The following is a 56,778-nucleotide window of genomic DNA, read 5'->3' as shown; positions in this document are numbered from 1 at the left end:
GTCTCGACATCACTGACCACCATATACCCCTCCCGCTCGACGCCGACATCGCGGAGCTGATCGAGTATTCCCTCTACCTCGTCCGAATCTGTTGGGATGTAGAGGACGTCGCTGTATCCCTGTTCGGACGTCTCTCTGGTCATCGCGTAGTCGATTTCGGCATCGTTTAGAACGCCGATAACGACATCGCGCTTTCCATCCGGAACGAGCGTCTGGATTAGACGCATTTTCTGTCACCTCGAGTTCGACTCACGTAATAGACACCGTTTCCGGAAACGATTCGCCCGGACGCCGATTAACTGTTCGGTTCGTTCACGGGAACGCTCCATCGGAGCAGTACGCCGCCGTCCATCCGCTCGATACTGTCGAGCTGCAGCGCGGGGAACTCGTCGACGAACCCCTCGCCATCGGCCAGTGTCGGTGCATCTCGGCCGCCGATCACAGTCGGTCCCACGAAGACTATCAGTTCGTCGACGAGATCGGCCGCGAACAGCGAGTAGATTAGTTCGCCCCCACCCTCGACCATCAGTTGTTCGATGCCTGCCGCTTCGAGCGCATCCAGTGCGGCGTCGAGATCGGTCCGTCTCTCGCCTGCGGTGACGATTTCTGCATCCGTGGCCGACAGCGCTTCGACCCGCTCGGCAGGTGCGGCGTCGCTCACAAGCAGGTACGTCGTCGCAGCGTCGTCGACGATTCTGGCGTCCAGTGGCGTGCGTGCGCGTGAATCCGCGACGACTCGTGCTGGGTGGCGAGGGGTGCCATCACCGCTTTGGGGCAACAGATCCGTCTCATCGACGGTGAGGCTCGGATCGTCCGCCAGTACCGTGCCGACGCCGACCATGACGGCGTCACTATCGGCACGCAGTTGGTCGACCCGCTCGAAGTCCTCGGAACCACTGATTTTGATCTGTTCTCGTCGTCGCGAGGAGAGTTTTCCATCCGCGCTCATGGCAGCGTTGACGACGACGTGCATACATACCGGGTTACCGCCGGTCGTGAAAACCGTTTTCGATGAGGGTGCACAGTCAAAATGGGTTGTAGTTACTGAAACCAATCGTTTCGGTCGCAGATCACTCTCTTCATGGGCTGTAAAATTGGTGACATATCCAACATGAACATTTTCACTTGCGGATTCTGTTCACACAGGCGATAGGAGCACGGAGCCGATCTCCAGTGAAATTAGCGTGCGTACAGCGAGTACGCGATGATCGCAAAGCCGACCAGCACCAGCAGGCTTTCGATGAGAATGCCGGTTGCCAGCGGGACGCCGAGGATATCGGTCGCCACACCGGCAAGGAACGACCCCAATGTAATCGCACCGAATCCAAGCGCAAGGGCACCTAGTGCCGTGCTCTGGGTCCGCCGATACGCTTTGAACGCGTAGTACGTGATGATCGTTCCGAGAATCAGTATGAGTGTCTTTACGATCGCGAGTGCCGTCGTTACCTCAGCTCCAGCTGTTTCGTGTGGGCTCATAGTTCTTTGCTGACCTCCGACCACATATCCGCCAGTCGTTCGTCCGGTGTTCGCGCGGGGCGAGAGACCTCGTACTCGAACTCCCGGTCGTCTGTGAGAGCTATCCGTACGTCCTCGAACGCGACCTCGTACCGCGTCGTATGGTGTCCGTCGCTCCGAACCTCCGTTAGCTCTTCGAGCAACGTCGCACTGGACAGACTGTCGAGCTTTCGATAGATCGTCGACTGTGGGATCTCACAGCGTTCGGAGAGTTCGCCAGCCGTCATGGGCTCGTCGAGTTTCCGGATGATTGTCCGACAGTCGGAATCCTCCAGAGCTTCGAGAAGGGCCTGCACATCGGGTTTCTCTTCCTCCGCGAACGGATCCCGTACCATTCTACCGTACATGAGCGATACATTCATATAAATCGACTGTTGTCCGTTTTCGCTCCGACGGGTTCATTCACCAAAATATCGTGCAGATCGTGCCGTATTCCGGCGATTCCCAGTGGTTGAAAATGACGCACCCAATATATGACGGTTACACCCCAATGGTTGAGTATGACCAGTGGTGTTCGAGCACAGGTCGAAGTCGCATCCCCCGATGACTGCCCCGTTGCTGGTGCGTCCTCGACGACAGGCACACGGATCGATCGTGTTGACAGAGCGAGCGCGGATGTGGACGGAACCGTCGGCGAGGAGTTCGTCGTCTCTGCGACGGCCAACGGCGAAATCGACGCCAACGAGATAACGTCCGACGGTAGCCGGTCTGTGTACCGGTTCGACCGTGAACGCGAGGACGCATGTGCCTGCGACATCGTCGAGACTGCAGGCCCGCCCGTTGCGGACGTTCGCGCAAATGACGGCTCGCTGTTTATTACCTTCCGTGCCGAGGATGTCGCTAACGTCCGAACCGTCATCGAGCGGCTCCGTGATCGCTACGACGGCGTCCGGCTCCAGACGCTCTCGAAGTTCGATCCGACAGAAGGTGAGGATATCGTACCGGTCGACCGCGGACAGCTCACCGACAAACAGCGGGAAGTTCTGGAACGCGCACACGATCTTGGCTACTTCGACTATCCCAAGGGAGCGAACGCAGGAGAGGTTGCCGATGACCTCGACATCGCCCGCTCGACGTTTTCCGAGCATCTTTCTGCTGCCCAGTCGAAACTGCTCAATGCGGTTCTGGAAACGCCGACACGTTAGGACGCTCTTACCCGGCAAATAGCGGCTTCCACCGATTCATCGGTCGGCGGCGAACGCACAATCCTCCTGACGAGCCGTGGGCGTCTCCCCGTCGAGCCGAATCCGCCAGCCGTGCAGCGCCCCGGGATCATTGAGTGCGTTCGTCAGAGTCGTCCTGACATCCAGCACGTCGACGCCGTAGTAGTCGTTCGGGACACCGTGAAGATACTGTAACGCCGTCTCGAACAGCGATCGCATTCCGTCGTCGTCCTCGAAGTCGAAGTGCTTGTACGCTCCTGCCGCGACCTGTACCATTCCGTGTGCGAAGGCGCTTTCGGTGGTTCCGTTGCCGTAATTATACCACTCGTCCTCGAAGCAGTCGTGCGATTCGTGAAACTCCCCGCTGTTGTACAATCGGACTCCGTGGACGGTTGCCCGGCGGAGCGTTGCGTGTTCCCAGTGTCCACCCGTGTGCGCTGTTTCAGCGACCCACCCCGTCGGGTCGCCATCCGGTGGCGCGACTGAGGGGTCCCGCGTGTGCTCGTCCATACCCGGACTTCGGTTGCCAGCCACCTCCGTCTGTCGCCCGGACACAACGTTTATCGGCTCCGACAGAATGCTTACAGTATGCTCCCCTCTGCAGTTCTTCTCCGATCTGCCAGAACCGATCCCGGACTCTCGACGGCATCGCGGGCAGTCGACCTGACGATCGAGAATGTCCCAACACAGGTCTGGGAGGTGCTCGGTGCGATCCTCGTGTTGATTTTCGGCTGGTACGTCTCCAAGCTCGTGGTCCGCTCTGTCGGTCGCGCGATCGCCCGACAGTTCCAGCGGCCAAGTATCACACAGACTGTGCTGGGCGGTATCCGTGCTGGCGTTATCGTCGTCTTCGTCTTTATTGCGGCACGGATTCTGCAGCTTGATACTGGGGATGTCCTGCTTTCCGGGGCGGTGTTCGGTGCGGTGCTCGGTGTGATCCTCGCACCGATCGTCGCTTCGGTTATCAGCGGGCTGTTCGTGCTCGCGGACCAGCCCTTCGAGATCGGCGACATGATCGAGCTCGTCGACGAGGGGCAGAAAGGATTTGTCGACGACATCACACTTCGATATACCAAGATGTTCACGCTTGACAACACCTTTATCGTAATCCCGAACTCGACGATCCGGGACCGGGACGTGATTAACTACTCCGCGGAGGACGAGCGAACCAGACGAACCCTGGAACTGCTGGTCACGTACGAAAGCGATATCGAAGCCGCACGGACGCTGGCCGAGCGGAACGCCCGACGTGTCGACGATGTCATCAGCGGCGGTCCGGACATCCGGATCGGCAAGACCCGGTTCCCGGCAGCCCCGACGTGTTTCATCGAGGAATACGCGGACAACGGTGTCCTGTTGTTGCTCAGATACTGGGTCGAAGAACCGTACAAGCTCCAGGCGATCGAGTCCGAGGTGAAAACGAATATCTGGAACGACCTCGACGACGCCGACGTCGAGATCGCATACCCGCATACACATCTCGTCTTCGACGAGACGAGTGGGCAGGCACAGGTCGCTGTCTCACAGGGGGATCACTCGCCAGCAGTGACAGCGGACAGTGAGGCCGTCCCTGGCGACCCTTCGGTTGAAAGCGATGGCGCTCAGTAGTGAGCAGGACCGGTCTGCTACTCGTCCGTCGCGTGGACGACGACGAGTTCACATTCCAGTCGCTGGCGGAGATAGCTCTCGATATCAGGATCGGAAACGAGCTTTCGGATCATGCGACGCCACCGACCTTCCTGTTTGTGGCCGATGACCACGACATCGGCGTCCTCGTTCGCAATCTCCTCCAGGATGGTCTCTTCAACGAGAAAGCCCTTGCGAACGATATATCGAGCGTTCTGTAACCTTCCAAACTCCGATTCGACCGATCGCTTGAGTTCTGCCCGAGAGATATCCCGGCTGTCCTGATAGAGGTCCACGTGGAGGACCGACAGATCACCGTCACGGTCCTCAGCGAGCTCTATGGCCTGTGCTAGCGTCTTCTTGGAGTGGCTGCTGAGCGGGTACCGGACCGGAACGACCACGTGACTCATCATCTGTACTGATTGGGGCGACAACGGTAAACGTTCTCACTTGTCCGCTGCAGGGATGGATGCATCCAACGGCCTGCTACGGTCGTCGGACCAGCGTATCCGCCCGTCGATCGACGGATCGATCCCCATATTCCGGGCATACTCGACGAGCACGTCGTACTGGACCGGTCCCTCGCTCACGACGTGGGTCTCCGAAAGCGTCGGAAACTCATACTCGGTCACCGGAAGGTACGCGGAGGTAGCAAGCGTGTACTCCACAGTAGGATCTACAGGTTCCCCTCCGATACGTACGTTCACGAGCGAGTCTTCCGTGCGGTCCCAGACCACTTCAGCTCCCGAAAGATGTGCGTGCCACCAGTCCGGTTCGCCGATGTCGATCACCTGTCCACTGGCTTCCCGCAGTAGTTCGACCATTTCCGCACCCGTCAACCGTGCCGTCACGACCGGTTCCTCGAACGGAACGATACCGATCAGATCTGCAACGGTGATGTCTCCAGCCAGAGGCTTTCCCCCGCGGATTCCTCCAGCGTTCTGGAGGCCGACATCCGCACCAGTGTACCAGCGATACGCATCGGCGACGAAGTTCCCGATTCGACTCTCACCACGGTGGGTCGTTGCGTCCGTTCGCTCGATCGGACGGTCGACCGTGGCGACAACCGTCTGGAGTCCAGCACGGCGCTTTCGCACCTGTAACGCGTGTACCACAGCTTCTGACACGGGTGCGTCGTCGACTGTGTGTCGGTTTACCGATGCTGTACCGTCGTCTTCGAGGATGATTTCGTACAGCGTGTTCCCGCCCGCTCTGGGGCGCGTCAGGAGGGTGTCGTCGAGCCGCCGGACTCGATCCGCGTGGACGTGCCCGCCGAGGATGACGTCAACGTCACACTGGAGTGCGATCTGGTCGTCGTCTGCCAGATGTGCGAGCACGACGATCACGTCGACGCCGCGCTCACGAAGCGTCTCGGTCGCGTTCGCCACCGCAGAGACCGGATCGGTAACTGTGAGATCCCCGGCAGGTGGCGTAATGGCAGGTGTGGTTGGCGTCGTTACTCCGACTATACCGATACGATATCCAGCCCGTTCGACGATGGTCCAGGGACGCATCCCGATCTCGGAGCCGAACGGTTCGCCATCGAGTTCGATGTTTGCACCCAGCCAGATCTGTGGCGAGGATTCTACAAGCCCTCTGAGCGCGTCGTATCCGTGATCGAAGTCGTGATTTCCGGGCGTGTCTACGGCCGGTTCGACTTCCTCGAAGAAATCGAGCGATTGCTCCCCGTCCTCGGTCAGCGCCAGAACGCCAGGACCGGTGTTGTCGCCAGTTCCGGCGACGATCGTCGTGTCGTCACGAAGCGAGTCTATCAGTCCTGCAAGCCGACCGATCCGGTCAGGATCGTCGTACGCGTTTTCGAGATCAGAGTAATGAAGCAGCCGCACGGACATATCGGTAGCCCAGTCCCCGAGTGCGTATATACCCCGCGGACGGCCTCGGTCAGAACTCGTGTCGAATCACATTTCAGGCCCTCCACCGAGAGAGTACGTATGAGAACGCATACGACGGAAGAGGGTAAGACAGTCTTCATTGCCGAGGACGAGGGTGACCGGGGATCTAGCGGACCGTTCTTCGTCGCGTACGGAACAGCCGCCCGCGAAGAAAAATACGGCTGGTTCTGTAGTAACTGTGAATCCGTCGACAACGCCATGGACGCGATGGGTCGCATCCAGTGCAATCGCTGTGGAAACTTTCGGAAACCGACCGAGTGGGACGCCGCTCACGAGTAACATCCCTCGTACCGCTCGTTCTCAGTTCCGTGGTGTCGCCAGTAGCTTTATGATGGTAGGTGTGGTAGCCGAACTCGAATGGGGACTGTTACCAATCCACTTGCCAAAGAGGCGAGGTCGATCTTCGCAGAACTCGGGTACACGATCTCTGACCACGGCGACGAATTGACGGCTGAGCGAGGCTGGAAAGTCGTTGAGGTTACACCCATGCCCGAACCGAAATCACCTCCGGCGTCGGGCTCACTTCGATGCTTCGTCACGTATCAACACAGCGCCCGCGACCTCCGTCAGCGAATCCGACAGGCAAATCCCGAGTACGACTGGGCGATCATTACAGTCGAAGACGACGACTACGAGGTCGTACGGGCGCCGCCGTGCGCTGAAGCGGCCTGAATCCATTGTTTTGCTGACCGAATCTCGAAAGCGGCGAATACATCGTTCCAATGAGAAAACGGTAAGTCGTTGACTGTTCTACCCGTTACTAATGGTCTCCGGATCTGTCAGCTCCCGTCGTACCGTACTGGCTAGCCTGGGAGCGACAGCACTGGGAGCGAGTGCAGGGTGTCTCGACTTTTTCCGTGAGATGGGAAGCACAGGTCCTGCCCAGCTCTCAGTCAATGTGACGACGCTGCCAGCTGACGATGATACGTCGAGTTCACGCATTGCGCGTCAACTCGTCGATAACCTCTCCGAGTCCGGTGTTAATGCGACGATTGATCCGCGCGAAGACGAGCAAGCCCTTCGAGCATTACTTCTGGATCACGACTACGATATTTTCGTCGGCCGTCACCCCGCAATCACCGATCCCGACGAGCTCCGGACACTCCTCCATACACGATATAGCGAGGAGGATGGCTGGCAAAACCCCTACGGAGTGACGATTCCGTCACTTGATGACCTACTGGATAATCAACGGCGCGAGTCCGGCGAACAGCGCATACAGACAGTGACAGAGATCCAGAATGAGTTACTCGACACCCAGCCATTCTCGGTAATTGCGTACCCCTCCAAATTAACAGCTGCCCGTACAGACCTGACCACTGATACTCTCCCGGGAGGACTCACTACGCGGAACGACTATCTACGACTCGAGGCTGCGAATCCTGAACGCGATCGTCTATTGGTGAGCCTCTTTCGTCCGACTGTAACGGAAAACCTGAATCCTCTCGTTCCTGAGACCGGACCCGACAAAGCAATTCTGGATTGTATTTACGATCCGCTGTTCGAGTGGGTCGATGACGAGCTGGTACCGTGGCTAGCCGAGGATGTCTCGTGGAGTGAGAACGGAAACACTGTCAGGGCGACCGTTCGACTACGGCCTGCGCTTGAATGGCACGACGAAACTGCGTTGACCACTGCTGATATCGGGTTCACCTACGACATGCTACGGGATACTACGATGGGAGACTCCGATAATCCGATCCCTGCCCCGCAGTTCCGTGGACGTAGTTCGCTGGTCGATAGCGTCGAGCCACTCTCGAACAGCGAGATTACCCTGGAATTTCCCGATACGAGTGTCGAAACCGCCCGTCGGGCACTTACCGTTCCGATACTTCCACAACACGAGTGGGAAGACCGGACGGAGCGGTCGGCAGACCACCTTTCGACTGCGATCGAGACGTCCAACGAAGAGCCGATCGGTAGTGGCCCGTTCGTCTACGAGGACTCGACAGAGGATCAGGAGCTTATCCTCTCGCGTAATGAGGAACACTTTCTACTGGATCTTGAGGATCCACACGAACGACTTGAATCGCTACGTGGCGACACCACGTTCGACGAGATAGAATTCGAGGTAGGGGTGAACGTCGGTGTTGTACTCGGCGATATCGACAGTGGTGACCGGGATATCACCGCGACATCGATCCCCTCGGGCGAGGTAGAGAACGTCCAGAACAACTATGATAATACGGAAGTGCTGATTGGCGAGGGACAGGAGTTCTTTGTTCTCGGCTTCAACACCCGACGTCATCCCATGGGGAACCACCAGTTTCGACGAACGGTTGCCCGCCTTGTCGACCGGAACTATATTGCCGAAACTGTTCTCGATGGCTATGCACAGCCGTCGGACACCCCACTGAAGCGTACGGAGTTCGTCACAGACGAGTTCTCGTGGAACGGACAGAGTCGTCTCGGACGGTTTCCGGGTGAAGACGGAGCCGTGGATCCGGAGGATGCCCGGGAAACATTCAGAGACGCCGGATTCCGGTTCGACGAGGACGGCAACTTGATCGTTCAGGACTGAAACACTCGCTATCGAGCAGTGTCACAAACAGCTACCTGACTGTCGATTGCAGGCGAACTTTAAGTAACGTCGCGTGAAAGCAAACGACGGGGTTTGATACGATGGTATTCAAAAAGATCACGATGATTGGCACCAGTCCGGACAGTTTCGAGGATGCAACCGACGACGCTCTCAGCAGGGCGGAGGCGACCCTGGAGAACATCCACTGGGCGGAAGTCGAGAACCTCGGCGTCGAAGTAGCGTCCGCAGACGGTCGTGAGTACCAGGCCGAAGTCGAGATCGCGTTCGAACTCGAGGACTGATCAGGTACGGAACGACTCGCCACAGCCACACTCGCTGACGACGTTGGGGTTCTCGACGTGGAACCCTTCCGCCTGCAATCCGCTTTCGTAGTCGACGACGCTGCCTTCAATATAGTTTTGACTTGCCGGATCGACGAACACCCGTAGCCCGTTGTGTTCGGTTATCGTATCATCCTCTTCTGGGGCGTCGTCGAAGCGCATTCCGTACGAGAGTCCTGCACAGCCGCCCTGCTGGACGAACAGTCGCAGTCCGGCGACCCCCTCGTCGAGGCCCTCGCTTTTGAGGAGCGACAGTGCCTCATCTGCAGCCGCTTCCGTTACCTCGACGGTCCCCGATTCGTCGTTGCCCTGTGCGGTCTCGGTACTCATAGCAGACCATATGATGGGTACGCAGATAATACTGACGCCGGTACTTTCGCTCGTTCCGGTCAGGACTTTTTTGTGAGAGAATCAGCCCGTAGACACCAACTACCGAACGTTATTATCGTGTATATAGATTGTAACTATAGTTACTTGCCGTGGGATACTACCCATGGAACTCTCCCGTAGAGCACTGCTCGCTACGACAACCTGTACCGGACTTATCGGTTGCTTACAACAGGATCAGCAACGGGACGACGACCGTATAGCTGCTGAGTCCTCGCTGGCGAGTTCCCAGACGGGAGCTTCGACTGACGACACCGATAGCGGGCCGGGGATCGGTACTCCAGTCGAGACGTTTGATGAGCCGTACCTCACGTCAGAATCGGAGTGGTCGTACAGGGGTGACGGTTCGATCGGTTACACCACTGATGATGTCTATCTGGGAGATCGGAGTCTCGAAGTAACGAACACCGGTGGGCGGATCACCTGGTCGCCGGAGAATCCAGTCGACCTGTCGGGGCATCATTTCTCGTTGGCAGTCAAAATCCCGTCTTACACAACCCCAGGTGGACAGCTACGTCTTCGGTTCGACGACGTTCATGGAAATACCATCTCATATACGAACACACACTCCCCCACGTCACCGGTCGACGAGCGTTGGTCACGGATCGACTTCGGACTCCCGGGTATCGATGTCGACACGACCGATCTCTCGGCTGTCGATCGGGTACAGATACAGCTGTATGATACTCCAGAGACCATCTATATCGATGACCTGCGTGCGGTCGAACGACCAGAAACTGCGTATCTCGTACTCGAAATTGATAACCCAGAAGGCGACGACGAAGACTGGTTTTTCGACGTATTCGACAGACATGGGATTCCATTCACCGCTGGAATTAGGGAATTACAGCCACCGCAAACTTCGGGCTGAACCTGCTTTTGATCCCTGTGTACGGCGCTGTCGGTGCTGCGGCCGCGACAGCAGTGACGTTTACGGCGTACGTACTGGCGAATCTGTACGTTGTCAACCAGGAACTGCCTCTGGCGTATGGCCGACTTGCACGGTCTGCGGGGTCGGCAACGGGGATCACAGCGTGTATGGCTCTGGTCGTGATCGGCCTGTTGCCATACGCCTCAACTCTCGAGTCACTGGTTGCGGTAGTGCTGTTTGGAGTCAGCGTCTGGACGGTCCTTACCATTACCACCGGTGCGATCGAACTACAGCGAGTCAGACGGCTTCTGAATTGACTGCTCCTACTCGTCGAGGCGCGTCCGGACGCTCTCGGCGTGTGCTTCCAGTCCTTCGGCATCCGCGAGTGTCGTGATCGTCCCCCCCAGGTCCGCCAACGCTTCCCGATCGAGCCGCTGAACGGTCGTCGATCGAACGAACGTATCGACGGAGAGCCCCCCGGTCAGTTTCGCGCCGCCGCCAGTCGGTAGAACGTGGTTCGTCCCGCTGGCGTAATCGCCAGCAGCGACTGGCGTGTACGGACCGAGGAAGACGCTCCCGGCGCTGTCGATCCGATCGAGCACCGCTTCGTCGTCCTCGGCGACGATCGAGAGGTGCTCGGCGGCGTACTCCTCGGCGAAGAGGATCGCCTCGCTCATCGATCGGGCGTGAAGGATCGCGCTTTCGTCCCCGGCCAGCGCGTCGCGGATCACGTCCGATCGGGTGCGCTCGTCGATTCCTGCCTCGACTGCCTCGGTGATCGCTTCGGCGAGGGGCTCGTCATCCGTCACTGCGACAACCGACGCGTTGGGGTCGTGTTCGGCCTGCGCGAGCAGATCTGCGGCGATAAACTCGGGATCGGCTGTCTCGTCCGCGACGACGAGGATCTCGCTCGGTCCTGCAAGGAAGTCGATGTCGACGTCACCACGTACCTCGGCTTTCGCCGCGGTGACCCAGCGATTACCCGGTCCGACGACCTTCCCGACACGCTCGATCGACTCGGTACCGTACGCCAGTGCGGCGATAGCCTGTGCACCGCCGACGCTGTAGACCCGATCCGCGCCTGCTGCGTGGATTGCCGCGAGTGTCGCCGGATTGATCTCGTCGGCTGGTGGCGTGGCGACGGCGACGTCTTCCACACCTGCGACTTTCGCGGGGACTACCCCCATGATCGCACTGGACGGATACGCTGCAGTGCCACCGGGGGCGTACACGCCGACGCTCTCGATAGGGCGGAACCGGCGACCCAGCTCCCGGCCATCGAAATCGTCTCGCCAGTCTTCTGGGACCTGTGCCTCGTGAAACTCGCTGACGTTCGCGACGGCCGTATCGATCGCCTCTCTGAGATCGTCGTCGATCTCCTCGTACGCCTGTTCGACCCGATCGGTAATCTCAAGACTACCGACCTGAACGCCATCAAATTCCCGACAGAACTCCCGTACGGCGACGTCTCCCTCCTCCTCGACGCGCCCGACGATCTCGGCGACGTCGGAGCGAATCTCGTCGACCCCGGAATCCCGGTCGAACAGACTCGTCCGCTCACCAGGTGAGAGATCTGCGACAGCTTTGTAGTCCATACGCTGACTTACGAGGCAGGGGCAAAACCGCTTTCCGTATCGATTACTCTCGACGTGAAGAATGTCGCCCGGAACACTAACGGCCGGCGTCATCGCAGGCGGCGTGCCGTCTCCGCCGGGAAACCCTCGTGCCGGGCTGGCACTGCGGCAGGTGCCACTGTTTTGTGCCGCGTGTCGCATGCCTGGGTTCGCCGCGCGTCATCGCGTCCGTGTGGACGTACTCGGGCGGGGACAAAGGCACGCACTCGGTACTATGCCCGCCGGTTCAAAAAGGATGTCGTCCCGGTCGCTACCCGTTTTCGAGTTCAATCGCACCGATTTGCGCCAGTACGGAGAGGACGAAAACGGCCCCGGCGAGCACGAACCCAGCGGCAAACAGCGGCGCTGCAACGGTCTGAGCAGTCTCGAAGCCGAGGACCAGTCGCGTGGTTCCGAGTACCAGAAAGCTTCCCACTGCGAATACGCCAGCGAGTGCCGCCAGTTTGAGTATCGTCTGCTCGTTCACTGTCGATTCGAGGGTACGCTGGCTATTAGTAGTGTGGCTCGAAAGAAATCGTGGTTCGGGGGACGTTCAGTTCGGGAACTGGTCGAGTTCGGAGAGCACAAGCTCCTGACCGATCTCGAACTCCTCTTCTTCGATGTCCGCCTCGATCTCGACGAATTTCGTGTCGCCGATGACGTCCACCAGAAGCGTCTCGTCGCCGGGGTTCCAGCCGGCGAAGTGCGACCCAGCGCCGGTATCGAGCTCTTCGACGATCTCGTAGTCGTCAACCCGGACGATCTGGGTCTTCGCGCCGCCGGTACTGGCGATCGCGGCGTAGCGATATTCGCTGTCGTACTCGACCATGTGAGGCACTTCCTCAGTTCCTTCACCCAGGTTGACTTCCTCAGTTACCTCGATCGAATCCCCACTGGGTTCGAGCACGTACATGTTCGCTCGACCCTGATCGATCGCCCAGACCTCATACTCATCCTCGCTTTCGCCGGGAACGACATTGATCGCATGGAAGTCGGGGGTTGGGGAATCCGAGTCCTCGATCTCCTCTTCAGTGTAGTCCTGATCAGGTTCTACGACCTCGACCAGCTCACGGCTTTCGACGTCGATGACCGCAACGCCGGGTTCAGTGCCAGCGATCGCGTGTGGTCCGGAGTACTCTTCTGGACCACGCGTTGAAGCGAACATGAATTCGCCGTCGGGCGAGGCAGCGAGAATATCCGGGGACTCGCCGACTTCGTCGATCTCCTCGATGACCTCGTCGGTCTCAGGGTCGATGATGACGCCGTCGTCGGTGTCACGGTTGACCATCCACAGCTCCTCGTTGTCGGGTGTGAACATGACGCCGTGTGCGTCGTAGCCCTCGGTACTCCGGGTGTCGCCGATCATCTCATGGCTCTCGGTATCGAAGACCCACCAGTCACCTGCGCCGTCGGCCTCCTCCGTGTCCGCGCTTCCAGCGTTAACGTAAAACTTCTCCTCGGTCGGGTGTGCGAGCGTCCCGCAGTTCGCGGGGATGTCCGGGAACTCCTCGGTGATCTCGAACGATTCGGGATCGAACACGATCAGCCCGCCGTCAGCGTAGCTGGGGCCAAGTGTGACGTACGCCTCGCCGTCGTGCGTGTAGTCGTGACAGACCGGACTGGCACTGGCGAAGGCGGCCGCCTCTTCGCCGTTCTCCTCACCATTCTCGTCGCCGTTTTCGTCGCCGTTCTCCGCTCCGTTTTCGTCATCGTCGCCGCCGAGACAGCCAGCGAGTGCAATACCGCCTGCGACCGCACTCGTCTGCAGGAATCGACGTCGAGTTTCTCGGGTCGTCATACTGGCTCTTACAGTAATTCTACAATAAAAGACCTCCGTTCTGAGGGCGTCAGAGTGGCAAAAATCGGCATCTGACCTAGATAGCGGCAACAACATATTTGTATCCCTAACAGAGGGTTTTATTGCTGGTATCTGTGACGCCACGAGGCGTTCGGTACAAGTATCATCGGGAACTAGATCGGGCAACAAATGTCGCTTCCCGACCCAGAGGGGCTGTCCCGCCGCGAGTACGTGAAGTCCCTCGTTGCAGTCGGTGGTGCAGGGGCTCTGTCAGCCTGCCTCGGCGAGGACGACGATATCGAAATACCATCCGGTACGGACGAATTCGATGACCTCCCCGCGGGCCAGCACGAGTGGGACTCGTTTTTCGAGGCGGACGAGCACGGAAACGTTCGACTTCCGCGGCATCACGTACTGGCGTATCTCGAACTGAACGGCGAACCCACCGATACCGGTCGTGAAACGGTTGAGTCAGCATTGAAAACCCTTGAGCGTGCCTACGAGTGGAGCAACGACGGGCTCGTGTTCACGATAGGATACTCCCCGTCGTACTTCGACCGGTACGAGGAATCCCTCCCCGAGAGTGTAGATCTCCCTGCCCCGACCACCCTGACACCGCTGGAAGACCTCAACGACGACGACCTGGATACGTACGATGCGCTCGTCCACTTCGCGAGCGACGAGCCCGTTGCGTTGCTCGAAGCCGAACTGGCGATGTTTGGCGAGGCGGACGCACTCAGTGGGTCGGACGCCGAGCCCCAGAATACGGACTCTGACACGGTGAACGGGGTCACCGTGGAGGATCGTCTTTCGGACGTATTCGATCTCGCAGACCGCCGGACGGGCTTTTTCGGAGCCGGACTACCCACCGCGAACACCGACGCGACCGGGATCCCGGATGACTACCCGATTCCCGAGGAAGCGCCGATGTTTATGGGGTTTCGCGGTCGCTTCAAGAAGAGCCAGCCCAGCGAGGAGCGGGTGACGATTCAGGACGGCCCCTTCGCCGGTGGCACCACCCAGCACGTCTCGAAGATCCGCCAACAACTCGACCAGTGGTGGGAGCAGGATAGCCAGGCGGTTCGCGTCGCAAAGATGTTTAGTCCCACCCACGAACGCGAGGACCGCGTCGGCGAGTACGGCGAGAAGCTCACCGACTCCCCGGAAGTCGAGGACGTTGTCGAACAGACTGAATCAGACGCCTCCGGAGGGATGGTTGGCCACGCACAGAAGACGGCCAGGGCTCGCGAGGACGGCTCGCCGATCATCCTTCGACGCGACTTTGATACGACCGACGACGATATCGCCGGACTCCACTTCGTCTCCGTCCAGCGCGAAATCGAGGACTTCGTCAAAACACGAGAAGCGATGACCGGCACCGATCTTCCGATCGGCTCGATACTGAACAACGGGATCCTGCAGTACATCTCCGTTCGTCGACGCGGGAACTTCCTTATCCCACCGCGAGAGCATCGTGCGCTTCCATCCCCACGTCCCGAATGAGTGTCTGCTCCGGGCTCGGTTCCCCTCAGTTGGACTGCGTCATTGACAGCGGGTGTATCCCCCGATATCACGGGGTATAAATATCTCAGATGCCCACTTACCACAAGATGAAACGCCGTCGATTCATATACACGGGAGCGACTGCCGCAGGGCTGGGAGGACTGGCTGGCTGTCTCGGTGGTGACGACGACACCGAAGACACTGACGACACCGAGGGCGAACCAAACGACGATGAAGACGCCTTCGATGCCATGCCCCAGGTCGAGAACCCGCCGGATGCAGTCTATCTCCCCTCTCACCGCGACGGCATGGTGATGCTCGATACCGAAACCGTCGGTGACGTTGCCGTTTCGCCGATGCTCTCTATCCCGCATTTCTTCTGGATCGTTGAGACCGGGATCGGCGACGACTACACTGTCGACCGGGTCGACCCGCCGGAGGGGGATTCAGTCCACTTTATGGCGACTGTCTGGGACACCGAGACTGAGGTCGTCCTGCCTGTCGACAGCGGCCTCTCAATCGAGATCGAGAAGGACGGCCAGCTCGTCGATTCACGAACTCCATGGCCGATGATCTCGCAGGGTATGGGCTTTCATTTCGGCGATAACTACGAACTCGACGGCGATGGAGAGTACACGGCCACCATCTCGACAGGGTCGATGGAGGATGTTCGTCTGACCGGCGAGATGGAGGGCCGGTTCCAGACGTCGGAAACCGTCACCGTCGACTTCGAGATGGACGCCGAACGACGCCAGCACCTCGTCGACTCCGTCGAACTGTTCGACGAGGATCGATGGGGGGATCGTGAGGCGGTCCCGCCGATGGATCACAACCACGACGACGATCACCACGACGACGATCACCACGACGACGATCACCACGACGACGACCATCACGACGACGATCACCACGACGACGATCACCACGACGACGACCATCACGACGACGATCACCACGACGACGACCACCACGACGACGACCACCATATGCCGTACTCGTCCCTGCCCGAACCGGAGCACCTCCTCGGGGACCTGCTCGGGACGCCGACGTTCGACGATGCCGTCTATGCGACGACCCTCGTAGAAGCTGGCTCGCGATTCGTCGAGGAAGACGATCAGTATCTCGTCGTCTCACCCCGGACGCCGTACAACCGATGTGTACTTCCACAGATGTCGGTCTCGGCGACGATCGAACGTGACGGCGAGACGATCGATCTCGGTAGCCTACAGCCAACACTGGATCACGACCTCGAATTCCATTACGGGACGCCGGTAGAGGAGTTACAGAACGGAGACGAACTCGTTCTTTCTATTGATTCGGTCACACAGGCTTCCCGTCATCAGGGATACGAGACGGCGTTCACCGAAACCGGGGAGTTACGGGTCGAGATTGACGATCTGTAATCATGAGCCGAACGCACACGATCGTCGTTGTAGCAGGACTGCTGATCGCTACGGCGGGACTCGGAGCCGTGATCGGGACAACCGGCGGGAGTGACAACGCGACGATCCTGCAGGTCGATCCGGACACGAACGAAGCGCCACCAGGAGAGACGGTTCACATCGGGATATTGATGACCAGCGACGGCGGCTACGGTGACGTGGGTGTAGACAACACATCAGTCGGAATGGAGTATGATCCCGACGTGTTGACGCTCGAGTCCGTCGAGCGCGGCCCGTGGATGGAGCAAGGTAACGAGACCGACATCGTGACGGAGACTGAAGTCGACGACGAGGCAGGCTACGTGTGGATCGGTCAGGATCGAGAACCGCACGAGGGCGGGGCAACTGGGCAGGACAGGTTCGTGACATTCACGTTCACCGTCGACGAGGACGCCGAGGAGGGAGAGTACGACCTCGAACTCACCGACGCTCACTCCTCGCTGACCAACGAGTGGCCACAGCAGGTGTTCCTCCATGACGGAACGCTCGTGGTGGACGAGGATGCGTCAGTAGTCGACGCTGGACCGCCGGAGGGGTACGAGTCTGGGGACAACTCGATGTCCGGCTTCGGAATCGGTCTCGCGATGCTTGCAGTGGTGCTCGTCGCGGTAGTCAGGAGTCGGTTCGACAGGCGCTAGATCTCGTATTTCGACTCGTGGAACTGTACGTACTTTCCGTTCCGATAGCTGAATTTTGTCCGCTTGTACGTGCTCAGTAGTTTCATCGCACTGAAGCCAGAGCGTAGCTCCCAGTCGATCAATTTCCCCTCCTCGGGTGCGGTCAGATCGCTGGCGACGGAGAACGTCCGGTCCCAGTCGGCTGGCCCGTAGTCCTCGACGATATCCGCGAAGGTGACGTTTCGCGTGATCTCAGCGCCGATCGCCGCCTTCCACCGGTCGTTGTAGGCGCGGAGATCCCCGTCAGCTGCCAGCTCACCCGCGATCTTCCCAGTCCGTATGGCGACGTGGTCGCCCCCCTCGTGGAACGCCGACGTCGTCCCCATCGCTCCACCGGCGACCAGGATACCCGCCTCAGTAGGCGAGTCGATCGGTCGGGTCGAGGAGATAGGATACGTCTCCGTCCCGTTCTGTTTGCCTCTGTCCTCGACGATCGGGAAGTCCTCGTCGACGTCGTACTCGTCACCGTACTCGTGTTCGAGCAGTCGTCGAAGATACTCCCCTGGGGAGGGTAGTTGCTCGTCGTCCTCGTCGACGAGGACGTAGTCCGTCGGGTTCTCGACGTCGTCGATACCGAGTCCGATCGGCATCGTCAACCCGACGCGGGCGACGGTGCCGTCGTTGGGAAACACCCACGGATAGGCCGTCTCACCGGGGATGTATCCCCACCAGAATTTGAGCCGCGATTCGTCGAACAGTTCCTGGGGAATCTCCCGGTACTCCTGATAGGCGATGTGGTTGGCGTGGGTCGTGCCGAGGTAGTCGGTGATCGACTCCTCGGCGGGCAAATAACGGTCGAGGACCCGGTTGGTCATCTGTCGCTGTGGCCCATCCGCGAGGATCAGGACATCGGCTCCGATCTCGTCGCCGTTACGCAGTTCGACGACGTGTCTGGGATCGTCCCCGCGATCCGTCTCGACGTCGACAACGCTCACGCCGACCCGATACTCCGCGCCCGAGCTCTCGGCTTCGTCGCGGAGCCAGTCGTCGAATCGGGCACGGTGAAACGTGAACCCGAAGTTCGGGTACGACGAGTCGATCCCAGTTGTGTCCATCGCGAACTCCTCGGACGGGCCGATGAAATCAGTTCCATCGAGCTGGCGGTGAATCACGTCGTCAGAGATCCGATCGTAGTCGATATCCATGATATCGACCCAGTAATCGAGTATACCCGCTGCGTCCGTCGAGTCAGGGCCGAGCCGATCGCGATCCTCGCGGGGGACACCTTTTTCGAGGGCAACTGCCTCGGCACCGCGCTTTGCGGCTTCCCAGGCAGCACTCGTCCCGGCGGGACCACCACCGACGACGGCTACATCGTACCGCTCCATACACCGAGTGGCCCCGCCCAGTGACATTAATCCCTCGGAAATTACTGGTCTCCCCCAACAGCCGCGTGAAGCTTTTTCTCCCCGGAGAGTGCACGTACCAGTATGGCAACTGACGAGTTTACCTCCGAGTACGAGCACGTGAGCGTCAAGCGGGATGGTGGAGTCGGCTATCTCCGGATGGATCGGGCCGACGCATATAACGCGATGAATGAGATGATGGCCGGGGAGATCAGGGACGCCTCGATCGAGCTGATGGAGACTGACGACGACGTACGCTGTACCGTACTGACCGGAGCTGGCGAGTGGTTCAACACCGGAGCAGATCTTTCGCAACTGGAGGGCGACGAGTCCGACGGCCGTCGCCTGCGGGATCTCGCATCCCGAATTCATACCGCTGTTCAGCATATCGCGACCGCGCCCAAACCAGCCGTTGCGGGAGTCAACGGCGTCGCAGCGGGCGCTGGTTTCGGCCTCGCGATGGCGGCCGACATCGTCGTAGTCAGCGAGGACGCTCGGTTCGAGTTTGCGTACCCCCGCCTCGGGCTCTCGGGTGACGGCGGCATCACACACTTCCTGCCGGATCTCGTCGGCCATCGTCGGGCCCGCGAAATTGTACTACTCGACGAACCGATCGACGCCGAGAAGGCCGTCGAACTTGGCCTGGCGACCGAAGTCGTCCCTGCAAGCTCGTTTGATGACCGCGTCGAGGAGTTGGCCTCGGAACTCGCCAACGGTCCGACACGCGCGTTCGGCGCGACCAAACGGCTACTGACGAACAGCCACACCCGATCGCTCGACGACCACCTCGATGCCGAGACCAACACGATTGCACGCCTTGCCGGTACCGATGACTACGCGCGGGGTCACGAGGCGTTTTTCGAGGAGTCCGAGCCGGAGTTTGAGGGGAACTGAGCGGATTCTTGGCTGTCTTCGTGCTCGCGCGCGAACCGCGATCGGTTAGCCAAGCATAAACCACCGTAGTTCGTTCCTCCGAACATGACGGATACACTGACTGACGTGCTCGTCCTCCGGAAGGACACACACGGCGTCCCGACAACCGAGTACGCGGACGCACTCCGGGCCCGGCTCCCCGAGAATGACGTAACGCTCGCCCGAACGCCCGGTGAGGAACGGGAGTTGATCGAAGACGCAGAGGTAGTCGCCGGGATGGTGCTGGACGACTCACTGGTCGATTACGCCGCCGAGATGAAGGTGTTCGCCTGCGCATATGCGGGGGTCGGCCACCTTCCACTCAACAAACTGCGCGAAAAAGGCGTCACCGTGACCAACGCGTCGGGCGTCCACGGGCCGAACATGGGTGAACACGTTCTCGGGAACATCCTGACGTTCGCCAGGCGGTTCAACCGCGGCTTCCGTCAGCAACAGCGTCGGGAGTGGCGTCACTACCAGACCCACGAACTACAGGGTTCGACGGTGACGATCGTTGGTCTCGGGCCGATCGGACAGGCCGCAGCGGAGCGACTGGACGCCTTCGGCGTCGAGACGGTTGGCGTCCGGTACACCCCCGAGAAGGGCGGTCCGACCGACGAGGTGATCGGCTTCGACGGCGACGCGTTCGACGACGCGCTTGCCCGATCGGACTACGTGGTCCTCGCATGCCCGCTCACCGACGAGACCGAGGGGCTGATCGGTCGTGACGAACTAATGACGCTGCCACCTCACGCCGTCCTCGTCAACGTCGCACGCGGAAAAGTTGTCGACACCGACGCGCTGGTCTCGGCGCTGCGCAGTAATACGATCCGGGGGGCCGCACTCGACGTCACCGATCCCGAACCGCTCCCGGAAGACCACCCGCTCTGGAATCTCGGTAACGTCCAGATCACGCCGCACAACGCCGGACACACGCCCGAGTATTACGAGCGTCTCGCCGATATCGTCGCCGAGAACGTTCGGCGGATCGACGAGACTGGCGAGTACGAGGGGCTCCGAAATCAGGTCCAGCCCTGATCAGTGCGAGTGGATCGATTCGCCTCCCGCGTCCTCCGCTGCCTCGGCGAGGGACTCCGGGAAGGTCGGATGTGCGTGGATCGTGTTCGTGATGTCTTCGAGATGTGCACCCATCTCCAGAGCTAACGTCGCCTCGGCGATGGAGTCGGACGCCCGCGGGCCGACGATCCGCACACCCAGTAGTTTCTCGTTGCTGTCAGCGATTACCTTCACGTACCCTGAGCTCTTGTTCGTCGTGAGCGCCCGCCCGGAGGTGGTAAAGGGGACGTTCCCGACCAGTATCTCCTCGTACTCGTCGGCAGCTTCGGACTCGCTGAGGCCGACGATGGCAACCTCCGGATCGGTGTACATCACAGCCGGAACGTAGCGTTCGTCGTAGGAGTCGTCCTCGCCCGCCGCAACTGCCGCAGCTACCTTCGCCTGTCTGTACGCGACGTGTGCCAGATGCGGATCCCCTGCGGCATCACCGACACAGAAGACGTTCTCCGCCGTCGTTTGCATCCGCTCATCAGTTTTGATGTATCCCCGATCGTCCAGCTCTATCGACGTATTCTCCAGATCCAACGATCGGTACGCCGTCTTTGGCTCCCGCCCGGCCGCGACGACGATGTAGTCGCCACTCAGTCTCAGTTCCTCTCCTTCGCGCTCGGCGACGAGAACGGGACGCCCATTCTCGTACTCGACGTGTTTGGCCAGTGTCGACGTGTAGATGTGGTCGCTGTACATCTCGCTGGTCTCCTGAATGGAGTCGACAATCTCGGTCTCGAACATCGGCAGTACGCGATCGCGTGCCTCAACGACTTTGATCAACGCACCGAACTTCGAGAACTTCGTCACCGCCTCCATCCCGATGTAGCCCCCGCCCACAACGACGAGTTCCTCCGGGACCTCGTCGACCTGTAACACCTCTCTGGACGAGATAACACCCTTCTGATCGAACTCCAGTCCGGGGATCTCGATCGGCTGTGAGCCGGTCGCAAGTATGGCCGATTCGAAACCCACGTCGGTCGTCCCATCGTCATGCACGACTCGCATCGTATTCGAGTCGAGAAAGCTCGCCGTCCCGTTCAGGTATTCGACACCGTGGTGATCTAACTGCTGAAGAACCCCCTCGTCGAGTTGCTCAATTACGTCGTTTTTCCACTCCTGTACCGCCTGAAAATCGACATCCACTACGCCCGTGTTGATCCCAATGTCGTTCCAGTGAGCGATATCTCGCTGAAAGCCAGCAGCGTGGATCAGCGCCTTCGCCGGAATGCAGCCGTGGTTCAGACAGACGCCGCCGACCGTTTCCTTTTCGACCAGTGTCACGTCGAGTCCCTTCTGTGCGCCGCGTATCGCCGCAGTGTAGCCGCCGGGGCCAGCTCCGACAACGAGCAGTCCCGTCTGTGTGATACTCTCCCCCATATGCAAGTGGGAGTACGACGGGATTATTAATCTGTGGCCCGGGTTGTACTCACCGTTCGTTTCCGGCCAGGGTCAAGCGTCAGCGAGGTGTTCGGAGTGCGCTCCGCAACTCGGAGCGCTGTACCAGTCACCGAAACAGAACGTCGTCTCATCACAGTACAACGCCCCAGATGATGCCGAGTGACATCCTCGACAGTATTTCGGTCCGGTACTGTTCGAGCGGCGGCCCCGCGAACGCGACGCCGAAGGGGAGCGCGATGATCACCGAGTGTGGGGTCCATCCCGCAACCGTCGATTCGAGCGTGTACAGTCCGGCGACAGTCTGCATGATCCCCATCACGGCGTACATGATGACGCCCATCAATCCGCCCGCGACCAGTACACTCAGCGTAAGCACTACCCAGAAATCCGCGGTGAATTCAAACAGTCCCTCGCCGTGTGTCTGAACGCTTATTCTGCCCGCTACTTGATCAGACCGTGCAGTAGCCTTTGCCCGGGCATGTATCTGGCAGACACAACTATTGACATCCTCCACACGACTGAAGTCGTGGGATTCCCACGGCACCGCACCGCTGGGTTGGGGTGTTTAAGATTTGTAGTCGCCGTGAAAGGCGGCTACTGGCTGTGCCAACCAGCCGTTACTCCTATCCCGGCATGGGATTCAGAGATACTTGTTGACTGCACCCCTTGTCCCGACACAGAAAGGGGGTCTTTCTGCTTGGAATCAGGGAATCCCGATATTGTCCGATTGAGTGGGCGGGCAGGCCGCCTCGATTGGATATAGTATGGCGGCTAGTTAGTTAAAACACCCGTCCAACACATCGAACAGTGATTTGTGAACGGTATTGTCGGATTCATCCCACGACTGAACTCGTGGGCTTTCTCCTCGATGTCCTGTAACGTGGGAACAAACAGCCGCAAACCGTCCCTACAGGTAGCCGGATTCGAGGAGCAGTTCGCCGTTCAGCACGCTGGCCCCCGCAGCTCCGCGGATAGTATTGTGAGCGAGGCAGTTATACTGGAGTCCAAACGTGGACTCGCGGAGACCTCCCGCGGCGATGGCCATCCCATCGCCCAGCGTTCGGTCCATCCGGGGCTGTGGTCGATCCGGCTCGTCGAAGACGTGGATAAGCTGCTCGGGCGACGAGCGAAGATCGAGGGCGGGGTATTCCCGCATCGCCTCGGCCGCCGCGTCGGGCGTCAGATCGTCTTCGGTCTCGACCCAGACGTTCTCCAGGTGGCCGTCGATCGTCGGGATACGGTTACACGAGGCGGCGACGTCGACGCCATCGAGTGAGAGCGACGCACCGTCGAACTCGCCGAGCAGTTTTCGGGATTCGTTTTCGAGTTTGTCCTCCTCGCTGCCGATGTAGGGGATCGCGTTGTCGATGATCTCCATCGAACTGACGCCGTCGTAACCCGCACCCGAGACGGCCTGCAGAGTCGCCACATGAACGCGTTCGATGCCGTACTCGGCGAGCGCGGCGAGCGTGGGAACGAACGTGATCGTCGAGCAGTTCGGGTTCTTGACCATCGCGCCATCCCAGCCCCGCTCGTCGCGCTGTACTTCGAGCAGATCGAGGTGGTCGGCGTTCACTTCCGGAATGACGAGCGGGATATCGTCGTCCATCCGACCGTTCGAGGAGTTCGAGGACATGACGTAGCCCGCCTCACAGAACGCCGGCTCGACTTCTGCACCGACGCCTGACGGAAGCGAGGAGAACAGTAGGTCGACGTCGTCCGGAACGGCGTCAGGATCGGTTGCAGTGACTGTCTTTTCTGCTACACTGTCCGGAATCGGCGAGTCGACGCGCCACTTCGCTGCGTCGCGATACTCCTCGCCCTCGCTCGATTCGCTCGCGGTCAGGGCCGCGATCTCGAACTCGGGGTGAGGGTCGAGTAGCTGAATGAGTCGCTGTCCGACGGCTCCGGTTGCGCCGAGAATTCCAACGCGTACAGACATGTGAGTTGGTCGTATTCGGGCGCTCAAAACGGTTTGGATCCGCGTCTCTCAGCCCGCTCGGACACGATTCAGCGAGAGCGTTGTGACTACTCGAATTCGCTCCAAGACCGTGGAAAACCAGTTACGCTGCCTGACCGGCCTTCTTCCGGGAGATGAACCCGGCGACGCGGTTGCGGACGTCCTTGGATTCGATGTTCGTGAGCGTGTCGACGCCTTTCTTGTTGTGTTCGAAGTCCTCCGAGAACGCGTCGGGGTACCGCTCCAGTAGTATGTGGCCCGTCTTCTTGACGTATCCAGGTTTGATTGGCATATCTGATCTCTTGTCCACTCGGTGCCTAAAAGGGTTCGATTCCGCTCCCACAGGCGTCGATTTCAAACGGCGTCGTGCCAGTCCACCAGCGCCGAGAGGCGATCGAATGCCGCCTGTTCTGCCGGGCCGCCACAGGTCTGGACGACCTCCTCGAAGTACGACAGTCGGTCGACCAGCGTCGCAGTATCGTAGGCATCAATCTCCAGTCGGGACGCCGCAACCGTCGCCTCGATAACTGCGTAGTAGCCGCGGTTCGTGAGATGGGGTCGAGCATCGACGACCGCACCCTCAACTGGTCGAATCGCCCACGTCTCTTTCCGGGCCCCACCGTCGTCCTCGACGTCAAGGGATTCGACCGCGACCTCCGCCCATGCGTCGGCCTCGTCGAGAACTGGTTCCGTGCGCTCTTCGACGGACAGGGCTGCCTCTACGAACAGTTGGGGATCCGGCGTAAACTGTACGTAGCCTCGACCCCTTTGCCGGAAGTTCCGCCACGTCCGGGTGCGGCCGAACGTCGTCGCAGTGACTGGATCTCCCCCGTGAAGCCCGAGCGCCGCGACGTTCCACAGATCGTTCGGCCCGAGCGTCGTGACGAGCGACTCGGTCACGCCGACGATATCGACTGGCCACTCGCCGTGGTCGGTGCTCTCGGACTGACCGTCCTCGCTCACAGTTCGACCCCGTCCCGTTCCAGTGCGATGTATAGCCCTCCAGCCGTCAGGTCCGCAGTCGTTCCGGGGTTGATCCCGGATCGCAACAGCGATTCCGAGAACGCTTCAACCAGCTCTGGGCCACCCTCACGTGCCTCCTGAGCCCGAACCATCACGCTTCGAGCGGTGCCCGTCCCGTGTTTCTTGGCGACGTGCTGGTCCGGCTCGCGCGAGAGCAGGTACAGAAACGTTGCCGCGGCACGGTTGGGGACCGATCCGGTACGCCTGACTATTTCGTCGGCCGCCTCGAACGTCCTATCGAAGCCGTTTGCCCACTCGCGGGCCACACCGTCGTGGTCGGCGCTCTCGGCCATCAGTTCGCCAAGCGTCAGCCCGCGCTCTCTGACCGCCGACACCGCATCGCTCCCCCGTCGGACGTCGAGGTCATCCATCTCGTCTGGTGGCTCGCCCGCCCTGACATCCACGTGATCGAACGCGCGGTAGAACGCTGCGGCGTCCTCGACCGTCGTGTCGTCGACTACCGCCCGGACCCCTGCTCGCGTCAGGTCGTGTTCGACCGTCGCTCGTACCAGCGGAACCAGCACCAGGAGCGCGCCGAACTGGGTGTTACCACCCGACTGGTCGGCCATCCCCTCGATCGAACGCTCGAACGCCTCGCCGATACCGACGTCCGGCTCAAGGGCCATCCGTAACCCGTTCTGTGCACCCACGGCACCGGCGAGGAAGTGTTCGAATCGCAGCCCCGGCAGATCGTGCTGGCGGTCCACGTTGCCCGGCTTCGGCGTCCCGGCGACCTCCAGCAAGAGCGCTAGTTCGGCGTTCTGGGCGGGCGTTCGCATACCCCTATGTGGTCGCTTCGGCTACTTATATGATGGCGGAGTTGCGCTCCAAGACTCGGTCAGCGCTCGTGTTCGCGTTCGGGCTCGTTCAGAGGGGACGGGTCGGCATCGAACTCCGTCTCCTCCGACCTATCGAACTCGAGTTCCGCGCCGTCGTCGAGAAACGACTCCAGCCGGCGCTCGAACGTCGCTTCGTTGATCTCGCCGTCGAGATACTGCGACCTGAGTTCGTCGACCGTGTCGCCCTCGTCGTCGACTGGATGATCGACATCGTCGCCCATAACCCACCATGCGACCACGAGCAACGGGACGGCGAAGACGGCAAGTCCGAGCGTTCCGGCGAGGAGACCGGCGATCACGCTCCCCGTCTCGACGCCGATGGCGATCGCGGCGAACACGATCCCAAGCGCCATCGATGCGGCCGTCATGACGGCCAGCAGTCCGAGCAGGACGACCACGACGGTCGCCCACGCCGGGAGGTCCTCGAACCAGTCGGGTGGTGCCATACGCTAGCATTCCCGTGATACTGCTTGAACCTTGGCCCGGAACCTCACCTGTCGAACCACTCGTCGGTCGCCGAGCGTACGCGCCGGAGCACTGCGGGGTCGTCACTGGGCCGACCGACGCTGACAGCGTCGGCACCGTACTCGAGATACTCGTGGGCAGAACTCCGATCACGGACCTCGTTGTTCGCGATCACGAACAGATCAGTCGCCGCGGCAACCCGTCCGACCATTGGCTCGGAATCCATCGCGTCGACGTGTACGAACGACCCGCCAGCAGTCTCGATAGCCCTGGCCGTCTCGACGAGGGTGACGCCCTCGACTTCTGTGCGGACTTTGACGCCGACAGTCGCGCCCACGTCGGCCGCCGCGGTCACGTACTCGGAGAGACGGTCGGTATCAGCCAGCAACGTCTCGCCGCAGCCGATCGCACACAGTTCTTCCTGTCGGCAGTGGGCGTTGATCTCCAGCAGCGCGTCGTGACGCGCACAGATCGCTGCTACCTCTCGTAGCGGTTCGATGCTCGTCGTGCGGACGTTCCAGCCGGGCTGAATCGGCACGTCGGACAGCGCCCGTAGCTCTCGCTCCACGAAGGTGTGTGGGTCGTCGGGGAGGAACTCCTCGCGGTCGCGCTCAGTAAGTGTCCGTGCCGCCTCCCGGCTGGCCTCGTCGAGCGCGATCCCACCGAGAAACGCCGCCCCGGCGAACTCGGCACCGCGGGCGGCCCAGTCGGCGTCCGCTCGCCCGCTCAGACTGGCCAGTGCAAGCCTCGGTGTGAACACCTGCTATCGGACCTCCGCAAGGGCGCGCTCGACGGCTTCCGTTACGCGGGCCGCATCCGAGCGCTCGTCGATCCGGATATCCGTCTCGACAGTGGGCTTCTCGAACTCCGTGTCGTCGGCCTCGTCGACGACGAATGCGTCGGCGAACGGGAAGGCGGTTTCGAGCCCTCCCGAACCGGGCTCCGCCCCGACCGCCTGCATGAGCTTTGCGGCGGGTCCGGAGAACGCTTCGCTCCCGATAAACGGCGAGACGACCACGACGTTCGTCGCCCAGAGTGCGTCTCTGATCCCCGGCACCGAAAGCATCGGTCCGATACTCGTGACGGGGTTCGACGGGCCGATCACTACGTCGTCTTCGAGCGCCTCCAGTACGCCGGGTGCGGGTTCGGCGTCCGACGAACCCCGGAACTCGACGCTATCGACCGCAGGCTCGCCATCCCTGCCGACCCAGAACTCCTGAAAGTGCATCAGGCCATCTGGCGTGTGTAGCAGACTGGCCACGGGATCGTCGCTCATCGGCAGGATGTCGATCTCGATCCCGAAGCCAGCCGCCAGCTGCGCGGTCACCTCCGAGAGCGTCTTGCCCTGATCGAGTAGACTCGTCCGAGTGATGTGGACCGCCCGATCCCGGTCGCCGATCTCCATGAACTCCGCAGCACCCGAAAATCGACGCCAGTTCGCCAGTTCACGTCCCGCTGTCTGTCGTTCTTCCGAAAGATACACTGGCTCGTCGTCGATCCCCATCGCGTCGCCGAGGTCGTGCAACGCGGTGTGGGTTCCAGTGGTGTCGTTTTTGATCCCCCACCACCGCTCGCGGTCGAGGATGCCACCACCCTGAAAGAGTAACGTGTCGATGTCCGGACAGACGAACAGTCCGCCGAGCTCGACGTCGTCACCGGTGTTCGCAATCACTGTCGTTTCGTCGGGAGAGAACGAGGCGGCGGCACCGTCCAGTAGCTTCGGCGTCCCGGTGCCACCCGAGAGGAACGTGACCATACCACCCATACAGACTGGGGGGATAATAGTAGTGACGAGAGCGGAGAACCGGTACAGACAGGCACGGACTCCTGTACTGGTGACTACCGATCGTCGACCCAGTCGGTGAAACTGCCATCGATCAGCGAGTCGCGCTGGCGCTCGATGTATCTGCGTTGCATTCCGTGGATGGCGGCCTCAAAGTCGTCACCGTCGTAAAGGCGATCCGCGACCTGTTGTCGCTTCCAGTCTGCTGGCGTGATTCCGTGTCTGGCGCGCTGTCTGAGCGGCCAGAGATACGTCTCGACCTGTTCCTCGGTGAGTCCCCGACCCCGAAGCCCTTCTGCCGCGTGTTCCAGCAGGTCAGCGTACAGGGCCTTCGTGTCGGTCGTGTGCTCCCCGCCATTGGTGATCCACTGCAGGTCGGCGTCCAGGCCGTCCCGCATCGCGGCGTAGAAGTTGTCACAGGCGACCTCCCAGTCCAGTTCGGCGACCGGATGTTCGACCTGTGGGAGACTCTCCAGTAACCCTGCAAAGGCGGCCAGAAACGCCACAGAGTCCCTGACCGTCGGCTGTGCCGCAATGGGTCGGAACTCGATTCGGGCGTTTGCTTCCGAGCGCGTCGGCCCGCCGAAGACCGGCCGGACCCATCGCCAGTAGGTGCCGTGTTTGCGTCGGAAGTGGGCGAACTCGTCGTCGAAGCGGTTCCCCGTCTCGACCGGCATCGGAACGATCGTCTCGTCGGTCGCGATCCGCTCGACGGCCTGCGAGACGGAGTCGATATCTCGCGGGAACCGAACTTTCCCCTCTCGACGGGGCGGTTCGGGCGGGTTGAGTACGGACTCGAAGACGGCGATCCGGTTCTCCATCCAGCCGTCGTCGAGAATCTCTTGGGCGCTCGCGTCCTCGTCGTAGAGGTCGGGCGGGAAAAACGGCGAATTGACGCCCAGCGCGAGCAACGGCCCGGCGATCCGGATCGCGTACCGGAAGTATTCGGGGAGATCGATCGCCTGTGGCACCTGATAGTGTGGCTGGATCGACGTGATCAGGCTCTCGGGCATCACCGTGTCGGCCGACAGCGAGACGTGTGGGGCCTCGATCCGCATTCCGGCGTCCGTGGTTCCCTCGGCGTTCGCCATCGCGTGGTACCGGCCCGCATCGCTCATGTTCGTCGCGATCCGGATCCCGTTGTCGTCGACGCTGTCGGTGAGGTAGTTTCTGGCCGATTCACCTTCCGGCGGGATCGTCCAGATACCGTCGCTGACGAGGTCGATTCCCTCCGGACGAGTACAGTCAAGTGCGGCGGAGAGTCGTCCCCGAATCTCGGATTCCTGTGCGTTGAGGCCGTGGGCGTTGAGCGGCTGTGGGCTCGTCGTCATCTCCGCGTTGTGGAGACCGAGTTCCTTCTCGAAGCCGACCAGCGAGAGGAGTCGGCGCGGGACTCGACGAAGCGTCCCGACCGCATCGTCAACGCCAGCCCACGGGTCGCTGTCCGGGCGCGCGACGGCGTAGAACTCGTACTCGAAGCCGACGATGGCCTGTGAGTTGTCGAACGTCCCCTCTCTGAGTTCCTCTTTGATGACCTCGGTGTCGGTTTCGACCGCCGCCTGAAACTCCTCGGCGTCGACCGACAGTAGCTCCGCCACGTTCGTGGCGAGTTGGGCCTCCGGCATACCCCTCTCTGCGACGGCGACACTCTTGAAACCCGCGGCTGAGACCGGTCCGGGTCGTTTATAAAACGGCCGGGCGTACCGGCGGGCGATGGAGTTCAGGGAGTTCGCCGCGTACGCCGACCGGATCGAAGACGAGCCTGCGGATCTCGAAACCGTCGCGCTGGTGACGGAGCTGCTATCCGACGGCGACGGCGATCTTCCGGTTATCGCCCGGTTCGTCCAGGGCCGGATCTTCCCCGCGTGGGACTCGACGACGCTCGATATCGGACCGAACTACCTCTACGAGGCGATCGCCCGCGCTGCCGGGCAGAACGTCACCGCAGCGGACGTCGAATCCGAACTGGCTGAGGTCGGCGAGATCGGCGCTGTTGCCGCGAGCTACGAGTTCGGTGGCCAGCGCGGCCTTGCCGCGTTCGGCTCCGGGGATGGCGACGACTCGCTGACCGTCGGTGAGGTGTTCGCGGAACTCGATGCCCTCGCCGCGATCTCGGGCGATGGGAGTCAGGGCACGAAGATCGACCTCCTGTTTGGCCTCCTGAACCGCTGTGAGCCGATCGAGGCGCGCTATCTCGCCCGACTCGTCCTCTCGGAGATGCGCATCGGCGTCGGCGAGGGCACCGTGAGAGACGCCATCGCCGAGGCGTTCGCAGTGCCCGTCGCAGACGTCGAGCGAGCGTTGCAGGTCTCGAACGACTACGGGCTGGTCGCCAGAACCGCACGCGAGGGGGGAACCGATGGCCTCGCCGACATCACGCTGGAGATCGGCCGCCCAGTACAGGCGATGCTCGCGCAGGCTGGATCGGTGACTGACGCTCTGGAGGAGTGGGACGAAGCCGCCATCGAGTGGAAGTACGACGGTGCCCGCGTCCAGTTGCACCATGATCCGGACGGGATCGAGCGCGACGGGGGAGATACCACAACGGAAACCACTCGCGTATTCTCGCGGAACATGGAAGACGTCACCGCCGCGTTGCCCGAGGTCGTCGAGTTCGCCCAGGAGCGCTTCGACGTGCCGGTGATCCTCGACGGCGAGGTCGTCGCCGTGAATGACGATGGCGATCCCCTCCCATTCCAGCAGGTCCTGCGACGATTCCGCCGCAAGCACGACATCGAGGCCGCCCGCGAGGACGTCACGGTTCGCCCCTCGTTTTTCGACTGTCTCCACGCCGACGGCGAGGATCTGCTCGAGGACCCGCTCAGGCGGCGTCACGACCGACTGGCGAACCTCCTCGCCGACGGCCCCCAGCGCTCGACGCTCCGGATCAGCGACGACCCCGAGGAGATCGAGTCGATCGATGCGGAGGCCCTGGCCGCTGGACACGAGGGGATCATGCTCAAGGATCCCGACTCGACGTACTCCCCGGGCCGCCGCGGGAAGAACTGGCTCAAGCGCAAACCCGACGTCGAGACGCTCGATCTGGTCGTCACCGGCGCGGAGTGGGGCGAAGGACGTCGGGCAACGTTTCTCGGAACCTTCCTGCTCTCCGCACGAACTGGGGGTGGCTCCTACGAGACGCTCGGCAAGGTCGCGACGGGGATTACTGATGAGACGCTCGCCGATCTGACCGATCTGCTCGAACCCCACATTCGGAGTGAGGACGGCCAGACCGTCGAGATCGAGCCTGCTGTCGTCTTCGAGGTGGGCTACGAGGAGATCCAGTCCTCGCCGACGTACTCGTCGGGCTACGCGCTTCGCTTCCCCAGATTCGTCGGTGTGAGAGAGGATCTGGATGTAGAGGACGCCGACAGTCTGGAGCGGGTCGAAGGGCTGGCCGAGCGGGAGTGAGCATCGAGGGGGCTGAGCCAATCCTCGTAAAATCATCAACCATCGCCTGCGCTGATGAGAGACCAACAACTCACTCGTCGCCCACGCGGCTTTTTAGTCTCATTCCGAGTTTTATTACCCCTGTGACGACGATACAGAGGACCGTGAGTCCGATAACAGCGCGGAGTGCTGTTCGAGATACAGGAGACAACCACACCCCGATTTGGCCACCGAGGCCCAGTGGTCCGAACCAGTCGTGAGGTAGCGAGCCAACCGGGGGCGTCACCAGGACCGCATAGATGACCGATATCAGGACGATGGCACTGATTCCCCAGCCGATGAGATGGTACAGCAGGAGTGACTCCGAGTCAGTAGCATTGGCCTCCTCCTCCTCGGCAGTCTCAGTATTGCGTGACATTGGTCGGGTGTATTAGTCTGGTGGGCGGTCGCCGGCGGGACGCTTCGTTCGATTGAAATGAACGAACGTTGCACCGAAGAGGACGACGAGCGAAAAGAGGATATCGCCTGGTGACGTGACGTATGTCGGCAGTGCGACTGAGAGGGCACCGGGAACAACGAGCAAAAGGACAAACAATGCTCCTTCCACGAACCCGAATTTCTGTGGCAGCACTTCGGTCATCGGCGACCTGCGCGTCCGCTCACCTTGCTCGTGGACGAGCTCGATGAAACTAAATCCGTCCGGCATGATATTCGCCTCCCATTCACGTGGCCGAGGCCGAACGGTGTAGATACCGGTGAGCAACACTACAGGAAGGAACAGCCCTGCGAGCAGTCCCGGTACTGCGAATCCACCCACTTCAGTGAACGGAACGACAGCTGGATTCGACACATTGAGATCAGGCAGTAGCAGGCGATAGAGTGGTCCTGGTGTCACGGCGACGAAGGCCCCCGGCGCGATGAGGTTTCCTACAGGAGAGCCAATTGCCAACAGGGACAGTACCACGAAGTAGACGCTCGTGATGGTCGCTGCGACAAGCGTCGATCGGACCGCGATCGTAGTTGCATCCCCAGTGACAATGAATGGCGTGGCCACAATCGAGAGGAACCAGATGCTGAAACCCAGACCGAACGCGGCCCGGTGCGTGCGTGTAGAGCGCGGTGTGAAGTATCGGAGCCCGTCGGTAACCGACTGAGTCCGATTGATTCCGTTCGGCATCTATATGCATAGAAGTCATTTTCCACCAGTTATTAGCATTTTGTTCCGGTTTTGACACCCCCAGACCTGACAGGGGGCCTTTCTTTCCGAAATTATCTGTAATTAGCCCCCGCCGAGATCAGTGATATCGGTGCGAGGTCCGCATCCTGTATTCAGCACTGAGTTTCGATTAACTATCAAGTATGGCAACAGATCTGGGAAATTCTGGTTATTTGAGGCGCTCTCACCTAATGCTACAGAATATGAAGTTTATAGATATAGTTACTGTAGTGTAACACTACAGTTTTTGAAGTAAACGGTTAGCCATCGTGGCTCGTATCTGCCCGAAGCCGAACGCTTAACGAAACCCTCGACCATCGTGTACCCATGACCGTCACCTACCGCGATCTCACCATCGACTGGCTCGGCTACGCAACCGTTCGCCTCGAACACGAAGGAACCGTGGTGTACCTCGATCCGGGCCGCTACGGCGTGCTGACCGGCGAGTGGACACCGGACGGGCGTGACATCGGCCACCCACCGGCACAGGACTACGACGCGCAGGACGGCAATCTGGTCTGCATCACTCACGACCACCACTACGATTCCGACGGCGTTCGCCGGGTCGCGAGCGAGGACGCCACAGTCGTCGCCTACGACGCCGTTTACGCACCGGGGATCGACCGGGACGTGGAGCGACTGGAGGACCTACCCTACGACCTCATGCGGGTGGACGAGGAGACGGACGAGCTCGTCGAGGACGTGATCGTGAGAACGATCCCCGCGTACAACGAGCCGGACGGACCGAACGTCGACGCGAGCGGCGAGCCGATGCACCCCGAAGGGATCGGCGTGGGCTACCATCTCACACTCGGCAACACGACCGTCTTCTGGCCGGGTGATTCGGACGTGCTGGCGGGCCACGAGCAACTGGACGTCGACGTCTTCCTGCCCTCTATCAGCAAGAACTACACGATGGATCGCCACGATGCGGCCGACCTCGCCGAGGCGCTCGACCCGGACCTGACGCTACCGATCCACTACAACACGTTCGAGCAGTTAGAATCGGACTCCGAGGCGTTCGCGGTCGACGTGGCACGACGGGGCGTTCCCGTCGCGCTGGACGAATCCTGAAGAGCTAGATGATCCCCATCTCTTCGAGCCGGTCCGGAAGATAGGTATCCGTCACGAAGTCCAGCCCGCGCGAGGCCAGCGCCTGCTGTTCGGACTTCTTCCCGATATCCAGCTGGATCTCGATCTGTTCTTTCCAGTAGTCGGTCTGGAACCGCGGATCCTCGAGTTCGCTCTCCAGGGCGTTGATATCCGAATCCGAGAGCGGGTCGGTCGGCAGGTCGTAGTCGACGATATCCTCGGGACGGAGGCCGATGAACTGTGCCTCGGGCGTCGCCAGATACTCCGAGAGGTGGGCGGACTTGATCGAACCGTACGCGACCGAGCCGTAGATCCGGTAGGACCACGGGTCAGCGTCAGTGAACACGGTCACCGGCAGGTCGAGTTCGTCGTGGAACCGCTTCATCAGTCGCCGGGTCGCACGCGCGGGCTGGCCGCCCAGATGGACGACAATTGCATTGTACTCGTCGTCGAAGCCGTTCTCGACGAGCCGGTCGCGCATACCACCGGTCTCGACGGACAGCACGAAGTCGGCGTCACATTCGAGGAACTCGATCGTGTCCGGGTTGTTCGGGATCTGGTAGCCGCCCTGCCCGACGTCTTTCTGGCAGTGAATGTCGCGGTCTCCCCGCCGGGTCTGCTCACGGAGGAGCAGCGGGCCCATCACCTTCGCACCCGACTCCTCGGGGCGCATATGAAAGTCCTCGCGCCGGACCTCCGAGACGATTTCGAGGTCCTCGATGAGCTGGTTGGACTCGTCCTGGGTCGAGAACTGGGCTTCCTCGGAGTCCCACGACTCCGAGAGATAGTACAGTTCACGCAGGGTCGAGGAGCGATCCTCTTCGAGCTGATTGTCGAGGAACTCGATGGTGTAGGCTGCCTTGAGCAGTTTGCGCGCCCCGCGGATGCTGTTGGCCGAGCGCGTGCTCTCGCGGTCTCCATAGACCCAGACATCCGCGTCCTCGTCGTACTCGATGTTGGTCTTGGTCCGGGTCGGCAGCGTCATCCGTGGTATCTCTCCGCGGTCGAACTGGTCGTAAAAGTCCGCTGCGAGGTCGATCAACTTCTCCTGGGCTTCCGTGCTGGTATCTGAACTCATTGGTCGTTCACCGTCAGTTTCGCGTCTTCGACACCCTCTACCGTCACGTCGAACGTCGCATCGCTCCCGGTAACGTAGGAGAGCGTGGCCTCGTCCCCGCTATCGACTGTCGGCGACCACTTGACGAACCACTCGCCGTCCATCTCGACGACGGTCGCGTCGTCGGGGAGGTCGGTTGGCTCGGCCGTGACGATATCGGTCACCTCAAGGGACTCGTTCGTGGTCGAGTTGTTCTCGACGAGCAGGGTTACCGTACTCGTGTCCCCGTTCTCCTCGACTCCCCGCTCGACGAGCACGTTGTTCATGATCCGCGCGAGCGCGTCGTCGAAGTTCGGCTTCGACTGGCCCGTGACTTCCGAGACCTTCTCGGCCATCTCGGGCAGGATCTCCGCAAGGACATCCTGTTTCTTCTGGCGTTTCTGCATCGACTGGCGCTTCTTGAGGTAGCTCTTGAGTTCGCGGGCCGCCTCGCGGATCGCCAGTTCGATCTCGTCTTCGATCTCCGGGACGTTCGCGATGGCGTCCTTGGATTCGCTGGTGAAGGGAACGTTCGTCGAGGCGACGTGGATCATGATCACGACCGGCCCGTTCGGGACGCCGCTCCCGCCTGGCTGGTCGAGGTTGTAGTTTCGCCAGCCGATGTTCTTGATAACGTCCGTGGTCGCACACGCGCCGCGCTGGTAGACCAGCGGGACACGGTTGGCAAAGCGCAGGACCTCCGCGGATCCCTCGGCAGGCAGTTCGCCGCCGTAGGCGATCCCCGCCTCGACGATAAATGGGTCACCGCCGTGGACATCCGCATCTCGCGTCGACGCCGCGTAGAAGTCCGCGTCGTACTCCTTGCGAAGCCCCGCCTCGACCAGCGTGTCGCTGATCGGCGACAGGCAGTTCGTCGGCGGCGACATGATCGACGTTTCGCGCATGGCTTCCAGCAGTTCGCTGGCCGTGTCGCGGCTGTCCGCGATCGTCGAGACCTTCGGCGGATCGTCGGGTACAGTCTTCATCCGCTCCCAGACAGCCTCCAGCACGTTCTCACGGGCCGTCTCACCGAAGGTCACGTCGCCGTGTTCTTCGAGCATGTCCGCCGAGCGGTCGACGTACTCGCGCAGGCCGTCGTGGGTCGTCCGATCCCTGCTATCCGCGCTGTCGGCGAACTTCGCGGCCAGTCGGTCGGCGATCCCCTCGACCGCGGCGTCGTCCTTGCGCGTGCTCGTCGCGTCATCCACGATGCCGTAGAGATCTGGGGCGCGGCGTCCGGATTCCTCTTGGTCTCCGTCCTCGGCCTCCTCGTCCGTCTCCCTCGGGAGCAGTCCCTCGGTCACTGCTGTCCAGACTGCGGCGACGACGTTCTCGCGGACCGTCTCCCCGAGCGTCGTGTCGTACTCGTGGCCGATCTCGTTTGCGGCCTCGCGAACCGCCGCGACGACGTCGTGGTGCGCGATGGCCCCTCCCTCCGCGAGTTCGTCCTCGACGGCCTCCCCGAACGCCTCGGTCGCTTCGGGACTTTTTCCGTTCGTTGCTTCGATGACTGCCTCGCTGACCCCGGCTTCGTGTGCTCCCGGCGGCGTCCACGTCATCTCTCGACCGTAGTGGCGGTCACGGAACGCATCGATGACGCTGTCTGCGGTCTTTTTGCCCACGCGTGTGAACTCGTTCTGAAGGAAGCCCGACACTGAATGGGAGTCGGTCGCGTCGAGCATCTTCAGCACCGTCCCGAGTTCGACGCCGTGTGGGTGCGGGCGGATCTCCTCGGTCTCGTCCGGGAGTTCGGCTTCCTCCGCGCGCTCGAACTTGAAATGCTTCTGTGGCTCTTTCAACTCTACACGGGCGTGAGGGTTGACGACTGCGGTGTGTTTGATGTAGTCGTGGAGCTGCGAGCGCGCTCGCATGTTCGCTTCCATCTCAATCTCGATTCGTGTTCCGTGAGTGCGGTCCCACGAGGTGGTCTCCTCGGTACGGATTTCCGGCTCGTTCGTGTCCGTATCGATGACGAGCTCGAAGTACTCGGCTTCGGCCGAACCTTTCGTCCGGCTCGTGATCTTGGCCGGTTTGCCACTGGTAAGCTGGGAGTAGAGCACGGCCGCAGAGATACCGATCCCCTGCTGGCCGCGGCTGTTCTTGACGCTGAGCGCGCCCTCGTTGGCCACGACGAAGTTCTCGTCTGTGCCAGTTGCACCGGGAACCGAGATGTCGTATACGTACTCCGGCGGCTCGGTCTCCTCGACGCTCTTGACTGGTAGGAGACACATATCCGTCTCGGTGAGACCCTGCAGGTTCTCGATCGTCTCCCAGAGGCGTCCGAGTTGCTCGGTTGGGCGATGGTCCCCGTTGAGTAGGCCCATCTCTTTCAGGTTGTGGACGTACCGGGGCTCGGTGACGTATTCGCCAGCAAGCGCGTCCTCGATCACCGCCTGATAGTTTGCGGCGTGATCGAGGTCCGAGCCGACGCCAGCCCCAACGAGTAATCCGGGTATCGTGTCGGGGACCGTCCGGTTGCTCGTTTCACCAACGCGAACATCGTCAAGCAGACCCGTCGGGATCCGCTTGTATCCCTGTTCACCCGGCGTTCGTTTCTCGCTGAACACGTCCGCAATGTTCACGTCCTCACCGTACACCTTGGTCCGGTACGCAGTCGACGGATCATCGGCATAGCCACTGTTGTCCTCTCTTCGTTCGGTACTCGCGAGCACGCCGTGCATGTTCCAGAGGACCGAAAGCTGTCGAGCTAGCGTCTCACTAACCGTCGTATGTGAAAGTTCGTTACAGGGGTGAGAGTCCGAGCCATCGCCCTGGTACAGCGCTGCGATAAACCGCTGCTGGAGCGCTGGATCGATCTCGAACACGAAGCCCGGAATCCGCTTTTCGGTCGCCCCTGAACCACACGCCGCTTCCAGAAACATCGCGAGCGGCGAGCCAAAGGCCTTCACTCGGGTCGAATTTCGCTCGCGCTGGACAGTCGTCGACGAGCCCGTGATGCCAGCAACCGCCGATTCGGTCGCCTCGATCAGCCCATCCTCGTGTGAGCCAAACGTAAACCCGACCTGTCGGTCACCGACGTGTCCTTCGGAAACGTAGTACGCCAGCAGTTCGACAAGGGCATCATCGACCGGCAGCGTAACCGGCATCGTCGACTCTTTCCCACCGACCTGGTACGTTTTCAGCTCACAGTCGGCTGCCTTCTCCTCCCAGCCGAGTTTGAGTACCGTCTCGGCTGGCAGGTAGCCGTCCTTAATATAGTTTTGCTCGACGCTGTCCCGGAGGATCTCGACACCGTTGTGAGTGTAATAGTAGCGTCTCCGGTTGCTGTCTTCGGAGGGCTTCTTTCTGATCGTCTCCTGGGACCGGAGTTCTGCGATCGTCTCCCGGTCGAAGCCGTAGACATACACTCGGCGGCCCTCCAGTTGTTCGGGCGAGAGGTGTTCGAGAACGTTAACCGAGTCCACTCGTTCGTCGGGTCCTGGAAGACGTCGTGGCGTCAGAAGCGAGTCGCCTGCCTCGATTTCGCCTGCTGCAAGCTCTTTTGTCTCGCCGTCTTTCGTCACCGAAAACAGGCTGTGATCGCCCGTCACCTCGACGGTTCGGCCCTTCTCGGTCGTGATCTCGTACGTCCGGGCATCGGTCTCGTGCCGGATCGCGTGGGTGACTGGTTCCCACGTCATCTCGTAGGTTTCGCGGTTGAACGCTGGAGCTTTGATGTCATCCGGAATCGTTGCAGTTTCGGCCCCATCGTCGCCGAGGTACCGATCACAGAGGTCGCCGATCGGTACGAACTCGACCTCGCCATCACGTTTGACGAGCAGGCGCTGACCACGTGTCAGGGACTGTTCTCGCTTGTGAAATCGGCTGCCGTACAGCAGTTTCCCGAAGACTTTCGGGAGCTGTTCTTTTGTGATCCCGGGCCCGTTGTCCTCGACGATCAGCGTGTAGTAGTCACCGGCTTCCTGAATCTCGACGTAGATGTCGGGGAGAATACCGGCTTCCTCGGCGGCGTCCAGCGAGTTGTCGACCGCCTCCTTGACAGCGGTGACGAGCCCGCGAGCGCCGCTGTCGAAGCCGAGCATGTGTTTGTTCTTCTCGAAGAACTCGGCAATCGAGATTGCCCGCTGGCTTTCCGCCAGCTCCTCGGCGATGCCCTCGTCCTCGCCGAGCGTCTGTTGAAACGAAGTCATTACGGGACGGTTAGCAGTGGGGACAATAAAACCCATTCGTTGGCGGAGTGAAAGTGAAACTTCCCGGGTCGGTTCGCAACGCTCGATTCCGGACCGTCATCCTGACGTAAGCTCATCTTAAATGTGTTGTGGCCGAACGCGCTCGCGCGCGTACGTGACCTTTATGACCCCCGGAAGACTAGACGCTAACAGATTTTAATGTCCGAGGAAACGGAGTACGGCGCTGGACAGATACAGGTCCTCGAAGGACTCCAGGCTGTCCAAAAGCGCCCTGCGATGTATATCGGTTCTACAGACTCTCGGGGGTTGCACCATCTCGTCTACGAGGTGGTCGACAACTCCATCGATGAGGCACTGGCTGGCCACTGTGATTCGATCACGGTGACGATCCACGACGATGACTCGGTCTCGATCAGCGACGACGGTCGCGGAATCCCCGTCGATACCCACGAGAAACACGACCGACCAGCCCTGGAGGTCATCATGACCGTCCTCCACGCCGGAGGGAAGTTCGACAACAAATCCTACCAGGTCTCGGGTGGACTCCACGGCGTCGGCGTCAGCGTCGTCAACGCGCTCTCGAAGTGGCTCGAAGTCGAGGTGCGCCGCGACGGCGCCGTCTGGAAACAGCGCTTTGACCACGGCGAACCCGAATACGGCGTCGAACGGGTTCGTGATCTCGAACCGGACGAGGAGACTGGAACGGAGATCCGCTTCTGGCCCGACGACGAGATTTTCGAGACCGGCGAGTTCGAGTACTCGACGCTGGCCAACCGGCTCCGGGAGCTGGCCTTTCTCAACTCCGGCGTCGAAATCAGTCTGCAGGACGACCGCGACGGCGAGACGGACACCTTCCGCTACGAGGGCGGGATCCGCGAGTTCGTCGAGTACCTCAACGAGACGAAAACCCGGCTCCACGAGGACGTCATCTACTTCGAGGCCGAGGAAAACGACATTCAGGTCGAGGTCGCGATGCAGGCAACCGACGAACTACAGGGCTCGATTCATGCCTTCGCCAACAACATCAACACGCGCGAGGGCGGGACGCATCTGACCGGCTTCAAAACGGCGCTAACCCGCGTCGTCAACGACTACGCCAAGTCGAACGACCTGCTCAAGGACCTCGACGAGAACCTCAAGGGAGAGGACATCCGCGAGGGACTCACCGCGGTCGTCTCGATCAAACACCCCGACCCGCAGTTCGAGGGCCAGACGAAGACGAAACTCGGCAACAGCGAGGTTCGGGGCATCGTCGAGGGGACGATGCACGACGGTCTCGGAACGTTCTTCGAGGAGAACCCGGATATCGCGACCGCAGTCGTCTCGAAAGCGGTCGAAGCGGCCAAAGCACGAAAGGCCGCAAAGAAGGCAGAGGAACTGACACGCCGGAAGAGCGCACTCGACTCGACGGCACTCCCCGGGAAGCTGGCCGACTGCCAGACACGCGACCCGAGCGAGTCCGAACTATTTATTGTGGAGGGTGACTCCGCAGGCGGGAGCGCCAAACAGGGCCGGAATCCCGAGTTCCAGGCGATCCTCCCGCTGGGCGGGAAGATCCTCAACGTCGAGAAACACCGGCTCGATCGGATCCTCGAAAACGATGAGATCCGGAACATGATCACCGCCATCGGCGCAGGGATCGGCGACGAGTTCGACATCGAGGAGTCCCGCTACGAGAAGATCGTGCTGATGGTCGATGCCGACGTCGATGGGGCCCACATCCGGACGCTGCTTTTGACGCTGTTCTATCGACACCTGAAGCCCCTGCTCGAAGCGGGCTACGTGTACGCCGCGCAACCGCCGCTCTACCGGATCCGGTACAACGGCAACACCTACGACGCGATGACCGAGGTAGAACGCGAGGAGATCATCGAGGAGAAATGTGACGGCAATCCGACGCAGGTCCAGCGGTTCAAAGGCCTGGGTGAGATGAACCCCAAACAGCTCTGGGCGACGACGATGAACCCGGAGAACCGTGTGCTCAAGCAGATCACAATCGAGGACGCCGCAGCAGCGGACAAGATGTTCTCAGTGCTGATGGGCGACGCCGTCGAACCGCGCAAGGAGTTCATCAAGGAACACGCGCCGGAAGCAGAGTGGGTTGACATCTAATGGAGGTTCTACTATGAGTTCAGACGTACCCGATCCGACGGACGTCGACGCCGCGCGCGTCGAGCACGTCCGCGTCGAAGACGAGATGGAGCAAAGCTACATCGACTACGCGATGAGCGTCATCGCGGGCCGCGCCCTGCCGGATGTCCGTGACGGGCTGAAACCCGTCCACCGGCGGATCCTCTACGCGATGAACGAGATGGGTGTGACGAGTCGATCTTCACACCGCAAGTCATCCTCGGTCGTCGGTGAGACGATGGGTGATTACCACCCTCACGGAGACAAGGCGATCTACGATACGCTGGTGCGGCTCTCACAGGACTTCTCGATGCGTCATCCGCTCGTCGACGGGCAGGGGAACTTCGGATCGATGGACGGCGACCCTGCGGCCGCGATGCGCTATACGGAGGCCCGAATGGGGGCGCTCGCCGAGGAGTTGCTGGCCGATATCGACAAGGACACAGTCGACTTCCAGTCCAACTACGACGACCGGCTGACCGAGCCAGAGGTCCTCCCGTCTGCATTCCCGAACCTGCTCGTCAACGGCTCCTCGGGGATTGCGGTCGGGATGAGCACGAACATCCCGCCGCACAACCTCGGAGAGGTAATCGACGCGACGGTCGAGTTGATCGACAACCCTGACGTCGGAATCGACGGGCTGATGGACCATATCAAGGGTCCCGACTTCCCCACCGGTGCGAACATCGTCGGGCGGGACGCCATCTACTCGGCGTACTCGACCGGACGCGGACGGATCCGCGTGCGTGCAGAGATGGAACTCGAAGAGACCGAGACCGGCCGCGACCGGATCGTCGTCACCGAGATCCCGTTCCAGGAGAACAAGGCGCGGATGGTCGAACGGATCGCCGAGGACATCAACGAGGGCAAGATCGAGGGCGTCAGCGACCTGCGCGACGAGTCCGACCGGAACGGCGTCCGCGTCGTTATCGAGTGCAAGCGCGGTGCAAACGTCGAGCTGGTGAAAAACCAGCTACTGGAGAGCCACGTCGAACGGACCTTCGGCGTGATCAACCTCGCGCTGGTCGACGGCCAGCCACGGGTGCTGACGCTGAAGGAGACGCTCGAACACTACGTCGAGCATCGAAAAGAGGTCGTCAGACGCCGCAGCGAGTACGACCTCGCCGAGGCGGAGGATCGCGCTCATATCCTCGAAGGCCGTCTGCACGCGCTCGAACACGTCGACGACGTCGTCGAGGCGATCCAGGATTCGGAGGACCGTGACGCCGCGAAAACACGCCTGCGCGAGGACTTCGAGTTCTCCGAGGAGCAAGCCGACCACGTCGTCAGAATGCAACTGGGGAGCCTGACCTCGCTCGAAAGCGAGGAGATCGAACAGGAGTACGAGAGCGTTCAGGCGACGATCGAACGGCTTGAGACGATCCTCGATGACGAGAGCGAACTGCTCTCCGTCATCAAAGAGGAACTGCTGGAGATCAAAGACGAGTACGCCAACGATCGCCGGACGAAGATCATCGAGGACGTCGGGACGGTCACCCACGAGGACCTCATCGCGGAGGAGGAGGTCGTCGTCGTCATCACGGAAGACGACTACGTCAAGCGAATGCCCGCCGCAAACTTCGACCCGCAGGGTCGCGGTGGGAAGGGGATCATTGGCGCTGACGTCAAGGCCGAGGATCGGGTCTCGAAGGTGTTCCGGGCGAACACCCACGATTATCTCCTGTGTTTCACTAACCACGGACAGGTCTACCAGCTCAAGACCTACGAGATTCCCGAGATGGGCCGGACGGCCCGTGGCAAGTCCGCGATAAATCTGATCGACCTGGACGACGGCGAAGAGATCACTGCCGTCGTGGCGACCGACGAGTTCGAGTCCGACGAGTGCGTCACGATGGCGACCCGGGACGGCTACGTGAAACGTACCGCAGCGACCGAGTTCGAGAACGTCCTCTCGACCGGTATCATCGCAGCGAACCTCGAAGACGGCGACGAACTCGTCGATGTTGCGGTTACCGATGACTCGAAGGATATCGTACTCGCCACGGAAGGCGGGATGACGATCCGATTCGATGTGGGTGATGTCCGGCAGATGGGGCGGAACGCTCGCGGTGTCGGCGGCATCAAGCTACAGGACGGCGATCGGGTCGCCGGAATGGTGGCAACGGATGAGGACGACGAGAACTCGTTGCTGACTGTAACACAGAACGGCTACGGAAAGCGCACGCCGCTCTCCGAGTACCGCTGCCAGTCCCGGTACGGAAAGGGGCTGATCGATATCAAGACGGGCGAGCGAAACGGTCCGGTGACGACCGTCAAGTCCGTCAGCGAAGACGATCATCTCGCCCTGATGAGCGAACGCGGACAGATCATGCGGATCCCGGCCGCCGACATCTCGCAAGTCGGCCGGAACACGATGGGCGTGACCGTGATGGACGTTGAAGAAGGCGATGCCGTTGCGAGTGTCGACGTGCTCCCCGCGGCCGACAATCAGTAGATCCGCTTTCCGAGCGCACTCGTCACCAGTTCTGTGGCCAGTTCCGCCGTCTCGTTGGCTTCGTCCAGAATCGGGTTCACTTCGACGACTTCTATCGAGCGTAGCGACGCATCGTCGCGTTCGGCGACCTGTTCCATGGCGGCGTGTGCCTCTCTGTATGTCGCCCCGCCACGCACGGGTGTCCCGACACCGGGTGCGATCTGCGGGTCGAGCCAGTCCATGTCGAGACTGACGTGAAAGCCGTCGACGCCATCGGTTGCAGTCGCCAGTGCGTCGGCGACGACATCGGTCAGCCCACGCGTATCGATCTCCGACATCGTGAACACGGAGATGTCGCTCTCGCGCAGAAGCTTGCGCTCGTGTTCATCGAGAGTCCTGACGCCGACGATAGCGACGTTTTCCTCCCGCAGACCGTCCGCCCGTGCCCAGTCCATCTCCCCGAACTCGCCATATCCAAGCAGGCCAGCCAATGGCATCCCGTGGACGTTCCCGGATGGGGACGTACTCGGCGTGTTGAAATCGCCGTGGGCGTCGAACCAGACGGCACCCATCGGGGACTCCCGCGTCGCGCCGTTGACCGTCCCGATTGCCACCGAGTGGTCGCCCCCCAGCAACAGCGGTATTTCGCCGCTTTCGACCGTGTCCTTGACCTCGGCTTCGATTCGTTCACAGACCTCACGGGTCTCCTCTAGGTGGCGTGCATTCGAATCGGTCGCTCGCTGACTCTGTCCAGCAGTCCGAGCGACAAAGAGATCCCCGACGTCGGTCGTTTGTCTCCCCGATTCGTCGAGACGGTCCCCGAGCCCCGCGTATCTGATCGCCGAAGGCCCCATGTCGACGCCGCGCCTGTTGGTCCCGTAGTCCGTCGGCGCGCCAATGATCCGAACGGTACGTTGCATACACGGGGCTACACATACCGACAGTATAGTTGTGCGGTGTAGTGATACAATTGAGTCATCTAATACCGGACCGAACGACGGTAGATATACAAGTTAGCCGGGGCTAATTCACACTACGATGATGCTCAGCGACGTCATGGAAGATTATCTAAAGGTGATCTATCACCTGCAGCAAGACCGTGAGGGGCGAATCAAGACCTCGGAGATCGCTGAGTATCTCGATGTCACGTCACCGACAGTCACCAGCATGATCGACAAACTCGAAGAGCGAGGACTGGTCGATCGTGAGAAGTACAAAGGAGTCGTGCTGAGCGAGGATGGTGAGCGTGTCGCACTCGAAGTAGTCCGTCATCATCGACTCCTCGAAGCGTATCTCACCGAACGACTGGATTACGACTGGAGCGAAGTCCACGAGGAGGCGGATCGACTCGAACACCACATCAGCGAGAAGTTCGAGGAACGCGTCGTCGAAGCGCTCGGCGATCCAGAGGTCGATCCCCACGGCGATCCGATCCCCAACGCGGAACTCGATCCCCCCGTGGAGGGCGAGGGAGCTCGGCTCACGGAATTCGGTGAAGGAGACCGCGTCGTAGTCGACCGCATTAGCGATCAGGATCCGGCCGTGTTGCAGTACCTGTCAGATCATAGTATCGACCCCGGCGTCGAGCTAGAGGTCAACGAAGTTGCGCCGTTTGGAATGGTAACCGTACAGGTCGCCAACGAGACCGTATCACTGCCTGAGCGTATCGCAGCACACGTCGAGGTAGATGAGCGGTCTACTACCCGAGCGACGAACTGAGGCTGTGTAGTAAGCAGACCTGTGTTTTCGGAATACGTATGATTGCTAACCGTTTGCCAGGGTTTGATGGACGGTCGGCGTACTTCGAAAGGAAAACGGCCCTATTCGCCGCATTTAAGAGGATCTGTTTCGAATAATTCGGTATGTCATCAATTGAACTGACTCCCAGCCAGAAAACGATCCTCACGGCGCTGATCAATCTCCACGGGGAGGCCGAAGACGCAGTCAAGGGCGAAGACATCGCAGAGGAAGTAGACCGGAACCCGGGGACGATCCGCAACCAGATGCAGAGCCTGAAAGCGCTCCAGCTGGTCGAGGGAGTACCCGGACCGAAAGGCGGTTACAAACCGACTGCCACCGCCTTCGAGGCCCTCGATATCCAGCGAATGGATGAACCGGCATCGGTGCCGCTCTCTCACGAGGGCGAACCGGTCAAGGACGCCAACATCAGCGAGATTAACCTCAGTAGCGTCCACCACCCCGAACTCTGTCGAGCAGAGATCCATCTGCAGGGATCCTCGCGCGATATTCACGAAGGCGACGACGTCACCGTCGGCCCGACGCCGCTCTCGAAGCTACTGATCGAGGGGACAGTCGACGGCAAGGACGACACCAACAACATACTGATCCTTCAGCTAAACGAGATGGTTGCACCGGCCGGAGAGCCCGAACACTAGCATCGTCTCTTTCCGGTATTTTCAGTCTCAGCTACCGTGTGGTACACCCTCACTATCCGATGTCCGATCCAAAGCCTTTGTATCGGAGGGTTGCTGAGTAGGAGCCATGACGGACACGGTCGTTGTACTCGGTGCTGGCTACGCGGGTGCTGGCGCGATACAACAACTCGAAAAAGAACTGAGTGGCACTGCGGATCTCGTCTGGATCTCGAACACCGACTATCATCTAGTTCTACACGAATCCCACCGCTGTATTCGTGATCCGGCAGTACAGGAGAGCATCAAGATCCCAATCGAGGAGATCAAATCGCCGGGTACGACGTTCATCGAGGATGAGGTCGTCGGTATGGACGTCGATAAGCGCGTGATCGAACTGGCAGAGAGCGACCCAGTCGAGTACGATTACACACTCGTTGCGCTCGGCAGCCAGACGGCGTACTACGGGATTCCAGGTATCGAGGAGCATTCCCTCACTCTGAAAAGTCTCGATGAAGCCCTGACGATCCACGAGCGAGTGAAGGAAGCAGCAGAGAGCGCGACGCGAAGCGATCCCGCACACGTCGTCGTCGGCGGTGCTGGTCTCTCGGGGATCCAGACTGCAGGCGAAGTCGCAGAGTTTCGCGACATCCACAACGCACCGATCGAGATCTCGCTCGTCGAGGCGCTCGAAGAGATATTCCCGTCGGGATCGGGTGGGATCCAACAGGCCCTCCGCGAGGAACTCGAAGACGCTGGTGTCCAGATCCTGACTAACGATCCGGTCACGGAAGCCGACGAGTCAACGATCCACTTCGACGAGCGTAATCCCGTCGAGTACGACGTGTTCGTCTGGACTGGCGGTATCACTGGGCGTGACGCACTCGAAAGCGCCGACGTCGAAAAGGAGCACAACCGTGTCAACGCCGAGTCGACGTTCGAGACGAGCGACGAGCGGGTCTTCGCTATCGGGGACAGTGCGATCATCGACCAGGGCCAGATGCCCGCACCGCCGACCGCACAGGCGGCCTGGCAGGCTGCGGAAGTCGCCGGGAAGAACATCGCCCGTGCGATCGAGAACCGACCGCTAGAGACCTGGACCCACAAGGACAAAGGAACAGTTATCTCGATCGGTGAGGACGCCGTCGCAAGTGACGTGATGTTCATGCCGATCGAGACGTTCGGCTCCGTCCCGGCCCAGACACTCAAGAAGTTCATCGCGGCGCGCTGGATCGCGGATCTGACCTCCTGGTCGCGCGCGAAAGACGCCTGGAGCGATCTCTAGGAGCCGAACCGACCTACAGCGACAGGCCTGCGTGCCACCGATCGACGCCCTGCTCGGCTTTGATCTCATCCATCCTCTGTAACAGTTTGACCGCGAGCGATGCCGTTTCGGCTGCCTTGCGTTCACCCTCCGTTCTAAACTCGCCCGTCTCCCGGTTCGCATAGACGGTACAGACCGCGCCTGCCCTGAGCCCGTACACGCTCGCCAGGGTCAGGATCGCGCTGGCTTCCATCTCGATGTTAGCGACGTTTGCCTCACGCAACTCTTCGACCAGCCGATCACTGCCCGCAGCCTCGAAGCCGTCGAAGCCGGGACGCCCCTGACCGGCGTAGAAACTATCGGCGCTCATCGTCACGCCGGTATGGTACTCGTGACCCAGTCGCTCCGCAGCGGCGATCAGCGCCGAAACGACCTCGTGATCCGCGGCCGCGGGGTAGTCCTCGCGAACGTACTCATCGCTCGTGCCCTCCTGTCTGACCGCGCCGGTCGTAATGATCAGGTCGCCGACCGACATCTCGGGCTGGAGTGCGCCACACGAGCCAACTCGGATGAACGTCTCCACTCCCGTTCGTGCCAGCTCTTCGACGGCGATTGCGGCCGACGGCGAGCCGATCCCAGTGGAGGTGACGCTGATCGGCGCGCCGTCGTACGTGCCGGTTTCGGTCACGTACTCGCGATGGCGACCAACCTCCTCGCTGTCCTCCCAGAGAGCCGTTATTTTTGAGACGCGCTCGGGGTTGCCGGGAAGCAGGACAGCCTCGGCGACATCGTTGGGCCCGACTTCGAGGTGGTACTGGAGTTCGTCGTTTGGGTCTTCACTATCGCCCGGTACGTCATTGTCGCCGCCCGCAGAATCTCCTCGGTCATCAGACATGGACCGACGTTTGTCACGAACCAGTAAATAATTCCGTGCCCGTCGCTACTCCAGCGTCCCTCGTTGCCGCTACTCCAGCATCCCCCGGTGGATCGTGTTCGGGATCAGTTCGCCGAGTGTGTACGTCGAGACGCTATCGCCGTCATCACACAGTATCTCGAGATCTTCCGGACAGAACTCCGCGAGACTCTGTCGACACATTCCACATGGAGTGACGCCGTCTAGCTCGCTTGAACTCACTGCGATACGGTCGAACGTCCGATAGCCTTCACGTACCGCCTCAGACAGGGCCAATTCTTCGGCATGGACGCTGTTCGAGTAGTTCGCGTTCTCTATGTTACAGCCGGTAAAGATCGTCCCGTCGCTCGTTTCGAGCGCCGCCCCGACGTGATACTCGGAGTAGGGCGCGTACGACGACTCGCGGGCCTCGCGAGCCAGTTCGATCAACTCGTTCATGGACCCGAGTTAGCGGAGTACTCACAAGTAGTCTACGGCACTGCTACCTCGCGGTACCATGCCACAGCTACCGGCTGGCTTCGATTGCGTCCGCGACGACCGCGCGCGTCGTCTCCACGATACGGTCTATGTCGTCGCTTTCCGCATAGAACCGTACGTACTCTTCGGTCCCGCTGGGCCGGACCAGTACCCACGAGGCGTCCGGGAGCTCGATCCGGACGCCGTATTCGGTTGAAACGTCACCGTCCGGAAACTGATCGGGGAGTTCACGTCCGATACGCTCCATCGCGGGCGTTTTTGCGGCATCCGGACACGGAACGCTGATCTTCCGGTAGGGGCGTTCGGTGATGGGTTCGACGAGCGTCGCCACGTCACCCGCGGAGGCGACGAGTCCGGTCAGTACGGCCGCGCTGGCCACGCCATCGATCCAGCCGCCGAGTGCAGTATGAATGTGCTTCCACGGCTCTGCGGCGAAGACCACGTCGGTCTCCCCAGTGCCGGCATCACGCTCGCGGGCAATCCCCTCGTGGAGCGCACCGAGGCGAACCCGCTCAGTGCGCCCCCGTTCCTCGCGGACGACCTCGTCGATCCGGGCCGATGCGTTGGGTGTCGTGACTACCACGGGATCCTCGCTCTCGCTATCGGCGACATAGTGACGTGCTAGAACGGCGAGGATCGTGTCCTCGTGGACGACATCGCCGCCCGGGCCGACGATGACGATCCGGTCGCCGTCCCCATCGTGGCCGATACCCATGTCGAACTCGCCGTCCCTGATGAACGTGCGCAAATCCGTGAGCGTCTCCGGCGTCGGTTTGCTCTCACGCCCCGGAAAGGTCCCGTCGACGTTCGCGTTGAGCGTGACGACGTGTGCCCCCAGCGCACGCAGTACTTGTGGCGTAGCCAGGCTTGCTACACCGTTCCCACAGTCGACGACGACAGAGACACCAGTGAGCGGTTCGTCGTTGTCCACACCCAGTGTTTCGACGGCGTACTCGGCGATCCGGTCGCGGTAGGTGCCGAGTTCGTCGGCCAGTCCCGACGTTCCGAACTCGTTCCAGGCCGCCGGTTCGCCGGTCTCGGTGACGAGTCGTTCGATCTCTCCTTCGGCCCCACTGTCGAACTCCTCACCATCTTCGAACAGTTTGATGCCATTGTCGGTCGGCGGGTTGTGACTCGCCGTGATCATCACGCCGTATCGTCCTTGCGAACAGAATGCGAGCGCCGGAGTCGGTAGTTCCCCCACGCGCAGGACGTCGACGCCAGCGCTGGTGACGCCCGACTCGACCGCCGCGACGAGAGATTCGCTTGTCTCGCGGCCGTCCCAGCCGAGTACGACTGTCGGTACGACGTCGGTCTCGACGTCGCGAATGTAGCTGCCGAGCGCCTGTCCGACTGACAGCGCCAGCCCGGGTGTGACCCGATCCCGTACCGGTCCGCGTATTCCTGCAGTCCCGAACAGATCCATGTCTACAGTTGCGGCCCGGACATACCTAAACACCAGCGGAACAGTACGACGACAGCTGACTGGAACGGCCGGGTTTAACTACGGCTGGCGGGTAGGGTCGGGCATGACCGTTGTTGCCGTCCCCGCGACGCTCCCACACCCCGACCTCGTGGTGTCAGATCTGCCGGATACGTCACCGCTCTCGGCCGACGAATCGGCCGAGCTGTACGCGGCGATGTTCAAAGACGTCGTCCGCGCCGCGGACGCGAGCGGTGGCGAACTGCTCGTGAACTACCGTGCGGCAGACGACCTTCCCGACCGTTACGATAGTGATCCCGAGGCGGAACTCCGGGCGCTCACCGCAGAGGCTGTCAACGACATCGCTGACGTCCGTTTCGAGGTACAGGTCGGATCGAACCGGGCCGCCCGCGTGGGTAATACGATTACTCACCTGCTCGACGAAGAGGGGGTCCGCTCCGCAGCCGTCGCCGATCCGCGCGCACCCCTGCTCGGTCGGTCACAGATAGACAGCGCGGCGATGAAGCTCCGAACCAACGAACTCGTGCTGGGTCCGGCCGCGGGCGGACGCATCTACTTCGCGGGCTGTACCGAGCCCATCGACTTCGAGGACGCATATCGACCGCCAGCGCTGGAAACGTTCTCGGTCAGGGGACACGACGCCGGCCACGACATCGAGTTCGTCGAATCGCTTCCGGTCGTCGAGGACGGTGACGACCTGCTGACGCTTTGCTCGCGGATCCGCTCGCGCGTCACGGCCGGGCGTATCGTGCCGCAGTATACGACGGAACTACTCGACGACCTCGGGCTGTTCGTAACTGACGAGGACGGCGAGGCGGTTCTGGGACGCGAGTGATCGGTCGGGCGAATCCGTTAGTTCTTAACCATCAGCCGGTATACGATGATATGTGGTGGGGTGGCAGAGCGGCCTATTGCGCCTGCCTTGAGAGCAGGTATCCTCACGGATTCCTGGGTTCAAATCCCAGCCCCACCGTTGCTGTCGCGAACAAATCCGTGAGCGACAGCATCGTTCCTTGGATTTGAACGATATCAGTCGCGCACAGCGAAGCGAGCACGTCTGAGGGTGGTTCAAATCCCAGCCCCACCGTTGCTGTCGCGAACAAATCCGTGAGCGACAGCATCGTTCCTTGGATTTGGAGGTACGGAACGAGGGAGCTTGCGACCGAAGTTCAGGTGGTTCAAATCCGTGTAGAGCGTTACCTGTCGGCGGTAAGACCGTCTCGATCGGCCACCGGTGTTGCGTTCTCGCGAACTTCTTCGTACTGTTCGGTCGCCCATTCGACGGCGGCATCGGATTCGTTAATGATCAGCCCCTTGATACCGTGGTCGGTGTAGACGATCAGCCCCGCATGAGAGTTGTCGCCGATCCAGAGACCGTACTCGAAGGGGATCGGTCCAGCGAACAGCGACACCAGTTCCCGTTCGGCATCTGACCGTTCTGTCGGGGGATACAGCGTGGATAGCTGCTTGTAGATGTCAGGAGTCGTCACCATTTCGAGGGTGGTTCCGCTCTTTGCTGCCCGTTCTGGAACGGCGTCGGCATAGCCCGAGATCGCCCGTGGGGCGAATCCTCTGATCCGGGAGGCCTCATCGATACGGGCGAGAAACTCCTCGATTACGGCATCAGGTACCGGGTCAGTCGCTTCGTGTGCGACTGCACCATCCAGCATTGCCGGGCCGACGCTTCGAACATCGCAAAGTGGATCGAGAACGTCGCCTACCGCCTGTAACCCCTCGAGTGATCCCACGAACTGCTCGTAGCTGTTGTGCGCATAGTATCCAACGGTGGTTGCTCGCCACTCTCCGTCGACATACTCGACGAGTCCCACCTGTTCGAGTTCCCGAACGATATCGTCGAGTGTCGAACGCGGTGTATCGAGACGGTCAACTAGCTCCCCTTTCGCTCCGGGATCCCTGACGATCGCGTCGAGACAGTCCCAGCGTCCGTTGACGATTCCGGCGATCTCGTGTGATGGTCTCTCTGACATGATGTGTGACGAGTGGCCTCGGAACGTTGCCGGGTTTTTCGCACCCCCTGTTCGTTACCGCATCCCCTGCCAAATCCCCGACAGTTGCCGATTGAGTAGGGTGTTATACGTGGTGGATAATATAAGATTGGTCCCCGCAAGCGCTCGGCCCTCGAAGATGACCTCCCTTGGCCGAACTTACTTATCCTGTGGGTAGCAACCGCATGGCAATGGACCCAGCTCCCGGTGCGTCGATACTGGTTGTGGACGACGAAGAGCGGGTCGCTGATCTCTATGCGTCACACCTCGCGGATACCTATCACGTCGAAACGGCTTACAGCGGGAGCGCTGCACTCGAACTGATCGACGACACGTTCGATGTCGTCCTGCTCGATCGCCGGATGCCGGAACTGACCGGTGACGAGGTGCTCGACCGGATCAGGAGTGATGGCTACGAGGGCAAAGTCGTGGTGGTGACTGCTACCGACCCCGATTTCGATATTCTGGAGATGCCATTTGACGAGTACGTAGTAAAACCGGTCACGGGTGAGACGATCGGGAAAGTCGTCGAAACACAATTGTTGCTCGACTCTTACGAGATGCGGCTCAACGAATACTTCAGGATCAAGTCGAAGCTGAGCGCACTGGAACGGACGAAATCACAGTTCGAGCTGGAAGAAGACGACCGCTACGAGGAGCTGACGGTTCTTGCAACATCCATCAGGGATGACCTCGAAGAGATGCTCGCGGAGCACGACGAACTCGGGTTTGCCGACCGAGAATTTCTCGATGAGTAGGGACTGACTGGCCGCGAGTGTCGCCCCCACCGGCAAAGGGTTCAAGTGCTCGTCACGAGAGATACGGACTGATGCTACACGTGAGGATTCGGGGAGGGGGTCGTGGGTGAGCGATCGCGAGCGGATCACGATCGGCGAACTGAGCGCGCCTGCAGGAGACGACGAGCCCGGAGAGCCTGTGCGGCTTCCGGTCGTCGACGTGCTTACGGGCCGTGGATTCGTCACCGGAAAGAGCGGGTCGGGGAAGTCAAACACAGCAAGCGTCGTCATCGAGGAACTGCTCGACGCGGGATATCCCGTCCTGATCGTCGACACTGATGGCGAGTACTACGGCCTCAAAGAGGAGTACGAGCTACTCCACGCGGGCGCTGACGAGGAGTGTGACATCCAGATCGGGCCCGCCCACGCGGAGCGGATCGCCACGCTCGCGCTCGAAGAGAACGTACCGATCATCCTCGACGTCTCGGGCTATCTCGACGAGGATGTCGCCGACGAACTTCTGCGTGAAACGGCCAGACACCTATTCACCAAAGAGAAGAAGCTCAAGAAGCCGTTCTTGCTCGTCGTCGAGGAGGTCCACGAGTATCTCCCACAGAAAGGCGGCGGTGGCGAGACCGGCAAGATGCTGATCAAGATCGGAAAGCGCGGCCGAAAACACGGGCTGGGGATCATGGGGATCAGCCAGCGTCCTGCGGACGTCAAAAAGGACTTCATCACGCAGGCCAACTGGCTCGTCTGGCACCGGCTCACCTGGGACAACGACACCAAAGTCGTGGGGCGGGTCGTCGACAGCGAGTATCAGGAGGCCGTAGCAGACCTCGGCGATGGCGAGGCGTTCGTCCAGACCGACTGGACCGAGGTCGACGTCCGGCGGATCCAGTTCCGCCGCAAACGCACCTTCGATGCGGGCGCGACGCCCGGCCTCGACGATTTCGAGCGCCCGGAGCTGAAGTCAGTCAGCGACTCGCTGATGGACGATCTCGCCGAGCTAACTGAAGAGGAAGAACAGCGCTCTACAGAGCTGGCCGATATGCAACAGGAGCTGGACAAAAAACGGGCGAAGATCGACCAGCTCGAATCCGAGCTGGAAAAGGCCCGGGACGTCTCGAACGCGGCCAGACAGCTGGCAAACGCCTTCTCCCGTGGCGATGCCACGATGACTGCGGAGGACGTCGAGGCGCGACTCGTCGCCAAAGACGATCGGATCGAAGAGCTCGAAGAACAGGTCGAGTCCCTGCAAGCCACACTGGACGAGGCTCACGAGCATATTGCCGAAGTGGAAGCCGAAAACCAGCGACTGCGGGAGTCGACTGCGACGCTCGATTTCGTCAGTGGCGAGTCGCCAGTCGTCCAGACGTCGTTTGCTGGATCCGACTCCGCTTCTAACGATGAGGATCACCCCCAACCGATCGCAGAAGACGCCGACAACCCGACGACTACGGAACCGTCCGAAACTCCTGATGAGGAAGTCGAGACGAATCAATCCTGGGACTCACAGGAGACGGTGGATCGACTGCACAGCGAGCCGATCGTCTCGGAGATCGAGGCCGCAGCGACGCAAGTACCGGTCGACTCCGACGATTGCTGGCGCATCGTCGAGACGCTTGCCACTGATGGGCCGATGGCTATTGCAGAGATCGAGTCGCGGATGGATGTCCCCGTCCAGTACGTCTGGACGTTTCTGTCCACGCTCCGCGAACAGCCGTTTTTAACTCGCGACGGGAACGGAGCGTACCGGCTCGAACGAGACGTAATCGAACGGGAGATCGAAGCTACGGCCGAACAGGAGAGCCTCGACGAGTTACTGCGCCGGTTCGAGAACTAGGTCAGGAGCGACTGTGCGGCGGTCACGATCTGGTCGCTGTCGGCGGACTGCAGCCGTTCGTCGGCGAGCGTCAGTCTGAGTCGCGGGCGACCGACCTCGATCGGAACCTTCTCGGTCTCGATCAGACCCTCTTCTTCGAGTTTCGTCTTCGTCCGCGAGAACGTCGCCTTGCTGGCGACACCGGTATCCTCGCCCCACTTGCTGATGTCGTAGAGCAGCGCCTCGTTCTTGGCTGCGACGAGCAGGCTGGCGGTGACTTCGTCGATCCCGTCGTCTCCACGAGCGGTTTCGAGCGAGCCGAGCATCGCCTGAAAGTCGCGCTCGGCATCCTCGCCGAGGCTCTCTGCGAGTTCCTCGTCGACCTCGGTCCGTGGTGGTGTTCGCAGGGAGTACTCTTCGGCTGCCGCCCACTGGTCTCGGTACTCCGATCGGACGTCATCGACGAAGCTCTCGTCCTCGGAAACGAGCCCACTCACCGACGTGTCGGTCGTCACGAGGGTCATCACGCTCAAGGAACTGATCAGCAACGGGTTCGTCGCGAGCGCGTCACTCGTTCGGAGCGAGAGCCGGTCACTTGCGATCAGGTCGGCTGCATTGCTCGCCACAATAAAATCGTCCATGACGGTTTTCACCGTCGCCGGCTCGGCCAGCACGTCCACGCGTCCCTCGTGGTCGGCCAGCACGTCGACGAGATGGGCAAGCGTCTCCTCGGACGGACTAACCAGCATCAGTTCGCCGTCCGCCGTTTCGATGGCCCGCGACAGCAAATCTTCTCGGCTCTGATCGAGTAAATTATCAGTCATCACGACTAATCTATTGACTCGTGCCATATTTGATTTTATCGCCTAATATCGTTACCCCATCCGAATTCCGCACCTAACCGGAGTATTTGCAGTGTTTCGGGATAGCATCCTGCTCACGGAATTATCCATTTATATACGGTCGGCAAGTAGACATAAGTACCTGGTAACTGTATAGATACTCAATGAGTAACGACAGAGGTGTCGCACACGTTCTCGGCGTCATACTGATGGCCGGGTTCGCGATCACGGTCGCGGCCACGGTTGCGGTCGCCGGAGCGTCAATGTTCGCTGACAGCCAGAGTCAAATCGAGACCTCGCAAGTGGAGTCGTCGTTTTCGAGTCTGGCTGCTGACGCGAGCGAGCTGGAAGACGGCGAGTCGGTCGAGTTCGATCTGGGGACGGCTGACGGGCAGCTAGAAGTGAGAGAATCCGGCGAACTCAAGATCTATCATGAAGGGACCGACGGGACGACAGACGTGTACACAGAGGAGAACGGCGATCCCGTGACGATCAACTCACTCGTGTATGAGAATGAAGATGGCAATACGGTCGCCTATCAGGCTGGTGGTGTCTTCCGCCAGCATGGCTCCGGAAGCTCTCTTGTCTCCGCTCCCGACTTCTACTACCGTGACAATGCGCTCTCGTTCCCTATTCAGAAAGTTGACGGCGATATCAGTAGTAGCGGGACTCTCAGCGGAGAGCTCGAACTCCAGCGTGAGGATCGGCACTACCCAGTATACGACAATGACGACAAGTCAAATCCACTGAGCGGAGGGACAGTGTACGTGGAGATGGAAAGCGAGTACTGCCAGGCATGGGAAGACTATTTCAGCCAGCAAACGCGCGGGTCAATCTCTGAGTGGTGTGCTGATGATAAGGATGATAATGATGACTTCGATACGGTCGAAGGGCAAGTTCAGGTCGAATTGAGTGTTCCGTTCGAAATAGAAAACGAGTATACACATGCAATTAGAGCAGGCTCATTCGATGCAAATAGCGAGAGCCAAGAACCCGACGGAGAGGACTTCGAAGAGGGGAATACCAATGTTGATTCGGCAGATACGCTCATCAGCAACAAGGCCTCTGAAGGCGATGTTACCGAGAGGAGAAGCAATGATAATTGGGATGAGTTAGAAGATATCGACAGTGCCGGGACGTATTACTTGGAAGAGATCGACGACGATCATACGTTCGAGACCGGCACTTGGGATGACGATGTCGAGATTTACGTGGACGGGGACGT

General features: G+C 60.7%; 56 protein-coding genes and 1 tRNA gene (2 of these 57 running past the window's edge). 25 read left to right on the top strand and 32 right to left on the bottom strand.

What is annotated here, in order from left to right:
- From AArcS_RS07420 to AArcS_RS07405, 4 genes are all read right to left on the bottom strand, one after another.
- A protein-coding gene (locus tag AArcS_RS07420) for a TIGR00341 family protein (RefSeq protein WP_238479847.1) crosses the window boundary here: on the bottom strand, positions 1-227 show its 5' portion. 1,057 nt of this gene lie to the left of the window's left edge; only the first 227 of its 1,284 coding nucleotides appear in the window; the start codon lies at positions 225-227; the stop codon falls past the left edge of the window.
- A gap of 68 nt (positions 228-295) precedes the next feature.
- Positions 296-973: a 2,5-diamino-6-(ribosylamino)-4(3H)-pyrimidinone 5'-phosphate reductase gene (locus tag AArcS_RS07415; protein WP_238479846.1), complete on the bottom strand. Its 678-nt coding sequence runs from the start codon at positions 971-973 to the stop codon at positions 296-298.
- Between the two features lie 206 nt (positions 974-1,179).
- On the bottom strand, positions 1,180-1,476 hold the full coding sequence (locus tag AArcS_RS07410; RefSeq protein ID WP_238479845.1) for a DUF7521 family protein: 297 nt from the start codon (positions 1,474-1,476) through the stop codon (positions 1,180-1,182).
- Positions 1,473-1,850 (bottom strand): winged helix-turn-helix domain-containing protein, encoded by a 378-nt coding sequence (locus AArcS_RS07405; protein ID WP_238479844.1) that lies wholly within the window; start codon positions 1,848-1,850, stop codon positions 1,473-1,475. Before AArcS_RS07405 ends, AArcS_RS07410 begins: the two co-directional genes overlap by 4 nt.
- A gap of 165 nt (positions 1,851-2,015) precedes the next feature.
- Between AArcS_RS07405 and AArcS_RS07400 the strand changes: the two genes are divergently transcribed.
- On the top strand, positions 2,016-2,660 hold the full coding sequence (locus AArcS_RS07400) for a helix-turn-helix domain-containing protein (RefSeq protein WP_238479843.1): 645 nt from the start codon (positions 2,016-2,018) through the stop codon (positions 2,658-2,660).
- A gap of 36 nt (positions 2,661-2,696) precedes the next feature.
- On the opposite strand, the gene AArcS_RS07395 is transcribed toward AArcS_RS07400, so the two are convergent.
- Entirely contained in the window at positions 2,697-3,188 is a 492-nt protein-coding gene (locus AArcS_RS07395; RefSeq protein WP_238479842.1) for a DUF309 domain-containing protein, read from the bottom strand.
- Positions 3,189-3,266: 78 nt separating this feature from the next.
- On the opposite strand from AArcS_RS07395, the gene AArcS_RS07390 reads away from it, so the two are divergent.
- Positions 3,267-4,286 carry a mechanosensitive ion channel family protein gene (locus AArcS_RS07390; RefSeq protein ID WP_238479841.1) on the top strand — a complete coding sequence of 340 codons (1,020 nt, stop codon included), beginning with the start codon at positions 3,267-3,269 and terminating at the stop codon, positions 4,284-4,286.
- 17 nt (positions 4,287-4,303) lie between these two features.
- Here AArcS_RS07390 and AArcS_RS07385 read toward each other — a convergent pair whose 3' ends face one another.
- Together AArcS_RS07385 and AArcS_RS07380 are read right to left on the bottom strand one after the other, a co-directional pair.
- Entirely contained in the window at positions 4,304-4,714 is a 411-nt protein-coding gene (locus AArcS_RS07385; RefSeq protein ID WP_238479988.1) for a universal stress protein, read from the bottom strand.
- 36 nt (positions 4,715-4,750) lie between these two features.
- Entirely contained in the window at positions 4,751-6,157 is a 1,407-nt protein-coding gene (locus tag AArcS_RS07380; protein WP_238479840.1) for a bifunctional metallophosphatase/5'-nucleotidase, read from the bottom strand.
- 99 nt (positions 6,158-6,256) lie between these two features.
- On the opposite strand from AArcS_RS07380, the gene AArcS_RS07375 reads away from it, so the two are divergent.
- From AArcS_RS07375 to AArcS_RS07360, 4 genes are all read left to right on the top strand, one after another.
- Complete coding sequence (locus AArcS_RS07375) at positions 6,257-6,496, top strand: DUF5816 domain-containing protein (RefSeq protein WP_238479839.1); 240 nt, start codon at positions 6,257-6,259, stop codon at positions 6,494-6,496.
- A 78-nt stretch (positions 6,497-6,574) separates the two neighbouring features.
- Positions 6,575-6,889, top strand: a complete 315-nt coding sequence (locus tag AArcS_RS07370) for a DUF7116 family protein (RefSeq protein ID WP_238479838.1) — start codon at positions 6,575-6,577, stop codon at positions 6,887-6,889.
- Between the two features lie 190 nt (positions 6,890-7,079).
- Positions 7,080-8,738, top strand: coding sequence for an ABC transporter substrate-binding protein (locus AArcS_RS07365; protein WP_238479837.1), 1,659 nt, complete (start codon positions 7,080-7,082; stop codon positions 8,736-8,738).
- A gap of 101 nt (positions 8,739-8,839) precedes the next feature.
- The gene (locus tag AArcS_RS07360) at positions 8,840-9,040 is read left to right on the top strand and encodes a dodecin (RefSeq protein ID WP_238479836.1); all 201 of its coding nucleotides are present in this window, start codon (positions 8,840-8,842) and stop codon (positions 9,038-9,040) included.
- On the opposite strand, the gene AArcS_RS07355 is transcribed toward AArcS_RS07360, so the two are convergent.
- On the bottom strand, positions 9,041-9,409 hold the full coding sequence (locus AArcS_RS07355) for a HesB/IscA family protein (RefSeq protein ID WP_238479835.1): 369 nt from the start codon (positions 9,407-9,409) through the stop codon (positions 9,041-9,043).
- A 163-nt stretch (positions 9,410-9,572) separates the two neighbouring features.
- Here AArcS_RS07355 and AArcS_RS07350 point away from each other — a divergent pair, with 163 nt between their 5' ends.
- Together AArcS_RS07350 and AArcS_RS07345 are read left to right on the top strand one after the other, a co-directional pair.
- Positions 9,573-10,337, top strand: coding sequence for a hypothetical protein (locus tag AArcS_RS07350; RefSeq protein WP_238479834.1), 765 nt, complete (start codon positions 9,573-9,575; stop codon positions 10,335-10,337).
- A gap of 17 nt (positions 10,338-10,354) precedes the next feature.
- On the top strand, positions 10,355-10,654 hold the full coding sequence (locus AArcS_RS07345) for a polysaccharide biosynthesis C-terminal domain-containing protein (RefSeq protein WP_238479833.1): 300 nt from the start codon (positions 10,355-10,357) through the stop codon (positions 10,652-10,654).
- 6 nt (positions 10,655-10,660) lie between these two features.
- Here the strand turns inward: AArcS_RS07345 and hisD are convergent, their stop codons facing one another.
- The 3 genes from hisD to AArcS_RS07330 form a co-directional block, all read right to left on the bottom strand.
- Complete coding sequence (hisD, locus tag AArcS_RS07340) at positions 10,661-11,932, bottom strand: histidinol dehydrogenase (protein ID WP_238479832.1); 1,272 nt, start codon at positions 11,930-11,932, stop codon at positions 10,661-10,663.
- Positions 11,933-12,221: 289 nt separating this feature from the next.
- Positions 12,222-12,437, bottom strand: coding sequence for a hypothetical protein (locus tag AArcS_RS07335; protein ID WP_238479831.1), 216 nt, complete (start codon positions 12,435-12,437; stop codon positions 12,222-12,224).
- 66 nt (positions 12,438-12,503) lie between these two features.
- Positions 12,504-13,748, bottom strand: a complete 1,245-nt coding sequence (locus AArcS_RS07330; RefSeq protein ID WP_238479830.1) for a hypothetical protein — start codon at positions 13,746-13,748, stop codon at positions 12,504-12,506.
- Positions 13,749-13,937: 189 nt separating this feature from the next.
- On the opposite strand from AArcS_RS07330, the gene AArcS_RS07325 reads away from it, so the two are divergent.
- From AArcS_RS07325 to AArcS_RS07315, 3 genes are all read left to right on the top strand, one after another.
- Entirely contained in the window at positions 13,938-15,251 is a 1,314-nt protein-coding gene (locus AArcS_RS07325) for a DUF7405 family protein (RefSeq protein ID WP_238479829.1), read from the top strand.
- Positions 15,252-15,358: 107 nt separating this feature from the next.
- The gene (locus tag AArcS_RS07320; protein WP_238479828.1) at positions 15,359-16,654 is read left to right on the top strand and encodes a DUF7350 domain-containing protein; all 1,296 of its coding nucleotides are present in this window, start codon (positions 15,359-15,361) and stop codon (positions 16,652-16,654) included.
- 2 nt (positions 16,655-16,656) lie between these two features.
- The gene (locus tag AArcS_RS07315) at positions 16,657-17,331 is read left to right on the top strand and encodes a cohesin domain-containing protein (protein WP_238479827.1); all 675 of its coding nucleotides are present in this window, start codon (positions 16,657-16,659) and stop codon (positions 17,329-17,331) included.
- Here the strand turns inward: AArcS_RS07315 and AArcS_RS07310 are convergent.
- Positions 17,328-18,698 carry an NAD(P)/FAD-dependent oxidoreductase gene (locus tag AArcS_RS07310; protein WP_238479826.1) on the bottom strand — a complete coding sequence of 457 codons (1,371 nt, stop codon included), beginning with the start codon at positions 18,696-18,698 and terminating at the stop codon, positions 17,328-17,330. The two genes, AArcS_RS07315 and AArcS_RS07310, sit on opposite strands and share 4 nt — an antisense overlap.
- A 102-nt stretch (positions 18,699-18,800) precedes the next feature.
- Here AArcS_RS07310 and AArcS_RS07305 point away from each other — a divergent pair, with 102 nt between their 5' ends.
- Together AArcS_RS07305 and AArcS_RS07300 are read left to right on the top strand one after the other, a co-directional pair.
- Complete coding sequence (locus AArcS_RS07305; protein WP_238479825.1) at positions 18,801-19,610, top strand: enoyl-CoA hydratase/isomerase family protein; 810 nt, start codon at positions 18,801-18,803, stop codon at positions 19,608-19,610.
- A gap of 84 nt (positions 19,611-19,694) precedes the next feature.
- A complete protein-coding gene (locus tag AArcS_RS07300; RefSeq protein WP_238479824.1) occupies positions 19,695-20,666 on the top strand; it encodes a D-2-hydroxyacid dehydrogenase in 972 nt (323 codons plus the stop codon).
- Here AArcS_RS07300 and lpdA read toward each other — a convergent pair whose 3' ends face one another.
- The 10 genes from lpdA to AArcS_RS07250 all read right to left on the bottom strand — a co-directional run bounded on the left by lpdA (position 20,667) and on the right by AArcS_RS07250 (position 29,789).
- Positions 20,667-22,073: a dihydrolipoyl dehydrogenase gene (lpdA, locus tag AArcS_RS07295; RefSeq protein WP_238479823.1), complete on the bottom strand. Its 1,407-nt coding sequence runs from the start codon at positions 22,071-22,073 to the stop codon at positions 20,667-20,669.
- A gap of 151 nt (positions 22,074-22,224) precedes the next feature.
- Positions 22,225-22,470, bottom strand: coding sequence for a hypothetical protein (locus AArcS_RS07290; protein ID WP_238479822.1), 246 nt, complete (start codon positions 22,468-22,470; stop codon positions 22,225-22,227).
- A 531-nt stretch (positions 22,471-23,001) separates the two neighbouring features.
- Positions 23,002-24,036: an aspartate-semialdehyde dehydrogenase gene (gene asd / locus AArcS_RS07285; protein WP_238479821.1), complete on the bottom strand. Its 1,035-nt coding sequence runs from the start codon at positions 24,034-24,036 to the stop codon at positions 23,002-23,004.
- Between the two features lie 121 nt (positions 24,037-24,157).
- Positions 24,158-24,346: a 30S ribosomal protein S17e gene (locus AArcS_RS07280; RefSeq protein ID WP_238479820.1), complete on the bottom strand. Its 189-nt coding sequence runs from the start codon at positions 24,344-24,346 to the stop codon at positions 24,158-24,160.
- A gap of 62 nt (positions 24,347-24,408) precedes the next feature.
- Positions 24,409-25,017 carry a DUF447 domain-containing protein gene (locus tag AArcS_RS07275; protein ID WP_238479819.1) on the bottom strand — a complete coding sequence of 203 codons (609 nt, stop codon included), beginning with the start codon at positions 25,015-25,017 and terminating at the stop codon, positions 24,409-24,411.
- Positions 25,014-25,856, bottom strand: a complete 843-nt coding sequence (locus tag AArcS_RS07270; protein ID WP_238479818.1) for a triphosphoribosyl-dephospho-CoA synthase — start codon at positions 25,854-25,856, stop codon at positions 25,014-25,016. The genes AArcS_RS07275 and AArcS_RS07270 overlap by 4 nt, the downstream gene beginning before the upstream one ends.
- A 59-nt stretch (positions 25,857-25,915) precedes the next feature.
- On the bottom strand, positions 25,916-26,362 hold the full coding sequence (locus AArcS_RS07265) for an SHOCT domain-containing protein (protein ID WP_238479817.1): 447 nt from the start codon (positions 26,360-26,362) through the stop codon (positions 25,916-25,918).
- A gap of 44 nt (positions 26,363-26,406) precedes the next feature.
- Complete coding sequence (locus AArcS_RS07260) at positions 26,407-27,141, bottom strand: tRNA-dihydrouridine synthase (RefSeq protein ID WP_238479816.1); 735 nt, start codon at positions 27,139-27,141, stop codon at positions 26,407-26,409.
- A 3-nt stretch (positions 27,142-27,144) separates the two neighbouring features.
- A complete protein-coding gene (gene cofD, locus AArcS_RS07255; protein ID WP_238479815.1) occupies positions 27,145-28,137 on the bottom strand; it encodes a 2-phospho-L-lactate transferase in 993 nt (330 codons plus the stop codon).
- An 83-nt stretch (positions 28,138-28,220) separates the two neighbouring features.
- Positions 28,221-29,789, bottom strand: a complete 1,569-nt coding sequence (locus AArcS_RS07250) for a glutamate-cysteine ligase family protein (RefSeq protein WP_238479814.1) — start codon at positions 29,787-29,789, stop codon at positions 28,221-28,223.
- 88 nt (positions 29,790-29,877) lie between these two features.
- Between AArcS_RS07250 and ligA the strand changes: the two genes are divergently transcribed.
- Positions 29,878-31,575: an ATP-dependent DNA ligase LigA gene (gene ligA / locus AArcS_RS07245; RefSeq protein ID WP_238479813.1), complete on the top strand. Its 1,698-nt coding sequence runs from the start codon at positions 29,878-29,880 to the stop codon at positions 31,573-31,575.
- A gap of 70 nt (positions 31,576-31,645) precedes the next feature.
- On the opposite strand, the gene AArcS_RS07240 is transcribed toward ligA, so the two are convergent.
- Together AArcS_RS07240 and AArcS_RS07235 are read right to left on the bottom strand one after the other, a co-directional pair.
- Positions 31,646-31,972, bottom strand: a complete 327-nt coding sequence (locus AArcS_RS07240) for a hypothetical protein (protein WP_238479812.1) — start codon at positions 31,970-31,972, stop codon at positions 31,646-31,648.
- 12 nt (positions 31,973-31,984) lie between these two features.
- Positions 31,985-32,731, bottom strand: coding sequence for a hypothetical protein (locus AArcS_RS07235; protein ID WP_238479811.1), 747 nt, complete (start codon positions 32,729-32,731; stop codon positions 31,985-31,987).
- A gap of 366 nt (positions 32,732-33,097) precedes the next feature.
- On the opposite strand from AArcS_RS07235, the gene AArcS_RS07230 reads away from it, so the two are divergent.
- Positions 33,098-33,844 carry an MBL fold metallo-hydrolase gene (locus AArcS_RS07230; protein ID WP_238479810.1) on the top strand — a complete coding sequence of 249 codons (747 nt, stop codon included), beginning with the start codon at positions 33,098-33,100 and terminating at the stop codon, positions 33,842-33,844.
- Positions 33,845-33,848: 4 nt separating this feature from the next.
- On the opposite strand, the gene AArcS_RS07225 is transcribed toward AArcS_RS07230, so the two are convergent.
- Positions 33,849-34,940: a DNA topoisomerase IV subunit A gene (locus AArcS_RS07225; RefSeq protein WP_238479809.1), complete on the bottom strand. Its 1,092-nt coding sequence runs from the start codon at positions 34,938-34,940 to the stop codon at positions 33,849-33,851.
- Entirely contained in the window at positions 34,937-39,109 is a 4,173-nt protein-coding gene (locus AArcS_RS07220) for a DNA topoisomerase VI subunit B (RefSeq protein ID WP_238479808.1), read from the bottom strand. The genes AArcS_RS07225 and AArcS_RS07220 overlap by 4 nt, the downstream gene beginning before the upstream one ends.
- Before the next feature lie 198 nt (positions 39,110-39,307).
- Between AArcS_RS07220 and gyrB the strand changes: the two genes are divergently transcribed.
- The gene (gene gyrB / locus AArcS_RS07215) at positions 39,308-41,221 is read left to right on the top strand and encodes a DNA topoisomerase (ATP-hydrolyzing) subunit B (RefSeq protein ID WP_238479807.1); all 1,914 of its coding nucleotides are present in this window, start codon (positions 39,308-39,310) and stop codon (positions 41,219-41,221) included.
- A gap of 13 nt (positions 41,222-41,234) precedes the next feature.
- Positions 41,235-43,694: a DNA gyrase subunit A gene (gyrA, locus tag AArcS_RS07210; protein ID WP_238479806.1), complete on the top strand. Its 2,460-nt coding sequence runs from the start codon at positions 41,235-41,237 to the stop codon at positions 43,692-43,694.
- On the opposite strand, the gene rocF is transcribed toward gyrA, so the two are convergent.
- The gene (gene rocF, locus AArcS_RS07205) at positions 43,688-44,593 is read right to left on the bottom strand and encodes an arginase (protein ID WP_238479805.1); all 906 of its coding nucleotides are present in this window, start codon (positions 44,591-44,593) and stop codon (positions 43,688-43,690) included. The genes gyrA and rocF overlap by 7 nt on opposite strands.
- A 118-nt stretch (positions 44,594-44,711) precedes the next feature.
- Between rocF and AArcS_RS07200 the strand changes: the two genes are divergently transcribed.
- From AArcS_RS07200 to AArcS_RS07190, 3 genes are all read left to right on the top strand, one after another.
- Positions 44,712-45,392: a metal-dependent transcriptional regulator gene (locus AArcS_RS07200; RefSeq protein ID WP_375139640.1), complete on the top strand. Its 681-nt coding sequence runs from the start codon at positions 44,712-44,714 to the stop codon at positions 45,390-45,392.
- A 143-nt stretch (positions 45,393-45,535) separates the two neighbouring features.
- On the top strand, positions 45,536-46,069 hold the full coding sequence (locus AArcS_RS07195; protein WP_238479804.1) for an Rrf2 family transcriptional regulator: 534 nt from the start codon (positions 45,536-45,538) through the stop codon (positions 46,067-46,069).
- A 106-nt stretch (positions 46,070-46,175) separates the two neighbouring features.
- Positions 46,176-47,330, top strand: coding sequence for an NAD(P)/FAD-dependent oxidoreductase (locus tag AArcS_RS07190; RefSeq protein WP_238479803.1), 1,155 nt, complete (start codon positions 46,176-46,178; stop codon positions 47,328-47,330).
- 13 nt (positions 47,331-47,343) lie between these two features.
- Here the strand turns inward: AArcS_RS07190 and AArcS_RS07185 are convergent, their stop codons facing one another.
- From AArcS_RS07185 to AArcS_RS07175, 3 genes are all read right to left on the bottom strand, one after another.
- Positions 47,344-48,204, bottom strand: coding sequence for a nucleoside phosphorylase (locus AArcS_RS07185; RefSeq protein ID WP_238479802.1), 861 nt, complete (start codon positions 48,202-48,204; stop codon positions 47,344-47,346).
- Positions 48,205-48,273: 69 nt separating this feature from the next.
- Positions 48,274-48,660 (bottom strand): cytidine deaminase, encoded by a 387-nt coding sequence (gene cdd / locus AArcS_RS07180; protein WP_238479801.1) that lies wholly within the window; start codon positions 48,658-48,660, stop codon positions 48,274-48,276.
- Between the two features lie 67 nt (positions 48,661-48,727).
- Positions 48,728-50,125, bottom strand: coding sequence for a phosphohexomutase domain-containing protein (locus AArcS_RS07175; protein ID WP_238479800.1), 1,398 nt, complete (start codon positions 50,123-50,125; stop codon positions 48,728-48,730).
- 103 nt (positions 50,126-50,228) lie between these two features.
- Here AArcS_RS07175 and AArcS_RS07170 point away from each other — a divergent pair, with 103 nt between their 5' ends.
- Positions 50,229-50,978 carry a hypothetical protein gene (locus tag AArcS_RS07170; protein WP_238479799.1) on the top strand — a complete coding sequence of 250 codons (750 nt, stop codon included), beginning with the start codon at positions 50,229-50,231 and terminating at the stop codon, positions 50,976-50,978.
- A 54-nt stretch (positions 50,979-51,032) separates the two neighbouring features.
- Positions 51,033-51,116: transfer RNA gene (locus tag AArcS_RS07165), tRNA-Ser, on the top strand.
- Positions 51,117-51,339: 223 nt separating this feature from the next.
- Here AArcS_RS07165 and AArcS_RS07160 read toward each other — a convergent pair.
- Positions 51,340-52,131 (bottom strand): helix-turn-helix transcriptional regulator, encoded by a 792-nt coding sequence (locus AArcS_RS07160; protein WP_238479798.1) that lies wholly within the window; start codon positions 52,129-52,131, stop codon positions 51,340-51,342.
- 209 nt (positions 52,132-52,340) lie between these two features.
- Here AArcS_RS07160 and AArcS_RS07155 point away from each other — a divergent pair, with 209 nt between their 5' ends.
- Together AArcS_RS07155 and AArcS_RS07150 are read left to right on the top strand one after the other, a co-directional pair.
- A complete protein-coding gene (locus AArcS_RS07155) occupies positions 52,341-52,907 on the top strand; it encodes a response regulator (RefSeq protein ID WP_238479797.1) in 567 nt (188 codons plus the stop codon).
- A 106-nt stretch (positions 52,908-53,013) separates the two neighbouring features.
- Complete coding sequence (locus AArcS_RS07150; RefSeq protein ID WP_238479796.1) at positions 53,014-54,732, top strand: ATP-binding protein; 1,719 nt, start codon at positions 53,014-53,016, stop codon at positions 54,730-54,732.
- Here the strand turns inward: AArcS_RS07150 and tbsP are convergent.
- Positions 54,729-55,535, bottom strand: coding sequence for a transcriptional regulator TbsP (gene tbsP, locus AArcS_RS07145; RefSeq protein ID WP_238479795.1), 807 nt, complete (start codon positions 55,533-55,535; stop codon positions 54,729-54,731). The two genes, AArcS_RS07150 and tbsP, sit on opposite strands and share 4 nt — an antisense overlap.
- 182 nt (positions 55,536-55,717) lie before the next feature.
- On the opposite strand from tbsP, the gene AArcS_RS07140 reads away from it, so the two are divergent.
- On the top strand, positions 55,718-56,778 hold the 5' portion of the coding sequence (locus AArcS_RS07140) for a DUF7289 family protein (protein ID WP_238479794.1). 442 nt of this gene lie beyond the right edge of the window; only the first 1,061 of its 1,503 coding nucleotides appear in the window; its start codon is at positions 55,718-55,720; its stop codon lies off the right edge, out of view.

The organism is Natranaeroarchaeum sulfidigenes (assembly GCF_017094485.1).
Classification (GTDB): Archaea; Halobacteriota; Halobacteria; order Halobacteriales; family Natronoarchaeaceae; genus Natranaeroarchaeum; species Natranaeroarchaeum sulfidigenes.
Note: the sequence above shows the minus strand (reverse complement) of the source record. Positions and strands in the feature narration are given on the sequence as shown.

Bases quoted from the DNA above. Each gene is read 5' to 3' on its own strand.
- AArcS_RS07415 (WP_238479846.1), bottom strand. From the start codon at position 973: ATGCACGTCGTCGTCAACGCTGCCATGAGCGCGGATGGAAAACTCTCC.
- AArcS_RS07410 (WP_238479845.1), bottom strand. From the start codon at position 1,476: ATGAGCCCACACGAAACAGCTGGAGCTGAGGTAACGACGGCACTCGCG.
- AArcS_RS07405 (WP_238479844.1), bottom strand. From the start codon at position 1,850: ATGGTACGGGATCCGTTCGCGGAGGAAGAGAAACCCGATGTGCAGGCC.
- AArcS_RS07400 (WP_238479843.1), top strand. From the start codon at position 2,016: ATGACCAGTGGTGTTCGAGCACAGGTCGAAGTCGCATCCCCCGATGAC.
- AArcS_RS07395 (WP_238479842.1), bottom strand. From the start codon at position 3,188: ATGGACGAGCACACGCGGGACCCCTCAGTCGCGCCACCGGATGGCGAC.
- AArcS_RS07390 (WP_238479841.1), top strand. From the start codon at position 3,267: ATGCTCCCCTCTGCAGTTCTTCTCCGATCTGCCAGAACCGATCCCGGA.
- AArcS_RS07385 (WP_238479988.1), bottom strand. From the start codon at position 4,714: ATGAGTCACGTGGTCGTTCCGGTCCGGTACCCGCTCAGCAGCCACTCC.
- AArcS_RS07380 (WP_238479840.1), bottom strand. From the start codon at position 6,157: ATGTCCGTGCGGCTGCTTCATTACTCTGATCTCGAAAACGCGTACGAC.
- AArcS_RS07375 (WP_238479839.1), top strand. From the start codon at position 6,257: ATGAGAACGCATACGACGGAAGAGGGTAAGACAGTCTTCATTGCCGAG.
- AArcS_RS07370 (WP_238479838.1), top strand. From the start codon at position 6,575: ATGGGGACTGTTACCAATCCACTTGCCAAAGAGGCGAGGTCGATCTTC.
- AArcS_RS07365 (WP_238479837.1), top strand. From the start codon at position 7,080: ATGGGAAGCACAGGTCCTGCCCAGCTCTCAGTCAATGTGACGACGCTG.
- AArcS_RS07360 (WP_238479836.1), top strand. From the start codon at position 8,840: ATGGTATTCAAAAAGATCACGATGATTGGCACCAGTCCGGACAGTTTC.
- AArcS_RS07355 (WP_238479835.1), bottom strand. From the start codon at position 9,409: ATGAGTACCGAGACCGCACAGGGCAACGACGAATCGGGGACCGTCGAG.
- AArcS_RS07350 (WP_238479834.1), top strand. From the start codon at position 9,573: ATGGAACTCTCCCGTAGAGCACTGCTCGCTACGACAACCTGTACCGGA.
- hisD (WP_238479832.1), bottom strand. From the start codon at position 11,932: ATGGACTACAAAGCTGTCGCAGATCTCTCACCTGGTGAGCGGACGAGT.
- AArcS_RS07330 (WP_238479830.1), bottom strand. From the start codon at position 13,748: ATGACGACCCGAGAAACTCGACGTCGATTCCTGCAGACGAGTGCGGTC.
- AArcS_RS07325 (WP_238479829.1), top strand. From the start codon at position 13,938: ATGTCGCTTCCCGACCCAGAGGGGCTGTCCCGCCGCGAGTACGTGAAG.
- AArcS_RS07320 (WP_238479828.1), top strand. From the start codon at position 15,359: ATGAAACGCCGTCGATTCATATACACGGGAGCGACTGCCGCAGGGCTG.
- AArcS_RS07315 (WP_238479827.1), top strand. From the start codon at position 16,657: ATGAGCCGAACGCACACGATCGTCGTTGTAGCAGGACTGCTGATCGCT.
- AArcS_RS07310 (WP_238479826.1), bottom strand. From the start codon at position 18,698: ATGGAGCGGTACGATGTAGCCGTCGTCGGTGGTGGTCCCGCCGGGACG.
- AArcS_RS07305 (WP_238479825.1), top strand. From the start codon at position 18,801: ATGGCAACTGACGAGTTTACCTCCGAGTACGAGCACGTGAGCGTCAAG.
- AArcS_RS07300 (WP_238479824.1), top strand. From the start codon at position 19,695: ATGACGGATACACTGACTGACGTGCTCGTCCTCCGGAAGGACACACAC.
- lpdA (WP_238479823.1), bottom strand. From the start codon at position 22,073: ATGGGGGAGAGTATCACACAGACGGGACTGCTCGTTGTCGGAGCTGGC.
- asd (WP_238479821.1), bottom strand. From the start codon at position 24,036: ATGTCTGTACGCGTTGGAATTCTCGGCGCAACCGGAGCCGTCGGACAG.
- AArcS_RS07280 (WP_238479820.1), bottom strand. From the start codon at position 24,346: ATGCCAATCAAACCTGGATACGTCAAGAAGACGGGCCACATACTACTG.
- AArcS_RS07270 (WP_238479818.1), bottom strand. From the start codon at position 25,856: ATGCGAACGCCCGCCCAGAACGCCGAACTAGCGCTCTTGCTGGAGGTC.
- AArcS_RS07265 (WP_238479817.1), bottom strand. From the start codon at position 26,362: ATGGCACCACCCGACTGGTTCGAGGACCTCCCGGCGTGGGCGACCGTC.
- cofD (WP_238479815.1), bottom strand. From the start codon at position 28,137: ATGGTCACGTTCCTCTCGGGTGGCACCGGGACGCCGAAGCTACTGGAC.
- AArcS_RS07250 (WP_238479814.1), bottom strand. From the start codon at position 29,789: ATGCCGGAGGCCCAACTCGCCACGAACGTGGCGGAGCTACTGTCGGTC.
- ligA (WP_238479813.1), top strand. From the start codon at position 29,878: ATGGAGTTCAGGGAGTTCGCCGCGTACGCCGACCGGATCGAAGACGAG.
- AArcS_RS07240 (WP_238479812.1), bottom strand. From the start codon at position 31,972: ATGTCACGCAATACTGAGACTGCCGAGGAGGAGGAGGCCAATGCTACT.
- AArcS_RS07235 (WP_238479811.1), bottom strand. From the start codon at position 32,731: ATGCCGAACGGAATCAATCGGACTCAGTCGGTTACCGACGGGCTCCGA.
- AArcS_RS07230 (WP_238479810.1), top strand. From the start codon at position 33,098: ATGACCGTCACCTACCGCGATCTCACCATCGACTGGCTCGGCTACGCA.
- AArcS_RS07225 (WP_238479809.1), bottom strand. From the start codon at position 34,940: ATGAGTTCAGATACCAGCACGGAAGCCCAGGAGAAGTTGATCGACCTC.
- AArcS_RS07220 (WP_238479808.1), bottom strand. From the start codon at position 39,109: ATGACTTCGTTTCAACAGACGCTCGGCGAGGACGAGGGCATCGCCGAG.
- gyrB (WP_238479807.1), top strand. From the start codon at position 39,308: ATGTCCGAGGAAACGGAGTACGGCGCTGGACAGATACAGGTCCTCGAA.
- gyrA (WP_238479806.1), top strand. From the start codon at position 41,235: ATGAGTTCAGACGTACCCGATCCGACGGACGTCGACGCCGCGCGCGTC.
- rocF (WP_238479805.1), bottom strand. From the start codon at position 44,593: ATGCAACGTACCGTTCGGATCATTGGCGCGCCGACGGACTACGGGACC.
- AArcS_RS07200 (WP_375139640.1), top strand. From the start codon at position 44,712: ATGATGCTCAGCGACGTCATGGAAGATTATCTAAAGGTGATCTATCAC.
- AArcS_RS07195 (WP_238479804.1), top strand. From the start codon at position 45,536: ATGTCATCAATTGAACTGACTCCCAGCCAGAAAACGATCCTCACGGCG.
- AArcS_RS07190 (WP_238479803.1), top strand. From the start codon at position 46,176: ATGACGGACACGGTCGTTGTACTCGGTGCTGGCTACGCGGGTGCTGGC.
- AArcS_RS07185 (WP_238479802.1), bottom strand. From the start codon at position 48,204: ATGTCTGATGACCGAGGAGATTCTGCGGGCGGCGACAATGACGTACCG.
- cdd (WP_238479801.1), bottom strand. From the start codon at position 48,660: ATGAACGAGTTGATCGAACTGGCTCGCGAGGCCCGCGAGTCGTCGTAC.
- AArcS_RS07175 (WP_238479800.1), bottom strand. From the start codon at position 50,125: ATGGATCTGTTCGGGACTGCAGGAATACGCGGACCGGTACGGGATCGG.
- AArcS_RS07170 (WP_238479799.1), top strand. From the start codon at position 50,229: ATGACCGTTGTTGCCGTCCCCGCGACGCTCCCACACCCCGACCTCGTG.
- AArcS_RS07160 (WP_238479798.1), bottom strand. From the start codon at position 52,131: ATGTCAGAGAGACCATCACACGAGATCGCCGGAATCGTCAACGGACGC.
- AArcS_RS07155 (WP_238479797.1), top strand. From the start codon at position 52,341: ATGGACCCAGCTCCCGGTGCGTCGATACTGGTTGTGGACGACGAAGAG.
- tbsP (WP_238479795.1), bottom strand. From the start codon at position 55,535: ATGACTGATAATTTACTCGATCAGAGCCGAGAAGATTTGCTGTCGCGG.